This window comes from Cupriavidus sp. FW305-3-2-15-C-LB2, assembly GCF_058787575.1.
Genome location: NZ_JBYSZW010000042.1, coordinates 1 through 56,478, shown reverse-complemented (window position 1 = coordinate 56,478; position 56,478 = coordinate 1). Strand labels below are relative to the sequence as shown.

Here is a 56,478-nt window from a genome sequence, read left to right as displayed (position 1 = left end):
CGGAGGTCGTAGTCAACAAAGTAGAGAGTAGACATTTTGTAACTCAAGAGATTGAGAGGAGCTACACATGCCCATTTGTGCTAACCTTCAACGCGCGGCAACGCAGGCAGACATCAACTGGGGGCAACCGCTCCTCGAAGTCGCCTAGGTTCGCAGTGCTCGTAACACTGCGAACCTCCATCCCAAAAACGCCCCACTCTGGGGCGTTTTTTGTTACTTATTGGCAGGCTTCGCACTCTTCGAAGCCGGGGTCGCCCGGGCGCATCGTGCAGACCGCGCCTTCGGCTTCCGGCATGGCCGGGGCCGAGGCGGCCGCTGCGTCCAGGGCGGAGCCGCTGTCGCTGCCCGACGACACTGCGTTCAGCGAGCCGCGCGACACGGTGGACTTCTCCACGTGGGTCGCAGCCATCGTGCGCAGGTAGTACGTGGTCTTCAGGCCGCGCACCCATGCCAGCTTGTAGGTGTCGTCCAGCTTCTTGCCCGACGCGCCGGCCATGTAGATGTTCAGCGACTGGGCCTGGTCGATCCACTTCTGGCGGCGGCTGGCGGCTTCCACCAGCCAGGTCGGCTCGACTTCGAACGCGGTGGCGTAGATGTCGCGCAGGTCTTGCGGAATGCGGTCGATGCGCGACAGCGAGCCGTCGAAGTACTTCAGGTCGGCAACCATCACTTCGTCCCACAGGCCGCGTTCCTTCAGGTCGCGCACCAGGTAGTCATTGACCACGGTGAACTCGCCCGACAGGTTGGACTTGACGTACAGGTTCTGGAACGTGGGCTCGATGCAGGCGGACACGCCGATGATGTTCGAGATCGTGGCGGTCGGGGCGATCGCGATGCAGTTCGAGTTGCGCATGCCGTGCTGCTTGATGCGGGCGCGCAGGCTGTCCCAGTCCATGGTGGCGGACATGTCGACATCCAGGTAGCCGCCGCGCTCTTCGGCCAGCAGCTTGAGCGAGTCTTGCGGCAGGATGCCACGGTCCCACAGCGAACCTTCATAGCTGCTGTAGCGGCCGCGCTCTTCGGCCAGCTCGGTCGAAGCGTGGTAGGCGTAGTAGCACACCGCTTCCATCGAGGTATCGGCAAACTTGACGGCGGCATCGCTGGAATACGGCGTGCGCAGCACGTGCAGGCAGTCCTGGAAGCCCATGATGCCCATGCCGACCGGACGGTGGCGCAGGTTGGAATTGCGCGCCTTGTCCACGGCGTAGTAGTTGATGTCGATCACGTTGTCGAGCATGCGCATGGCGGTGCGCACGGTCTTCTGCAGCTTGGCGTGATCCAGCGCGTAGGTGCCGTCGGCCTGCTTCGCCATGTGGGCGACCAGGTTGACCGAGCCCAGGTTGCAGACGGCGATCTCGCTCTCATTGGTGTTGAGCGTGATTTCCGTGCACAGGTTGGAGCTGTGCACCACGCCCACGTGCTGCTGCGGGCTGCGGATGTTGCACGGATCCTTGAAGGTGATCCACGGGTGGCCGGTCTCGAACAGCATGCCCAGCATCTTGCGCCACAGTTGCAGCGCCGGCAGCTTCTTGAACAGCTTCAGTTCGCCGCTGGCGGCCTTGGCTTCATAGCCCAGGTAGGCCTTCTCGAATTCCTTGCCGACCTTGTCGTGCAGGTCCGGGCAGGTGGCGGGCGAGAACAGGGTCCATTCGCCGCCTTCCATCACGCGCTTCATGAACAGGTCCGGGATCCAGTTGGCCGTGTTCATGTCGTGGGTGCGGCGGCGGTCGTCGCCGGTGTTCTTGCGCAGTTCCAGGAACTCTTCGATGTCCAGGTGCCACGTTTCCAGGTAGGCGCAGACGGCGCCCTTGCGCTTGCCGCCCTGGTTCACGGCCACGGCGGTGTCGTTCACCACCTTCAGGAACGGGACCACGCCTTGCGACTTGCCGTTGGTGCCCTTGATGTGCGAGCCGAGTGCGCGCACGTTGGTCCAGTCATTGCCCAGGCCGCCGGCGAACTTGGACAGCAGCGCGTTTTCCTTCAGCGCTTCATAGATGCCTTCCAGGTCGTCCGACACCGTGGTCAGGTAGCACGACGACAGCTGCGAGCGGCGGGTGCCGGAGTTGAACAGCGTCGGCGTGGACGACATGAAGTCGAACGACGACAGCAGCTGGTAGAACTCGATGGCGCGCGCTTCGCGGTCCTTCTCGTTCAGCGCCAGGCCCATGGCCACGCGCATGAAGAAGGCCTGCGGCATTTCGATGCGGGTTTCATCGATATGCAGGAAGTAGCGGTCGTACAGGGTCTGCAGGCCCAGGTAGTTGAACTGGAAGTCGCGGCCGGCGTCCAGCGCGGCGCCCAGGCGGGCCAGGTCGAAGGTGGCCAGCTTTTCGTCCAGCAGCTCGGCTTTGATGCCGCGGGCGATGAACTTGGGGAAGTACTCGGCGTAGCGGCTGGACATCTCGCCCTGGGTCACTTCGGCACCCAGGATTTCCTTGCGGATCGTGTGCAGCAGGATACGGGCGGTAACCTGGCTGTAGTTCGGGTCCTTTTCAATCAGGGTACGCGCGGCCAGGATGGCGGAGTCGTACACCTGCGTCATCGGCACGCCTTCGTACAGGTTCTTCAGGGTTTCCTTCAGGATCGGCTCGGCGCTCACTGCGTTGCCAAGGCCGCTGCAGGCGTTGTCGATCAGGTCATGCAGCGCGGCGATGTCCAGCACGTGCGTGACGCCGCCATCGGTCACGTTGACCGAGATGCCGCCTTCCTGCACGCGGGCCACGGCCTGGGCGTTGGCCTGGGCGCGCTCGTCCTTGCGCTTCTCGCGGTACAGCACGTAGGCGCGGGCCACTTCATGCTCGCCCGAGCGCATCAGCGCCAGTTCCACGTGGTCCTGCACGTCTTCGATATGGATGGCGCCGCCGTTGGGGCGGCTGCGCACCAGTGCGCGCACGACGTTGTCAGTCAGTTGCTCGACGATCTCGCGCACACGCGCGGACGCGGCGCCCTGCCCGCCGTTCACGGCGAGGAAGGCCTTGGTCATGGCAACGGCGATCTTGGACGGCTCGAAAGCCACCACGGCGCCGTTGCGTCGAATGATCTTGTGATCCGGGTAGTTCGTATTGGCGGCGTTGGCGGGGGTCTGCTGCGCGGTCGGTGCAATACCGGCGGCGGCGCCACCCGTGGTGATTTCGTTCTGGGCCGTTTGCATGAGAACTCCTTTTTTTACCCTGGAAATAAGAGACAAAAGAGTCCCTGGCGAAATGCGGCGAAAAGAACGTCCCTCCCGGCGTGAGGTCGGGGGCGGATAGACTGCCTTTACGTGAACATTTCGCCAGGGACTCTTGTGATTCGCTGGCCTTAGCGGGCGGTTTCGAGACGATGCACGAACTTCGTGATCCCTGACTCACCCTTGGGGCCGGCTCCCCGGTTTGACTACTAGATATAGTGTGTGATGCGTGAAACTGGGCTAAGTATAGTGAAACGAATCCGAATGACCAGTCTTGACAAGCGCTATTTCGGGGGCGGTTGCGCCGATGCGGCAGCGCCACATGCCCGCAAGCCTAATACTCGCAAGGGTTTTCGCCAGACCGTTCGCAACTGCACATTTCACAAAAATTTTTTTGATTGTTGCGAGGTTGCGATAGCCCCACCCCGAGGCAGGGCATGTGCGCCGGAACGGGGCGCACGGGGATGGGGAATGACGTTAAGAATTCGTCACCTGGCCAGCCGCGCCAGGGCACTGGTAGGGCAACATGCCGGGCGCCACGCCGGCCTGCCTGGCAAAGCGTGCCCAGTCGAAATGCGGGCCGGGATCGGTCTTGCGCCCCGGGGCGATGTCGCTGTGCCCAGCAATCGCGCGCACCGGGTAGGCGGCCAGCAGCGCCGGCACCAGCGCGGCCACGGTGTCGTACTGGGCCAGGGTGAACGGCAGGTCGTCGCAGCCCTCGATCTCGATGCCGATGGAGAAATCGTTGCAGCGGGCGCGGCCGAAGAAGTCGGACTGTCCGGCGTGCCAGGCCCGCTGCGTGCACGGGACAAACTGCACCAGTTCCCCCTCGCGCGTGACCAGGAAGTGCGCGGACACCTGCACCTGGTGGATGGTGGCAAAGTAGGGGTGCTTGTTGGGATCGAGCCGGTTCTGGAAGAAGGCCTCGATGTCGCCGCTGCCGAACTGGCCGGGCGGCAGGCTGATGTTGTGCAGCACCACCAGGTCCACCGGCATGCCGGCCGGGCGCTCGTCAAAGTTTGGTGACGGCACGCGGCGCGCGGCGGGGACCCAGCCGTCGGCCTCTGGCAGATAGCGGTGCTCGGGCTTGCTCATGACGTGCCCTCGCCTTCCACGGTGCTGCGTTCGGCGGCGTCCATGGCCTCGCGGATGCCCAGTTGCTGGATACGGTAGCGCAGCTGGCGCAGGTTCAGGCCCAGCAGCGGCGCGGCCGCGGTGCGGTTGAAGTTGGTCTGCGCCAGCGCCTGCAGGATCAGCTCGCGCTCCACGGCTTCCAGCCTGGCTTGCAGGTCGATCGGGAAGACGATGCCGCGGCAGGCGCGTTCGGCGGGATCGCCGGCGGGCTCGGGTTCGGGCGCGCTGGCCGGGGCCGGCACCACGGGCGGCGGCTCTGCCGGGGCCGGCGCGGGCGCGGCGGCCGGCGGCACCGGCGCCCACATGCCTGCGGCGCCCCAGGGGGCGGAATAGTTGGTGGGCGCCATCGCCGGCGCGGGGGCATGCATCAGCCCGGCGCGCTCGGCGCCGGCGTCCAGCGGGCCCAGGTCGGCCAGCTCGATCTCTTCGCTCTCGGCAAAGGCGTAGGCGCGCTCCAGCAGGTTCTCCAGCTCGCGCACGTTGCCGGGGAACGGATAGGCCACCAGCCGTTGCAGCGCCGCCGGCGACAGCCGCTTGGGGCGCGGGTCGCCGTAGCGCACCGCCAGGTGGTCCAGGATGGCGCGCGCCAGCACCGGGATGTCTTCACCGCGCTCGCGCAGCGTGGGCATGCGCAGCGCCAGCACGTTCAGGCGGTAGTACAAGTCCTGCCGGAACTGCCCGGCCGACACCATCGCCGCCAGGTCCTTGTGGCTGGCGCACATCACGCGCACGTCGACGGCGTCTTCGCGGCTGGCGCCGATCTTGCGCACGCGGCGCTCCTGCAGCGCGCGCAGCAGCTTGACCTGCATCGGCAGCGGCAGGTCGGCCACCTCGTCGAGCAGCAGCGTGCCGCCGTTGGCGGCCTGGAAGAAGCCGCCGCGCTCCCCGTCGGCACCGGTGAAGGCGCCTTTGACATGGCCGAAGAACTCGGACTCCATCAGGTTCTCGGGGATGGCGCCGCAGTTGACGGCGATAAACGGATGCGCGGCCCGGCCGCTGGTCGCGTGGATGGCGCGCGCGGCGCGCTCCTTGCCGCTGCCGGATTCGCCGCTGATCACCACCGGCGCCATGCTGCGCGCCAGCCGCGACAGCGAACGGCGCACCTCCAGCATGGCGGCGGAATGGCCGGGCAGCAGGGCGGCGGCGCGGTCGGCGGCCTGCTCGGCCGCGGCGGCTTCGGCATCGGTGCTGTCGCGTTGCTGGCGGCCCAGCGCGTTCAGCACCAGGCTGCGCAGCTGCTCCAGCGATACCGGCTTGGCGATGTAGTCGAAGGCGCCGGCCTTGAGTGCTTCCACGGCGTTGTCGGCGCTGCCGTAGGCGGTGATGACCGCCACCGGGATGCGTTCCGGCGCGGCCGACAGCTGGCGCACGATCTCGATGCCCAGGCCGTCGCCCAGGCGCATGTCGGTCAGCACCAGGCTGTAGCGGCGCTGCGCCAGCTTCTCGCGCGCCTCGGCGAGCGAGCCGGCCAGCACCACGTCATGGCCCATGCGGCGGATCGAGATGTCCAGCAGCTCGCGCAGGTCGGCCTCGTCGTCGATGACCAGGATGGGATCGGGCGCTCGGGACATTCGGGGTGGCATGGGGTGGTGGCTGGGTTGGGACAGGTCAGGCGGCGGCCGCATCGGCACTCTCGATGCGCAGCGTCAGCACGAAAGCCTTGGCCGGCAGTGTATCGCGCGCGGCGGCGGCCAGCATGCCGGTGCGCTCGAGCAGCGCCGGCAAGGCGATGGCGCCGTAGCGCACCTGGGCGTCATTGGCGCCGCACAGCTCGCGCGCCATGAACAGGCCCAGCCCGGTGCCCTGGGCGTTGCTGGTGAAGAACGGTTCGAACAGGCTGCGCTGGTGCTCGCGCGCGACTTCGGCGCCGTCGTTCCAGACGATCAGCTCGGCATGGTGCTGGTCCAGCGCATGCGCCAGCAGCCGGATCGATCCCGGCAGCCGGCTGCAGTAGCGCCAGGCGTTGTCCAGCAGGTTGCCCAGCACCTGCTGCAGCTGCGAGGCGTCGAACACCACCGGCTGGGCCACGTCCACGGTCAGCCGGATGGCATTGGCGTTGATGTCGGCCCGGCCCGCCGGGCGGGTCTCGCCGGCGCGCGGGCGGCGCGAGCGCATTTCGGCGCGCCAGCGCTCGACGATCTCGGGCAGCGCCTGCGCCAGGTGCACGGTGCTGCGGCCGGTGCGCGGGCGGCGCGACATCTGCAGCACGTCTGACACCACCTGGTCCAGCCGGCGCACGTTGTCGTTGATGATGCGCAGCAGGCGGGCGTCGATATCGACATCGGCGCCGCCATGGTCTTGCGCGGCAGGGTCGCGCCGGCCGGAGTCTCCCAGCAGCTCGCTGGCCTGGCTGATTGCCGCCAGCGGGTTGCGGATCTGGTGCGCGATGCTGGCCACCAGCCGGCCCATGGCGGCCAGTTTTTCCTGCTGCACCTGCTCGGCGATGCGTTCCCAGCTTTCGATATGGACCAGCACGGTGTCGCGCATCTCGTTGCGCAACAGGGCCTCATCCTCCTGCGACCAGGCCATGGCCTCGTTCTGGGCGATGGCCAGGCGCAGGCGGCCGGCGGCTTCGGGCGACAGTTCGCTCCAGGCGGCGGTATCCAGCGTGGCCGGCACGGTGCGGCCATGCGCCATGGTCGAGCGCAATCCTGCCAGCCCCGGCAGCACAAAGCGCAGCCGCAGCCGGGTGTGCTGCATGGTGCCGTCGGCCAGCGCGGTGCCGGACGCCATCGGCAGCAGCTGCAGGATGCGCGGCACGTCGTCCTTGCTGTGCAGCCAGTCGCGCAGCATCTCCATCAGCGGCTGCAGGCGCGGGATGCGGCGCAGGTCGAACAGCACTGCTTCTCCGCCCTGACCTGCCGCACCACCCAGCCGGCGCGAGTAGATGCGCTCATGCGGCTGCACGCCCAGCAGCACCACCGCCGCGGGGTTGGCGGCCACCACCGCGCCGTTGGCGCGCACCAGCATCACGCCGTCCTGCATGTCGTTGACCATCAGCCGGTTGACCAGCTGCTGCAGGCGCAGCTCCTGCTCGCGCGCCAGCGCCAGGCGCTCCTGCGCGATCTGGCGGTTGGCCAGCATATACATCAGCAGCGCCGCGATCATGAACACCAGGCCGAACAGGCCCGAGCCCAGCAGGCCGGCATCGGCCTGGCGCAGCAGGATGGTGTGCATGAAGGGCCCGCTCATCACCACCAGCGCGGAGATCGACGCGGCAAACAGCGCGAACAGCAGGCTGGTCAGTGCGCCGGCTTCCAGCGCGGGCAGCAGGAAGATCATGGCCAGGCCCTCGGCCTGCCCGCCCCGCCCCAGCACGCTGAAGACCAGCGCCAGCAGGGCCAGGTCGGCCAGCACCTGCACCCGCACGCGCAGGTGGAAGTGCCGGCGCCACAGCGTGCCGGCCAGCATCGCCAGGGCGATGCCAAGATAGGGCACGGCGATGGTCATGGCCGCCGCGTGCTCGATGCCGCCCAGGCCCCCGAGGTCGAACGGCACGGGCGGGATCGCATTCGTGATGGCGGTGACGGAGGCCGGCTCGCCGCGCCGCATCAGCGCAAAGCCAACCAGCAGCAGGCCCACCGCCACGCGGGTCCAGCAGAAATAGCGCAGCAGGCGCCAGTGAAAGTCAGGCGGTTCGGGCTGGCGCCACAGCTGGGCCAGGCCGCGCCAGGCGTTCAGCCGCTGCCAGCCCGACGACGCCGGCTCTGTCATGGGCGGGGGCCGCTGCTGCTGTCGCTGCCCTCGGCCCGGCTTTCGTCAGGCAGGTGGCTGCGGCGGCAGTAGTGCAGGCCGCGCCAGGCAATGGCCTCGCCCTGCGGCAGGTGCACGCCGCACTGGGCGCACTGGACCATGGGTTCGGCGGTGGCGTCGGCCGGGCCGGCGGCGGCAGTGCGCTCGCTGGCCTCGCGGGCCTGGCGTGCGCGGTGTTCAGCCAGCCGCGCCTCGGCGCGGGCGCGCAGCCACCAGATGACGCCCAGCACCACGGCCAGCAGGATCAGGATACGTGCCATGGGGAATCAGAGGCGATGCAGGACGACTTCAATCACGAAACGGCTGCCGACATAGGCCAGCAGCAGGATGCCGAACGAGGCGATGACCCAGCGCAGCGCCACCTTGCCGCGCCAGCCGCGGAAGATGCGCCCGGCCAGGATGCCGCCGAACATGGCCCACGAGATCAGCGCGAACACCGTCTTGTGGTCCAGCCGGAAGGCGCGGCCGAACAGGTCTTCAGAGAACAGCAGGCCCGAGCCGATGGTCAGCGTCAGCAGCACAAAGCCGGCGCCAATCAGCCGGAACAGCAGCTTCTCCAGCGTCAGCAGCGGCGGCAGCAGGTCCAGCCAGCGGCCAAGCCATTCGCTGGGTTGCTGCTCCGGCGGCCGCGCCGGCGCGTGCCGGAAGCCATGCAGGCGCCGTTCGGCCAGCAGCATCAGGAAGGCGTGGAACGCCGCCAGCGTGAACAGCCCGTAGGCCACGTTGGCGATGATGAAATGCAGCTTGAACAGCGGCCGCGCCGCGTAGCCCAGGATCTGCGAGCCGGGGAAGGCCAGCGGCATCAGGCTGGCCACCAGCGCCACCGGAATCACGATCAGGCCCAGGCCCGCCAGCGAGAAGAAGAAGCTTTCGATCCAGTAGATGCCCACGCCCAGCCACAGCATGGCCGACAGTGCGAAGGCAAAGCCGAACATCATGCGCTCGGCCGGAAAGATGGTTTCATGCAGCAGCATGCCGTGGCTGGCCAGCGCCGCCAGCATCAGCACGTGCCACCAGGCCGGGCGCCCTTCGCCGTGCGCGCCGCCCGCCGGGGGGATGGGGCCGCCGCCGGCCACCAGCACGGCCGAGGTCGCCCCCCCTGCCGGGCCGGCAGCGGTGGCAAGGCGTGGGTGGCGCGTGGCCCAGCCGTGAAAGGCCAGGCCGCAATAGAGAAGTGCCGTCAGGGCATACAGTACAATGACCATTTACGCAGTTTACCTTAGTGCCCACGGACGGTGGCGGCCCGCTTGAACCGGTGTAACAGGTGTTCCAGGCCCGCCCCGTGTGCAAGACTGCCTCCGATTTCAGCCCCGAGCCCTGCTCCGACTTCTCCCCCGATTCCTGCCATGCTGGACAATCTCACTCAACGCCTGGCGCGTGTGGTCAAGACCATGCGCGGCGAGGCGCGCCTGACCGAGGCCAACACCGCCGAGATGCTGCGCGAAGTGCGCCTTGCCATGCTCGAAGCCGACGTGGCGCTGCCGGTCGTGCGCGAATTCGTTGCCCGCGTGAAGGAAAAGGCCATGGGCGAGGAGGTTGTCAGCAGCCTCACCCCGGGCCAGGCCCTGGTCGGCGTGGTCCAGCGCGAGCTGACCGCCGTGATCGGCGGCGCCGACGCGGCCAGCGGCAACAACAAGGAAGCCGAGCTGAACCTGGCCGTGCAGCCGCCCGCCATCATCCTGATGGCGGGCCTGCAGGGCGCCGGCAAGACCACCACCGTGGGCAAGCTGGCCAAGTGGCTCAAGGAAAACAAAAAGAAGAAGGTGCTGACGGTCTCGTGCGACGTCTACCGCCCCGCCGCTATCGCCCAGCTCAAGACGGTTTCCGAGCAGGTCGGCGCTGACTTCTTCCCGTCGCAGCCGGACCAGAAGCCGGCGGACATCGCCCGCGCGGCGGTGGACTGGGCGCGCAAGCACTACCACGACGTGCTGATCGTCGACACGGCCGGCCGGCTGGGTATCGACGAGCTGATGATGCAGGAAATCGCCGCCCTGCACGCCGAGCTGAAGCCCGCCGAAACCCTGTTCGTGGTCGACGCCATGCTGGGCCAGGACGCGGTCAACACCGCCAAGGCCTTCAACGACACCCTGCCGCTGACCGGCGTGGTGCTGACCAAGCTGGACGGCGATGCGCGCGGCGGCGCGGCGCTGTCGGTGCGCCATATCACCGGCCGCCCGATCAAGTTCGTCGGCGTCGGCGAAAAGCTGGACGGCCTGGAGCCCTTCTACCCCGACCGCATGGCCCAGCGCATCCTGGGCATGGGCGACATCCTCGCGCTGGTCGAGGAAGCCCAGCGCGGCGTGGACATGGAAGCGGCCGAGAAGCTGGCCAAGAAGATCAAGAAGACCGGTGACTTCGACCTGGAAGACTTCAAGGCCCAGATCGGCCAGATGAAGAAGATGGGCGGCCTGGGCAGCCTGGTCGACAAGCTGCCGGCGCAGTTCGCCCAGCAGGCGCAGGGCGCCAACATGGACCAGGCCGAGAAGCAGGTGGCCCGCATGGAAGGCATCATCAACAGCATGACGCCCACCGAGCGCGCCAAGCCCGAGCTGATCAAGGCCAGCCGCAAGCGCCGCATTGCCGCGGGCGCCGGCGTGCCGGTGCAGGAAGTGAACCGCCTGCTCAACCAGTTCGACCAGATGCAGTCCATGATGAAAAAGCTCAAGGGCGGCGGCATGATGAAGATGATGCGCCAGATGGGCGCGATGAAGGGCGGCATGAAGGGCCTCTTCAACCGCTAGAATCCGTCCGTCGCACCCCGACTTGCCTTCCCCCGCAAAAGAACAGGAAAGACATCATGATGAGCGCCGTACAGGCCCGCGAGCTGTGGGCCAACTCCGAGGAAATCGTCTCCGCCGCGGAAGTCCAGGCGTCGCTGGACCGCATGGCCACGGAAATCACCGCCAAGATGGGCGATGCCTTCCCGCTGGTGCTGTCGGTGATGGGCGGCGCGGTGGTCTTCACCGGCATGCTGCTGCCCAAGCTGGCCTTCCCGCTGGAGTTCGACTACATCCACCTCTCGCGCTACAACAACAAGACCGTGGGCGGCGAGATGCAGTGGCGCGTGGCCCCGCGCGAGTCGGTCAAGGACCGCGTGGTGCTGGTGCTGGACGACATCCTGGATGAAGGCGAGACCATGGCCGCGATCCGCGAGCGCATCATGGACATGGGCGCCAAGGAATTCCACGCCGCGGTGCTGTGCGAGAAGACGCTGACCAAGATCAAGCCCATGCATCCGGACTTCTGCGGCTTTGCCGTGCCGGACCGCTATGTGTTTGGGTGCGGCATGGATGCCAAGGGCTACTGGCGCAACCTGGACTCGATCCGCGCGCTGGTTTGATCAGTTGAATACAGGCACCCGCCCGGGTGCCTGCCCCGGCGCCATCCTCAGGCGCCCAGGATCGGCCACAGCGAGGCCAGCAGCAGCACGGCCATGCCGATATTGAAGGCGCGCAGCACCCGCGGACGCGCCAGCCAGCGCCGCAGCGCCGAGCCGCACAGTGCCCACATCGCCACGCTGGGCAGGTTCACCACCCCGAAGATCCCCGCCAGCAGCAGCACGTTGAGCCACAGGTTGCCGTGCAGCACATAGGTGCTGCACGCGCCCACCGCCATCACCCACGCCTTGGGATTGACCCACTGGAACGCCGCCGCGGCCCAGAAGCCCATCGGCCGCTTGACCTGCTGGTCCTGCACGCCGCCGGCCGTGGCCAGCTTCCACGCCAGCCATATCAGGTAGACCGTCGCCACCACGCGCAGCACCTGCCAGGTCCACGGGAAGGCGTGGAACATCGATCCCAGCCCCAGCCCGACCAGCCCCACCATCAGCGCAAAGCCAATGCTGACGCCGAGCAGGTGCGGCACCGTGCGCACGAAGCCGAAATTCACGCCCGAGGCGAGCAGCATCGTGTTGTTGGGACCGGGGGTGATCGACGACACCAGCGCAAAGCCGGCAAACGCGGCAAAAACACCGGTTCCGGCGGCGAGTTGGGATACTTCCATGACTGACTCCAGGGGCGTTCAGATACATTCAGGGAAATCAGTCTACGGTCAGTTAGCGGTACAGTACCGGTACAATTTTTTCGATAAATACCGATACGGGCCAGGCCTGCTGGCTGGTTCAGCGCAGCGCGTGCCAAGCGATGGCAAACGCGAGCAGCCACAGCACCGCACCCGTGATCCGCTCCACCCATCGCACCGAGCGCCCGAAGCGCGCCGCCACCGCCGGATGCCCGATGCCATGCGCCACCAGCAGATCCCAGCCCAGCACCACGGCAAACATCCATGCGCCGTAGGCGAGCTGCACCGCAGGCGGAGTGCGGCTGGCGGCCAGCACCGAGAACAGGCTGGCATAGAACAGCCCGTTCTTGGGATTCAGGACGGCGGAAAGGAACCCGCTGGCCAGCTGGGTGAGCCACGGCGCGGGCGCGCCGCCGTCCGCTGCGGGAATGGCCACCGTGCCGCTGGTGCGCAGCAGCCGCCAGCCCAGCCATGCGAGGTAGGCGCAGCCCGCCCACTGCAACGCCGCGAACAGCAGCGGATGGTCGCGCATCGCGGCAAATCCGGCCAGCGCCAGGCCGATGAAGACGCCATTGCCCAGCGCGATACCCAGGCATACGCCGCTCGCGCGCCGCGGCCCGTGCACCAGCGCGCTGCGCACCACCAGGAAGAAATCCGGCCCCGGGCTGAGCAGCGCCAGCGCGTGCGCGCCGGCCACCATGGCGAACTGCTGCCAGGGCAGCGTCCGCGCGCCGAGATCGAAAGCCATGTCCATGCCAACCCTCCATGAAGAGCCGGCAGTGTCGTGTACCGGGATGTCGGCGGTCTTGAAGAAAGTTGCTGTGGCGGCAGGCCGTATCAGGCAGCGCGCTGATAGCCGCGCGGCGTCATGGCGACGCGCTGCTTGAAAGCGCGCTGGAAGTGGCTCTGGTCGGCAAAGCCCAGCGCCAGCGCCACCTCGGCCAGCGCCGCGCCCTGCCGCAGCAGGCGGCGCCCGTGCTGGATGCGAAGGTCGAGCTGGTAGGCGTGCGGCGTCATGCCGGTCTCGGCGCGGAAGGCACGGATCAGGTGGTAGCGGCTCAGGCCGCAGGCGCGCGCCAGTTCGGCCAGCGGCAGCCGTTCGGCATGGCGCGCGTGCAGCAGCTCGCACAGCTGCGCCACCCGAGCGGATATGGCAACGGGCGCCGGCATGGTCCGCGTGGCTGCGCCGGTATCGATGGCGGCATGCAGGTCGCCGATGAAGGCGACCAGCGCGGCCTCTTTCTCGACGCTGTCCGCGGCCGAGAACAGCGCGCGGTTCAGCCCGCAGACCAGCCCGTAGACCGGCAGCGACTTCGTCACGCACGCCGGCAGCGCGGACCGTGCCGCACCGTCCTCATCCAGCACGGAGGCGACCCACGCCGGATCGAAATGCAGCATCTGGTAGCTCCAGCGCCCGTCGGGCACCGGATTGCAGGCATGCGACTGGCCCGCCGGGATCACCACCACCGCGCCGGGCCCGATCAGCGCCGCATCGGCGCCGCAGGCAAAGCGGCTGGTGCCGCTGTCAACGGCGCCGACTGACAGGGTGGGATGGATATGCGGCAGGTAGCTGGCGCTGCTGTGGCTGGCGCGCCGGCTTTCGGCAAACGGCAGCGCGGGATCAGCCCACCAGCGGGTGGCGCCAGGCGCGGCCGTGGGGCGGCTCATGCCTCGCTGCGGTACGGCCGTTCGCGCAGCCATTTGGTGGCGATCCACTTCTCGCCGGATGCCACCGGCAGGCCCGCGTGCAGGGTGCGTTCGTCCAGCGTGCCGTCGGGCAGCAGGTAGCTGAAGTACACCGCGTTGCCCTTGACCGGCGCCACCTCCAGCCCCACGCGCGGGAACGCGGTGGCGCCGCCCGCCTCGGGCGTGTTCAGGTAGATCACCAGGGTGGCGATGCGCTGCCCGCCGACGGACAGCTGCCGCGCCTCGCCCGGGCGCTGCGGGTTGAAGTAGTCGAAGTGCGGCTGGTACTCGCCGCCGGGCTTGTAGTTGAGGATTTGCAGCCCTTCGCCGTGCTCGGCGGGCACGCCGGTGACGGCGGCGATGCGCGCCTCGATGCGCGCGATCAGGGCGTGCTCGGCCACCTGGAACATCGCGCCCATGCTGGTGCGGGCGTCGATCAGGTTCTCGTCGCCGGTATCGGGGTTGACCACCGGCGAGCGCGCCAGGCGGCCGCGCGACAGCGCCACCAGGGCATCGCACTCGTCGTCGGTCAGCAGTTGCTGGAACAGCTGGACCTGCGGCGACGCGAGCCGGAACAGGATCGGCACCTGGCGGTCGCCGCCATCGGCCGCGTAGAGCGCGGGCGGGCCGGCGGTGGCGGCAGGGCGGGCCGGCGCGGCGCCATCGGCGCCTTGTGCGAAGGCCGCGGCCACGGCCCGGCGCGCAAAGGCGTCGTCATAGCCCGAGCGCAGCATCGACAACACCAGCGCATCGGCGGCAAAGCCCTGGGCGATATGCCGGGCCAGCCATTGTTCAAGTTCGGGCGAGGATTCGGTGTAGCCGGTCTTGCCGCCGGCAACGGATGCTTCGCGGATCATGACGGATTGGCGGCGACGCGCTGCGACGAGAACGGGTTGCGGGCAGGCGGCTCGGACACCGGTGCGCGCGGGCGCGACTGCGCGATCTCGGGCTCGCCGGCCACGGTGACCGTGGCTTCGGAATACTGCCAGCGCTTCCACGCCGCCAGCACCGCGTTCGGATATTCGGGGCGGCCGCGGCTGCCGTTGTAGCGGCCCAGCGCCAGGTACAGGTCGCCCTGCTCGCGGTCCAGGTAGTAGCGCAGGATGGTGCAGCCGTAACGCAGGTTGCTCTGCAGGTGAAACAGCTTGCGCGGGTCGCTGTCGCCGATGGCGCGCACCCAGAACGGCATCACCTGCATCAGCCCGCGCGCACCGGCCGAGCTGATCGCGTACTTGCGGAAGTTGCTCTCGACCTGGACCAGGCCCAGCACCAGCGCGGGCTCAAGCCCGGCGCGCTTGGCCTCGTAGTAGGCCACCTCGATCAGTTCCACGCGCACCTGCGGCTCGGGGATGCGCGAGGCCAGGCGGGCGGACATCTCGCCCAGCCATTTCAGGTAGGCCAGGCGCTCGCCGCCGGACGCGAATACCGGCCGCGTGGGCCGGTCATCGGCAATGGCGGCGGCCAGCGCGCCGCGCACGGAATCGGCGAGGTCTTCTTCCTTCTGCGCGCCGGCGTGGGCTGCCATGGCCGCGACGGCCAGCAGCAGCCCGCCCGCGCAGCGGCGGGCGGCACCGGTCATGCCGCGGGCGGCGCGCATGGGGCTCAGTTCGCCAGCTGGCTGCGCACGTGGCCGACCACGTCGGCCCACGCTGACGGCGGTGGCCTGCGCGTCGCGCCGGCCCTGGTACTCGACCTTGCCTTCCTTCAGGCCGCGGTCGCCCACCACCACGCGGTGCGGCACCCCGATCAGCTCCCAGTCGGCAAACATCACGCCCGGGCGCTCGCCGCGGTCGTCCAGGATGACGTCCACGCCGGCGGCCAGCAGCTCGGCATGGATGCGGTCGGCCTCGGCCTTGACGGCTTCGGAGCGGTCGTAGCCCACCGGGCAGATCACCACCGCGAACGGCGCGATCGCGGCCGGCCAGATGATGCCGCGCTCATCGAAGTTCTGCTCGATCGCCGCGCCCAGGATACGGGTGACGCCGATGCCGTAGCAGCCCATCTGCATCGGCTGGGTCTTGCCGTTCTCGTCCAGGAAGGTGGCGTTCATCGATTCCGAGTAACGCGTGCCCAGCATGAACACGTGGCCCACCTCGATGCCGCGGCAGATTTCCAGCGTGCCCTGGCCGTCCGGCGAGGCGTCGCCGGCGACCACGTTGCGCAGGTCGGCCACGACCGGCTCGGGCAGGTCGCGGCCCCAGTTGACACCGGTGTAGTGGTAGTCGCGGTAGTTGGCGCCGCAGACGAAATCGCTCATGTTGGCGACGGTGCGGTCGGCCACCACCTTGACCGGCTTCTTCGCGCCGATCGGGCCCAGGTAGCCCGGCGGCGAGCCGAAGGCATCGACGATCTCGTTCTCGGTGGCGAAGCGGAAGTCGGCCAGGCCCGGCACCTTGGACGCCTTGACCTCGTTCAGCTCATGGTCGCCGCGGATCAGCAGCAGCCAGATCTCGGCGCCGGCCTCGGTGTCCTTGGCCAGCACGATCGACTTGACGGTGCGCTGCAGCGGGATGCCCAGGAACTCGGCCACGTGCTCGCACTTGGCCTTTTCCGGGGTGGCGGTCTTGACCAGGTCTTCGGCCGGCGCGGCGCGGCTGGCCAGCAGGGGCAGCGCCTCGGCGGCCTCCATGTTGGCGGCGTAGTCCGAGGTCGGGCAGTAGACGATGGCGTCTTCGCCGGTGTCGGCGATCACATGGAACTCATGCGAGCCCGAGCCGCCGATGGCGCCGTTGTCGGCCGCCACGGCGCGGAATTCCAGGCCAAAGCGGCGGAAGATGCGCACGTAGGCGTCGTACATGTTCTCGTAGGACTTGCGCAGGCCGTCCGTGTCGCGGTCGAAGGAATAGGCATCCTTCATGGTGAACTCGCGCCCGCGCATGATGCCGAAGCGCGGCCGGCGCTCGTCGCGGAACTTGGTCTGGATCTGGTAGAAATTGACCGGCAGCTGCTTGTAGCTGCGGATTTCCGAGCGGGCGATGTCGGTCACTACCTCTTCCGAGGTCGGCTGGACCGCGAAGTCGCGCTCATGGCGGTCCTTCAGGCGCAGCAGCTCGGGGCCCATCTTGTCCCAGCGGCCGGTTTCCTGCCACAGCTCGGCCGGCTGGATCACCGGCATGGACAGCTCCACCGCGCCGGCCCGGTTCATTTCCTCGCGCACGATGTTCTCCACCTTGCGGATCACGCGCAGCCCGATCGGCATGTAGTTGTAGATGCCGGCGCCCAGCTTCTTGATCATGCCGGCGCGCATCATCAGCTTGTGCGAAACGATTTCCGCATCGGCGGGCGCTTCCTTGAGGGTGGAAATGAAGAATTGCGAGGCTTTCATCCGTAATTTCTCTCTGGGCCGCCGGGCTCGGGAAAACCCGTCCCGGCAAAATCCGGGGGCCGGCGGCACTGAATTGTGGGCACGCGCCTGAAACTGCCCTTCCGCTCGGGGAAAACCAGCATCCCCCGGTCCGGGCCCGGCTGCGCGCTTCCTTTATAATCAGCGTAATTCTAAAGGATTCGAGGTGCAGTCATGCTCGATCGTGAAGGCTTTCGCCCGAACGTCGGCATCATCCTCCTCAACGCACGAAACGAGGTTTTCTGGGGCAAGCGAATCGGCGAACACTCCTGGCAGTTCCCGCAAGGTGGCATCAAGTACGGCGAAACGCCTGAACAGGCCATGTACCGCGAACTGCATGAGGAAATCGGCCTGCTTCCGGAGCACGTCAGGATCGTCGGTCGCACGCGCGACTGGCTGCGTTACGAGGTGCCGGACAAGTTCATCCGCCGCGAGATCCGCGGCCACTACAAGGGCCAGAAACAAATCTGGTTCCTGCTGCGCATGGCCGGCAGGGACTGTGATATCCATCTGCGTGCCACCGAGCACCCTGAATTCGACGCCTGGCGTTGGAGTCATTACTGGGTGCCGCTGGAGGCGGTGATCGAGTTCAAGCGCGATGTCTACCAGCTGGCGCTGACGGAGTTGTCACGCTTCCTGAACCGGCACGCGCGTGTGCCGCTGAGTCCCTATGGCACACACGGCACGCACGGCCCCCACGGCATGCATGGCCGGCATGGCGGGCCGCGCAGCCAGGCGCTCAGCCGCGCCCAGCAGGCGCAGCAGGCCGACGCCGACTGCAATGCCGAGGCCGCGCACGCGACCGAGCACGATTCACCGGCAACGCCGGTTTCCACCTCACGGAGCACTGATGACTAGTTTCACCGGCCTGGGCCGCCGCCGCGGCCTGACCGCTGCCGGCATGCTGATTGCCGCGGCCAGCCTTGCGCTGGCCGGCTGCAAGACCACCGGCAAGGAGATGGCGGAGGAAGAAAGCACCTGGCTCAACCCGTTCGCGCCCAAGACCTTTGATGAGGCCAAGGCGATGCTGCCGGCACCGCCTCAGGACGCCAACCTGATCCCGTTCTCGGTGTCGGGCACCGGCTCGCTGTCATTCGCGGTGGACGGCAAGTCGGTCTCGGTCGGCAAGGACAACGTGGTGCGCTACACGGTCGTCACCACCAGCCAGAGCGGCGCACGCAACGTGACCTTCGAAGGCCTGCGCTGCGATGCGTTCGAGCGCAAGCTCTACGCCACGCTGCCCAAGGGCGCCACCGAGTGGGTGCCCAACAGCAGCGACTACGGCGAGACCTGGCACCGCATGGAGACTGGCGTGCGCAATGCCTATGCCGCCACGCTGGCGATCGATTTCTTCTGCGAGGGCCGTACCGTGGCCGGCACCGCCGACGCCATGGTGCGCGACCTGCAATCGCGAGCGCCGCGCAAGCGCTGAAGCGCGCGGCGTCGACATAAAAAAACGGCGGGACTGCCTGGCAGCCCCGCCGTTTTTGTTTGCGCCCGGCCTGTACGCCCGTCAGACCAGCACCAGGTTGTCGCGATGGATCAGTTCGGGCTCGTTCAGGTGCCCCAGCACGGACTCGATCTCGGATGAGGGCTTGCGCGCGATCAGCCGCGCCTCGGCGCTGGAATAGTTGGTGATGCCGCGCGCCACCTCCTTGCCCTGCGCGTCGACGCACGCGATCACCTCGCCGCGGGCGAACTCGCCCTGCACTTCCGTCACGCCGATCGGCAACAGCGACTTGCCGCCGCTGGTGAGCTTCTCGACCGCGCCGTTGTCGATCACGACCCGGCCGCGCAGCTGCAGGTGGTCGGCCATCCATTGCTTGCGCGCCGTGAGCCGCCCGGTCGGCGCCAGCAGCTGGGTGCCGATGGCCTCGCCCGCGGCCAGGCGCTCCAGCACGTTGGCCTCGCGCCCGGAGGCGATGGTGGTATGGGCGCCGGACTTGGCTGCGCGCTTGGCCGCCAGGATCTTGGTCAGCATGCCGCCGCGCCCGATCGACGTGCCGGCGCCGCCGGCCATGGCTTCCAGCTCGGGGGTGCCGGCCAGGGCCTCGTCCACGAACTGCGCGGCCGGGTCCTTGCGCGGGTCGGCGGTGTACAGGCCGCGCTGGTCGGTCAGGATCACCAGCGCGTCGCCTTCGATCAGGTTGGTCACCAGCGCGCCCAGCGTGTCGTTGTCGCCGAACTTGATTTCGTCGGTGACCACGGTGTCGTTCTCGTTGATGATCGGCACCACGCCCAGGGACAGGAGCGTGAGCAGGGTCGAGCGGGCGTTGAGGTAGCGTTCGCGGTCGGCCAGGTCGGCGTGGGTCAGCAGCACCTGCGCGGTGCGGATGCCGTAGCGGCCGAACTGGCTTTCATAGACCTGCGCCAGGCCCATCTGGCCGACGGCGGCGGCGGCCTGCAGCTCATGGATTTCCTTCGGGCGGCGCACCCAGCCCAGGCGCTGCATGCCTTCGGCGATGGCGCCGGAGCTGACCAGCACCACTTCCTTGCCGGCCACGCGCAGCTTGGCGATCTGGGCCGCCCAGCGGGCGATGGCGTCGTGGTCCAGCCCCTTGCCGTCGTTGGTGACCAGGCTGGAGCCGACTTTGACGACGATGCGCTTTGCCTGCGCGATGACCGATTGCATGACGGGAATCCTGTCTCCCGGGCAGCCGGCGGCGGGCGCCGCGCCCGAATTGTCCGTGGGTATTCTTCTGTGGTGGGGCGCCAGCGGCGGCCCCGGCTTATGCCTCGCCCTGCCCCTGGTCGACGTTGTGCAGGCGCTCGTCCAGCCGGATGTCCGGCTCGGCCAGCGCCGCGGCTTCTTCGGCCTTGATCGCCTGCAGGTGGTCCTTGATCGCGTAGATCAGCTCGCGGCAGCCTTCGCCGGTCAGCGCCGAAATCTGGAACACCGGCCCCTTCCACTTGTAGCGCTTGATGAAATCCTTCACGCGGGCCGCGCGCTCGTCCTCGGGAACCACGTCGAGCTTGTTCAGCACCAGCCAGCGCGGCTTGTCGTACAGGGTTTCGTCGTACTTCTTCAGCTCGTTGACGATGGCCTTGGCCTCGGCCACCGGGTCGACTGCCTCGTCAAACGGCGCCAGGTCGACGATATGCAGCAGCAGGCCGGTGCGCTGCAGGTGGCGCAGGAACTGGTGACCCAGGCCCGCGCCCTCGGCGGCGCCTTCGATCAGGCCGGGAATGTCGGCGACCACGAACGATTGCTCATGGTCCACGCGCACCACGCCCAGGTTCGGGTGCAGCGTGGTGAACGGATAGTCCGCCACCTTCGGGCGCGCGTTGGAGATATGCGAGATAAAGGTCGACTTGCCGGCGTTGGGCATGCCCAGCAGGCCGACGTCGGCCAGCACCTTGAGCTCGAGCTTGAGCATGCGGCGCTCGCCCGGCTTGCCGTCCACCTGCTGGCGCGGCGCGCGGTTGGTACTGGACTTGAAATGCAGGTTGCCCCAGCCGCCCATGCCGCCTTCGGCCAGGCACACGCGCTGGCCGTGCTCGGTCAGGTCGGCGATGACTTCGCCGGTGTCCATGTCGGTGATCAGCGTGCCCACCGGCATGCGCAGCGTGATGTCCTCACCCGCCGCGCCGTAGCAGTCGGAGCCGCGGCCGTTCTCGCCGTTGCGGGCAACGTGCTTCCTGGCGTAGCGGAAGTCGATCAGCGTATTGATATTGCGGTCCGCCACGGCGAACACGCTGCCGCCGCGGCCGCCATCGCCACCATCCGGGCCGCCGAAGGGCACAAACTTCTCGCGCCGGAACGAGGCGCTGCCATTGCCGCCGTTGCCGGCGATGGCTTCGATTCGGGCTTCGTCTATGAACTTCATGATGATGGGTTTCCGTGATGGATCGGCGGATCAGCGGCTGGAAGCCTCCGACCGGGCTGGCGAACTGACATTGTCGCCAGAAAAGAAAAGGCCCCGCAAGCGTTGCGGGGCCTTCATCCTGCAAAGGCTGTTATCAGGCCGCCGGAACGACGCTGACTTGCTGCTTCTTGGCAGGGCCCTTGACGGCGAACTGCACGTGGCCGTCCACCAGGGCAAACAGCGTGTGGTCCTTGCCCACGCCGACGTTGTCGCCGGCATGCACGCGGGTACCGCGTTGGCGGATGATGATGCCGCCGGCGTTGATGGCCTGGCCACCAAACACCTTCACGCCCAGACGCTTCGATTCGGAATCACGGCCGTTCCGCGTGGAACCGCCGCCTTTTTTCTGTGCCATGTCTTACTCCTGTCGCTTTACCTGGTTACGCTCGATCGATCAGGCAACGATCGCTTCGATGCGCAGTTCGGTGTAATTCTGACGATGGCCCTGACGCTTCTGGTAGTGCTTGCGACGGCGCATCTTGAAGATCTTCACTTTGTCGTGACGACCTTGGGAGATAACGGTAGCCTTGACGGAAGCCCCGCTAACCAGCGGCGTACCAAACTTGATTTGGTCGCCGGCGCCCACTGCGAGCACCTGGTCGAGCGTGATTTCTGCGCCAATGTCTGCCGGTATCTGTTCTACTTTCAGTTTTTCGCCAGCAGCAACCTTGTATTGCTTGCCGCCGGTTTTTACGACCGCGTACATTGTCGAACCTCTCGGATGTGAATAAAACGCCGTATGCCGGCACTGGCGCACCCTGCGCGGCCGGTCAATTGCACGGCCTGGCGCCTGGGCGGGCTCAATGCGGCCCGGTTATCTCCCGCCGGTCAGAACCCGCAAAGCGAGCGCAGCTACCGGAGGAAACCGGGAATTATAAATGAGATCCGGGAAAAGGGCAAAGAAAACAGGCACATAGCCTGTGTGCGGCGGCATCTCCACAATGCAACCGCGCCCTGGCTCAGGTCAGGTCGGCGAGCAGGAATCCCGCCAGTGCCGCAAACGCCACCCAAAGGGCGGTGCGGCGCAGGTGGCGACGAGGCACGGGCTTGTTCATGGCTGCATTATAGTTGCGCGCCTTGCGAACACCCTGAGCGCATACCCTGAGCGCGAATCTTTAGAAGCGCGCCATACGTAGAACGCCACGCGCATCGCATATAATCGTCCGGTTTTGCGTAACGGTGATCATCTTGTCCCAGCCTTCCGCCACTGCCTTGCTTGCCCCGGTCGCTGCAGACATGCGCGCGGTCGATGCTGTTATCCGCCAGCGGCTGTCTTCTGAAGTCCCCCTGATCGAGCAGATCGGCGAATACATCATCGGTGCCGGCGGCAAGCGCCTGCGCCCGGTGATCCTGCTGCTGACAGCGCGCGCGATGGGCTACGACGGCAACCGCCACCATGAGCTGGCCGCCGTGGTGGAGTTCATCCACACCGCCACCCTGCTGCACGACGACGTGGTCGACGAGTCCGAGCTGCGGCGCGGGCGCGATACCGCCAATGCCGTGTTCGGCAACGCCGCCAGCGTGCTGGTGGGCGACTTCCTCTATTCGCGCGCGTTCCAGATGATGGTCGATGCCGGCAGCATGCGCATCATGGAGATCCTGTCCAACGCGACCAACGTGATCGCCGAGGGCGAGGTCCTGCAGCTGCTGAACATGCACGACCCCGACGTCACCGTCGAGCGCTACCTGCAGGTGATCCGCTACAAGACCGCCAAGCTGTTCGAGGCCGCCGCGCAACTCGGCGCCGTGCTGGCCGGCGCCGACGCCCGGATGGAAGAAGCCGCGGCAGAGTATGGCCGCCGCATCGGCACCGCCTTCCAGCTGATCGACGACATGCTGGACTACACCGCCAGCGCCGAGCAGATGGGCAAGAACGCCGGCGACGACCTGCGCGAAGGCAAGCCCACCCTGCCCCTGCTGCACCTGCTGGAACACGGCACGCCCGAACAGCGCCAGTTGGCGCGCGACGCCATCGTGCGAGGCGGCACCGAGCATTTCGATGCCGTGTTTGCCGCGATCCACGCCAGTGGCGCGCTGGACGTCACCTTCGAAGCCGCGCGGCGCGAGGCTGAAGCCGCCGAACAGGCGGCACGGCAGTTCCCGCCGTCGGAACTGAAGGAAACCCTGATCCAGCTCTGCGCGTTCTCATTGCAACGGCAGTCCTGACGCAACCGCGGGGAAGGCAGCGGAAGCGGGCAGAACGGCGATTTTCCTCGCCCTCTTCCATTCCCCAAAAAACGCTGCTAAACTTACGTTCTTTGCTGCAGACGGTCAGACGTTTGCCAGCAAACCAAATCGGGGTGTAGCTTAGCCTGGTAGAGCGCTACGTTCGGGACGTAGAGGCCGGAGGTTCGAATCCTCTCACCCCGACCAGATTTAAGAGGCCGAATCAACGTCAGTTGGTTCGGCCTTTTGTCTTTCTGCCCCCCCTCCCCGATCCTCCGGCAACTCATCCCTTGATCGCCTTGCGCTGACGCTTGAATGCCTTCAGGTCGGCCGCGGAAAACAGCTGGCTACGACCCACTACCGCATGGGGCGCGAGCTTGCCGTCGCGCACCAGCCGCCGGAAGGTGGCAATTGAAACTTCGAGGTATTCGGCCGCCTCCGCGGCGGTGAAATCTGCTTCCGCGAGGTGGCCAAAGACTTCCTCGTGCGAGAAGTCCTCGTCCTTGAAAGCCTGCTCGCCCACCAGCGTGAAAAACTTGATGCGCTCCTGCGCGGGCATCTTGCTGACGGCCTTCATCAGGTCTTCTGCGGTCATGATGGTCATCCCTTTCTCTCTTCATCCTCGATCGCCAGGTGCAGCGGCTTGTGCGCCTTCTTGATGAACTGCATGAAGGGCTTCCTGCAAATTGGCATCACGCAGTGTTATGCACGCACTTTTGATTCTATATCGGATCAAAAATGACGTGGCGTCTCCCGTTGGGAAAAGGCCAAGGCAAACATGGGCGGGGACAGGGATTCCTCTCAAAAGGGCACCTGTCCCGCGCGCAAGGAAGCTGCCTGAAACGCCGCTTCTTCCCCGCGCAAGTAGGGTTGCGCCCGTGTCGCGCAAACGCCAACACCGCGCCCGCGCCGGCTTTACAAAAAGTGACCCCGGCGGCAAACTGCCCCGATCCGGGGACGTGGGTCCGTCCGCCCCCGCCTGCGTGGCATCCGCCACCGCCTAACCGCACCGCACAGCGCACCTGCCATGACACTCGGTCTTGCCCTGGCCCAGAGCCGGCGTATCGCGCCCGCCCTGCTTGCTCAGCTGGAGCAGGCCGCGCGTGAAAAGCAGTCGCAGCTGATCGACGAGATCGTCGGCAGCGGCACCATGAGCGCGCACGACCTGGCGCTGTTTGCCGCGGACAAATACCAGCTGCCGCTGCTGGACCTGGCCCAGTACAACCTGAACAAGGTGCCGCCGGCACTGGCCGGCAACCGTGAATTCCACGCGCACCGGCTGCTGCCGCTGGGCCGGCGCGAGAACCGGCTGGTGCTGGCGATGTCCGACCCGTCCAACCAGGCCGGGCTGGATGCGATCAAGGAAAAGTACAAGCTGCCGGTCGAAGCGGTGGTGGTCGAGCACGACAAGCTGATGAAGCACGTGCGCTCCGCCGGCGAGGCCCTGGGCACGCTGAAGAACATCTCGCCGGTGCAGGCCGAGCGCAAGATGATCGAATACGATCCGGTGGCCGCGGCCGGCAACCAGCGCAACCGCACCACCGCCGACAATATCGACGACGCCCCGGTGGTGCGCTTCCTGCAGAAGCTGCTGACCGAGGCCTTCCATCGCGGCGCGTCCGACCTGCACTTCGAGCCGTTCGAGACTTTCTACCGCGTCCGCTTCCGCGTGGACGGGGTGCTGCAGGAGGTCGCGCGCCCACCGCTGGATATCCGCGACAAGATCGCCACCCGCATCAAGGTGCTGTCGCGCCTGGATATTTCTGAAAAGCGCGTGCCGCAGGACGGCCGCATGAAGCTGCTGATTGCCCTGCCCAAGGACAAGGACGCCAAGGAGACGGTCGAGCGGGCAGTGGATTTCCGCGTGTCGACGCTGCCGACGCTGTTCGGCGAGAAGATCGTGATGCGGATCCTGGAATCTTCGTCCGACAAGCTCGACATCGACCAGCTCGGCTATGAGCCCGAGCAGAAGGCGCTGCTGCTGGACGTGATCAAGCGCCCCTATGGCATGGTGCTGGTGACCGGCCCCACCGGCAGCGGCAAGACGGTGTCGCTGTACACCTTCCTGAACCTGCTGAACCAGGGCGACATCAATATCTCCACCGCGGAAGACCCGGCCGAAATCCAGCTGCCCGGCATCAACCAGGTCAACGTCAACGACAAGGCGGGCCTGACCTTTGCCGCGGCCCTGCGTTCGTTCCTGCGGCAGGATCCGGACATCATCATGGTCGGCGAAATCCGCGACCTGGAAACCGCCGACATCTCGATCAAGGCCGCGCAGACCGGCCACCTGGTGTTGTCGACGCTGCACACCAACGATGCGCCGACCACGCTGACGCGGTTGATGAACATGGGCGTGGCGGCCTTCAATATTGCCTCGAGCGTGCTGATGATCACCGCGCAGCGGCTGGCGCGGCGGCTGTGCACCTGCAAGCGCGAGGGCGAGATCCCGCGCGAGGCGCTGCTGGAGGCGGGCTTCCGCGAACAAGACCTGGACGGCAGCTGGCAGCCCTACCACCCGGTCGGCTGCGAGCGCTGCAACGGCACCGGCTACAAGGGCCGCTGCGGCATCTACCAGGTAATGCCGATCACCGAGGCCATGCAGGAGATCATCCTGACGCACGGAACGGCACTGCAGATCGCCGAGCAGGCGCGCAAGGACGGCGTGCTATCGTTGCGCGAAGCGGGGCTGCTGAAGGTGAAGCAGGGCGTCACGTCACTCGAAGAAGTGCTGGCGACTACGAATACTTAGGGAAGCAGGACAAACGTAAATACAAGACGCAGAACAAGCGTCATTTACATCGGGGGTCAATATCATGGCGACGCGTGCACCAGCGGCGGGCGCCCGGACGGCGGCACCGTCACGGGCGAAATCAGGGAAGGGGCGCAAGGCACCCACCCAGTACATCTTTGAGTGGGAAGGCAAGGACCGCAAGGGCAAGACCTTCACCGGCGAGCTGCGCGCCGAGAACCAGGCCGAGGTCACCGCCACGCTGCGCAAGCAGGGCCTGACCATCGTCAAGCTGAAGAAGCGCAAGGCCGCGCGCGGGCGCAAGATCACCGAGAAGGACATCGCCTACTTCACCCGGCAGCTGTCGACAATGCTCAAGGCCGGCATTCCGCTGCTGCAATCGATCGACATCATCGCGCGTGGCCACGTGAACCCCAACTTCACCCAGCTGCTGTCCGACATCCGCTTCGACATCGAGGCCGGCAGCAGCATGGCCGCGGCATTCCGGCGCCATCCGAAGTACTTCGATACGCTGTACTGCAACCTGATCGATGCCGGCGAACAGGGCGGTATCCTGGATTCGCTGCTGGAGCGCCTGTCGCTCTACATGGAAAAGACCATCGCGCTGAAAGGCCAGATCAAGTCGGCGATGATCTACCCGATCGCGGTGCTGACGGTGGCCTTTGCCGTGACCGTGATCCTGATGCTGTTCGTGATCCCGGCGTTCAAGGGCGTGTTCTCCAGCTTCGGCGCCAACCTGCCGGCGCCGACGCTGCTGGTGATCGCCATCTCGGACTTCTTTGTCCAGTACTGGTACCTGGTGATCGGGGCGCCGGTGGCCGGCATCTCCTTCTACCTGCGCGCACTGAAGAAATCGGAGAAGGTGCAGCGCGCCACCGACCGCACGCTGCTGAAGCTGCCGATCTTCGGCAGCCTGTTCCGCAAGGCCGTGATCGCGCGCTGGACCCGCACGCTGGCCACCATGTTCGCCGCCGGCACGCCGCTGGTGGAGTCAATGGAGTCCGTGGCCGGCGCGGCCGGCAACTGGGTCTACTACGACGCCACGCGCGAGATCGAGCAATCGGTGCGCATCGGCACCAGCCTGACCAACGCGATGCAGGCCACCCATGTGTTCGACAACATGGTGCTGCAGATGACGCAGATCGGTGAGGAGTCCGGCGCGCTGGACAACATGCTGCTGAAGGTGGCGGAGTTCTACGAGCGCGAGGTCGACGATGCCGTGGCCGCGATCTCCAGCCTGATCGAGCCGCTGATCATCGTGGTGCTGGGTGTGCTGATCGGCGGCATGGTGGTGGCGATGTACCTGCCGATCTTCAAGCTGGGACAGGTGGTGTAAGCGATGTTGTCTTCGTGGTCTGCTTCCCCCTACCCTTCGTCGGCCTCCACCGGCGGCGCGCCGCTGGTGGAGGCACTGGCGGCGTTGCCGCCCGCCTTCCTGGTGGCGGCCGCCGCGCTGCTCGGGCTGGTGGTCGGCAGCTTCCTCAATGTGGTCATCCACCGGATGCCGCGCATGATGGAGCGCGACGAGGCCAACTATATCGCCGAGCTGCGCGGCGACCCGCTGCCCTACCCCGGCCGCTACAACCTGATGGTGCCGCGCTCGGCCTGCCCGCATTGCGGCCACGCGATTGCGCCGTGGGAGAACGTGCCGGTGCTGAGCTACCTGTTCCTGCGCGGGCGCTGCTCGGCGTGCCAGGCGCCGATCAGCGTGCGCTATCCGCTGGTCGAGCTGGCCTGTGGCGTGCTGAGCGCGCTGGCGGCGTGGCGCTTCGGCCCCGGCGGACAGGCCCTGGCCGCGCTGGTGCTGGTGTGGGCGCTGCTGGCGCTGACCATGATCGATGCCGATACGCAACTGCTGCCGGACCAGATCACCCTGCCGCTGTTGTGGCTGGGCCTGCTGCTGAACCTGGGCGGCGTGTTCGTAGCGCTGCCCGACGCCGTGATCGGCGCGGCTGCCGGCTACCTGGTGCTGTGGACGGCCTACTGGCTGTTCCGGCTGGTGCGCGGCAAGGAAGGCATGGGCTTTGGCGACTTCAAGCTGATGGCGGCGCTGGGCGCCTGGCTCGGCTGGCAGGCGCTGCCGGCGCTGGTGCTGCTGTCGTCGGTGGTCGGCGTGCTGTTCGGGCTGGCCAATATCGCGCTGCGCCGGCAGGAACGCGACACGCCCTTCCCGTTCGGGCCCTTCATCGCGCTCGCCGGCGTGGTGGTGCTGCTGTTCGGCCCCGGCGTGCTGCCGCTGTTTGCATGGCCATGACGGTGTCCGACGATCTCCGCTGAAGCTGGTATCGTTGCGGCAACATCGTCAACAGAGCCTCACATGCTGGAAATCGGACTGACCGGCGGCATCGGCAGCGGCAAGACCCGCGTGGCCGACATGTTTGCCGCGCGCGGTGCCGCGATCATCGACACCGACCTGCTCGCGCACGAGATCACCGCCCCGGGCGGGCGCGCCATCCCGGCGCTGGTCGAGGCCTTCGGCCCGGCCTGCCTGCGTCCCGACGGCGCCATGGACCGCGACGCGATGCGCGCACTGGTGTTTGCCGACCCCGCAGCCAAGGCGCGGCTTGAAGCGATCACCCACCCGCTGATCCGTGCACTGACCACCGAGCGCGCCCACGCGATCCGCGATGCCGGCGACCATCCCTACCTGATCTACGTGGTGCCGCTGCTGGTGGAATCGGGCTCATGGCGCGAGCGCGTGGGCCGCGTGCTGGTGGTGGACTGCACCGAGGCCACCCAGGTAGCGCGCGTGATGTCGCGCAACGGCTTCAGCCGCGAGCAGGTGCAGGCCATCATGGCCAGACAGGCCACCCGCGCCGAGCGCCTGGCATGTGCCGACGACGTCATCGACAACGACGGTCCGGTGGAGGCGCTGGTGGACCAGGTCGACCGGCTCGACCGCTACTATCGTGAACTGTCGGCGGCGGCCAGGGTCCATCCATAACGCGCAACCCGGCGCGCCAGCGCATGGCATCATGCACGCGACATTGTCCTCGGCCCGTGTCTCGCATAGAATGCGCTGGAATATGCGGGGAAATCACCGCATACTGGCGGCAACCGCCCGCCATATATCGCCCCTTCCGGCATTTCCCGGGCCTCATTCTGCACCGGGCCGCTCCTGAAAGCGCCCGACGCCCTGCACGGACATTGCACTTGATTCTGTACGAATACCCTTTCAACGAACGCATCAGGACACTCCTGCGCCTGGAGGACCTGTTCGATCGGCTGGAATACTTTCTCGGCCAGGATCATGCCCACCAGCACCATGTCGCGCTGACCACGCTGTTCGAGATCATCGACGTCGCCGGCCGCGCCGACCTCAAGACCGACCTGATCAAGGAACTGGAACGCCAGCGCCAGGCACTGGCGCCGCTGCGCGCCAGCCCGCAGATCGACCAGGAGGCGCTGGACGCCGTCATCGGCGAGATCGAGCAAGGCATCGCCATGCTCAACCAGACCGTGGGCAAGGCCGGCCAGCTGCTGGCCGACAACGAGTGGCTGACCAGCATCCGCAGCCGCGCGATCATCCCCGGCGGCACCTGCGAGTTCGACCTGCCGGCCTACTATGCCTGGCAGCACCGCCCCGCCGAAGACCGCCGCGCCGATATCCTGAAGTGGGTACGTCCGCTGCTGTCGCTGCGCATGGGCACCACCATCGTGCTGCGCCTGCTGCGCGAAGCCGGCCAGAGCGGCAAGGTGATCGCCACCGGCGGCAGCTACCAGCAAATGCTGTCCGGACGCAGCTACCAGCTGATGCAGGTCTACCTGGATGACTCGCTGCTGGCCTTCATCCCCGAGATGAGCGCCAACAAGTACATGCTGTGGGTGCGCTTCACGCAGCAGGACGGCGACCTGCGCCCACGCTCGGTCGATGCGGATATCCCGTTCCTGCTGAAACTCTGCAATTTCTGAAGCCTGCGCTGAACGCTATGCCTGCTGTCGTCAAATGCCCCACCTGCGGCACCGAGGTGGCCTGGGTGCCCGACAACAAATTCCGCCCCTTCTGTTCCGAGCGCTGCAAGCAGATCGATCTCGGCGCCTGGGCGTCCGAGAAATACGTGATCGGCGGCAAGCCGGGCGAGACCTCCGCCGACCAGACTGAAGACGAGGACGACTGAAGCGCCCTCGCCTTCAGCGTCCCTCGCGGTTCAGTGCGCCGCCGCCAGCACGCGGCGGTAGAAGCCCACGCATACCAGCGCGAACACCGCCAGGCCCAGCCACTGCGCGGTCGCTTCAAACCCGGGCCCGGCCAGCGCCAGTGGCGCATCCCTGCCCGACAGGCCGATTACCGCGGCCAGCATCACGCCGACCAGGCTTTCCCCCACGATCAGGCCCGAGGCCAGCAGCGTGCCGCGCCGCTCGGCATGTTCCAGCGCCAGCTTGACGTCGTCGCCGCGCGCGGTGGCGCGGCGGCGTTCGCCGCGCAGCAGGAGCCACGACAGCACCGCGCCCACCACCAGCGCCGAGCTGATGGTCGGCGGCAGGTAGATGCCGATGCCCACCGCCAGCACCGGCAGCCGCGCCGCGCCGCGGCGGCGGCGCAGCACCTCGTCGATGGCGATCAGCACCACGCCCAGCCCGATGCCGATCAGGATCATGGTCCAGTTGAGCTGGCGGGTGAAGATGCCGGTGGCGATCGCGGTCATCAGCGTCGCCTGCGGCGCGGCCAGCGCCTGGTTGGGGTCCATGTCCGCACGCGGCAGCGCGCCGGCGAAGCCATAGGCGCTGTAGAGCAGGTCCAGCACCGGCGGAATCACCGCCGCGCCTACCGCGCAGCCGATCAGCAGCGCCACCTGCTGGCGCCACGGCGTGGCACCGACCAGCCAGCCGGTCTTCAGGTCCTGCAGGTTGTCGTTGGCGATCGAGGCGACCGCCACCACCGCCGAGGTGGTGAAGATCGCCAGCGCAATCGCGAAGTTTCTGCCCTCGGGCGTGGCCAGCAGCCCGTCGGCCTTGCCCGCCAGCAGGATCAGCAGCGACACCAGGATCACCGCGATGATGCCGATGCCCGAGATCGGGCTGGCCGACGAGCCCACCAGCCCGGCCATGTAGCCACACGCCGCCGCCACCAGGAAGCCGAAGATAAAGGCGAACACCACCGCGTAGATCACCAGGCGCCAGCGTGCGCCGCCATCGAGCGGCGCCGGCGCGAGGAACCAGGCGAATACCGTCACCAGCACCGCCAGCAGCCCCAGCATCACCAGCCCGATCCATCTGGCCGGCATGTCCTGCTGCGTGCGCGGCATCTTGCCCTGCCCCGCCGGCCCGCCCTGCAGCGCGCCGAACGAGGCGCGGATGCCGTACAGCATCGGCCCGGCCAGCGACAGCAGCGTCCAGATCGCGGCAATGCCGATGGTGCCGGCACCGATGAAGCGCGCCTGCTGGCTCCACACCATGGCGCCGAAGGCCGACAGCGTGGCGCCGTCCGGGCGCGGCGTGATGGCCGTCAGCCACGGCACCGCGACGCCCCAGGTCAGCACCAGCCCGAGCAGCATGGCCAGCCCGCCGACGATTCCGACCAGGTAGCCCGCGCCCACCAGCGCCAGCGAGAACCCCATCGACAGCCGCACCACCGAGGCCCCGGCCGACAGCCAGAAGTTGGCGCCCTCGGCCAGCAGGCGCAGCCCGCCGGCGGCAAAGCTGAACAGCCCCGCCACCAGGCCGCCGGCCATCAGGTCGGCCAGGCCGGTCGCCTGGGGCTTCTGCCCCGGCGCGGCCTGGTCTGGCGCGGCGCTGCCCACGCGCAGGATTTCCGCCGCGGCCACGCCCTCCGGGTAGGGCAGCTCGCTCTGCACCACCATCGCGTGGCGCAGCGGGATGCTGAACAGCACGCCCAGCATGCCGCCGGCCGCGCAGATCGCCAGCGTCTGCCAGAACGGGAAGCCCTGCCAGTGGCCCAGCATGACCAGGCCCGGCAGGATAAAGATGATCGACGACAGGGTGCCCGCGGCCGAGGCCTGCGTCTGCACCATGTTGTTTTCCAGGATGTTGGCGCCGGGGAAGAGCCGCAGCACGGCCATCGAGATCACGGCCGCCGGGATCGCCGACGAGAAGGTCAGGCCGACCTTCAGGCCCAGGTAGATGTTGGAGGCGGTGAACACGACCGTGATCAGCGCACCGAGGATGATGCCGCGCAGGGTCAGTTCAGGCAGGGAAACGTCGTCGGCGATACGATCGACACGTAGCATGCAGGTTCCTTTCCTGTGGATCAGGGCCTGGTCAGGCCCTGGCGGCGCGCAAGCGGGCGCCGCGGCCGCTTGCCCGACAGCGGGAAGGCAGGGTCAGCCGTTGCCCGATTCCTCGGCCAGCCACTCCACCACGGGAATGGTGGCCGGCAGCAGCGGCCCCACCGTCACCGGCGTGCGCTGCCACGAGAAGGCCTGGCCTTCGCGGCCGACGGGGTCGCCCCGCCAGTCGGTGACCTTGCAGAAATACAGCCGCACATAGGCGTGCGGATAGTCATGTTCCAGAATGTGCCAACGCTCGCATTGCGTTACATCAAGGCCCAGCTCTTCATGGAGTTCTCTGGCCAGTGCTGCCTCCACCGACTCACCGGGCTCCAGCTTGCCGCCGGGGAATTCCCAATAGCCCTCGTAGGGCTTGCCGGCCGGGCGCTGCGCCAGCAGGAAGCGTCCGTCGGGCTGCACCAGCACGCCGACCGCCACCTCGGTCACCTTGCGCGGCGGGTTGGCGCCGGTCTGCGCGGGGTTCTGCGTGGCCGCGCTCATGCCTTGGCGTCTCCGGCGACATCGGCAATATAGGGCTTGCCATGCTTGCCGCCCCAATCGCGCGCAAACTGCCAGGCCACGCGGCCCGAGCGCGAGCCGCGCTCCAGCGCCCACACCAGCGCGTCACCGCGCGCCGCGGCGATGTCCTCGTCGGTGCAGCCAAAGTGCCTGAGCCAGTGGCCGACAATGGCCAGATATTCGTCCTGCTTGGGCGGGTAGAACGACAGCCACAGCCCGAAGCGCTCGGACAGCGAGATCTTCTCTTCCACCACTTCGCCGGGATGGATCTCGCCATCGTCGGTGTGGCGGTAGGTCTCGTTGTCCTTCATGTACTCCGGCAGCAGGTGCCGGCGGTTGGAGGTGGCGTAGATCAGCACGTTGTCCGACTGCGCCGCCACCGAGCCGTCCAGCGCCGACTTGAGCGACTTGTAGCCCGACTCGCCCTCTTCGAACGACAGGTCGTCGCAGAAGATCACGAAGCGCTCGGGGCGCTGCGCAACCAGCTCGACGATATCGCCGAGGTCGCCCAGGTCATCCTTGTCCACCTCAACCAGCCGCAGCCCGTCCCTGACGAAGGCATTGAGGCAGGCCTTGATCAGCGACGACTTGCCGGTGCCGCGCGCGCCGGTCAGCAGCACATTGTTGGCCGGCAGCTTGCTCACGAACTGACGCGTGTTGGCGACGATGGCATCCTTCTGGCGCTCGATGTTCTTCAGGTCGTCCAGGTGGATCGGCGGCAGCTGGCGCACCGGCTGCAGGTAGCCGATATTGCCGAACAGGCTCTGCCGCTTGCGCCAGCGGAACGCCACGGCCTCCTGCCAGTCGGCGTCGCTCAGTTGCGGCGGCAGCCATTGTTCGAGTCGGGCAAGGAAGTTGTCGAGGCGGGCGGCGAGGTCAGACATGGCAGGGGCGCGCTAGGGGCGCGGTATCGGCTGGCAGGGGAATCGATGCCCTTCCCGCATGCACGGGAAGGACGGAAAGCTCAGGAGCGGTAGTCGGCGTTGATCGACACGTAGTCGTGCGACAGGTCGCAGGTCCAGACCGTCGCTTCGGCCTTGCCGCGGCCGAGCGCGATGCGCACGGTGATCTCGGCCTGCTTCATCACGCGCTGGCCGTCTTCCTCGCGGTAGTCGGGGTTGCGGCCGCCGTCGCGGGCCACCCAGACATCGTCCAGCCACAGGTTGACGCTGCCGACGTCGAGGTCATCGACGCCGGCGTAGCCGACCGCGGCCAGGATGCGGCCCAGGTTGGGGTCCGACGCATAGAACGCGGTCTTGACCAGCGGCGAATGCGCCACCGCATAGGCGATCTGGCGGCACTCGGCCACGTCCTTGCCGCCTTCGACGCGGATGGTCATCAGCTTGGTGGCGCCTTCGCCGTCGCGCACGATCATCTGCGCCAGTTCCTGCGCCAGCGCGGTCACCGCGTCGCGCAGCGCCTCGAAGGCCGGGCCTTCGGCGCGCTCGACCACGGCGCCGGACTTGCCCGTGGCGATCAGCACGAACGAGTCGTTGGTCGAGGTATCGCCGTCGATGGTGATGCTGTTGAACGAATGGTCGGCGGCGTAGGAGACCAGCGCCTGCAGCACCGGCTGGGCCACGGCGGCGTCCATGGCGATAAAGCCGAGCATGGTCGCCATGTTCGGGCGGATCATGCCGGCGCCCTTGCTGATGCCCGACAGCGTCACGGTCTTGCCGTCGATCTGCACCGTGCGCGACGCGGCCTTGGGCTGCGTGTCGGTGGTCATGATGGCTTCGGCGGCGGCCAGCCAGTTGTCCGGCTTCGCGTTGGCGATGGCGGCGGGCAGGCCGGCCACCAGGCGGTCGACCGGCAGCGGCTCCAGGATCACGCCGGTCGAGAACGGCAGCACCTGCTCGGCGGCGATGCCCAGTTGCGCTGCCAGCGCGTCGCAGCTGGCGCGGGCACTGGCCAGGCCCGGTTCGCCGGTGCCGGCGTTGGCATTGCCGGTGTTGACCACCAGCGCGCGGATGCCCTTGCCAGCGGCCAGGTGCTCGCGGCAGACCTGCACCGGCGCCGCGCAGAAGCGGTTGCTAGTGAAGACGCCGGCCACGGTGCTGCCTTCGGCCACGCGCACCACCAGCACGTCCTTGCGGTTGGCCTTGCGGATGCCCGCCTCGGCCCAGCCCAGCTCCACGCCGGCGACGGATTTCAGGTTCTCTGCCTGGGGCAGCGGAAGATTGACGGGCATGTGGACTCCTCGTTCCTGCTTGCGTTATCTGCTTGCGGCTTCTGCTCGCAACTTGCTTGTCATCAGACGAACATGCCCGCGGAGGGCGGGCATGTCGTTTCCTTGCGCGTCACTCCCCAGACAGCGGGAACGACGTCATGCCGGGTACCCGGCCGGGCTCAGTTCAGCTGAGCCTGCCGTGGCACTGCTTGAACTTCTTGCCCGAGCCGCACGGGCACGGATCGTTGCGGCCGACCTTGGGCATGCCCGCCAGCGCCAGCTCGGCGGCGGCCATGGCCGCACCGGTGCGCGGCGACGGCGCTTCCTCGACCGGCTCGCGCCCTTCGGCGAACTCGTCGTGCTTGTACTGGATGTTCTCCAGGTGCGACAGGCCTTCCTCGATCTCTTCCGAAGCCTGCTCCAGCTCTTCCGGCGACTGGATCTGCACGTTGAAGGTCACGCGCGTGACTTCGTTCTTGATCAGGTCCAGCAGGCGCGCGAACAGCTCGAACGACTCGCGCTTGTATTCCTGCTTGGGATCCTTCTGCGCATAGCCGCGCAGGTGGATGCCCTGGCGCAGGTGGTCCAGCGCGGCCAGGTGCTCGCGCCAGTGCGTGTCGATGCTCTGCAGCATGACCGAGCGCTCGAAGCCGGCGAACGACTCGCGGCCGACCATCGCGACCTTGCCATCGTAGCGCTCCGCGGCCGCCTTCATGATCAGGTTGAGCAGCTCTTCGTCCTCGATGCTCTGCGCGCCCTCGATGGTCTGCGCCAGCGGCACTTCCAGGCCCCAGTCCTCGCGCAGGCGCGTTTCCAGGCCGGAGATGTTCCACTGCTCTTCCATGGTGTCGGCCGGCACGTGGTCGCGGAACAGCTCAACCAGCACGCTCTCGCGCAGGTTGGTCACCATGTCGCCGACATCCTGGGCTTCCAGCACGTCGTTGCGCAGCTTGTAGATTTCCTTGCGCTGGTCGTTGGCGACGTCGTCGTACTGCAGCAGCTGCTTGCGGATGTCGAAGTTGCGGCCTTCGACCTTGCGCTGCGCCGATTCGATCGAGCGCGTGACGATGCCGGCTTCGATCGGCTCGCCCTCGGGCATCTTCAGGCGTTCCATGATGGCGCGCACGCGGTCGCCGGCGAAGATGCGCAGCAGCTGGTCGTCCAGCGACAGGTAGAAGCGCGACGAACCCGGGTCGCCCTGGCGGCCGGCACGGCCGCGCAGCTGGTTGTCGATACGGCGCGACTCATGGCGCTCGGTGCCGACGATATGCAGGCCGCCGGCGGCCTTGACCTGCTCGTGCAGCGAATGCCACTCATCCTCGAGCTGCTTGATGCGTGCGGCCTTCTCGGCGTCGGACAGGTTCGGGTCCGCCTCGATAAAGCCGGATTGCTTCTCCACATTGCCGCCCAGCACGATGTCGGTACCGCGGCCGGCCATGTTGGTGGCAATGGTGATCATCTTGGGGCGGCCGGCCTGGGCCACGATCTCGGCTTCGCGCGCGTGCTGCTTGGCGTTGAGCACCTGGTGCGGCAGTTGCTCGCGATCGAGCAGGCCCGACAGGTATTCCGAGGTCTCGATCGAGGTGGTGCCCACCAGCACCGGCTGGCCACGCTCGTAGCAGTCGCGGATATCGCGCACCACGGCGTCGTAGCGCTCCTTGCCGGTCTTGTAGATCTGGTCCTGCTGGTCCTTGCGCTGGGCCGGGCGGTTGGTCGGGATCACCACCACTTCCAGGCCGTAGATCTCCTGGAACTCATACGCTTCGGTGTCAGCCGTGCCGGTCATGCCGGCCAGCTTGTTGTACATGCGGAAGTAGTTCTGGAAGGTGATCGTCGCCAGCGTCTGGTTCTCTTGCTGGACGGTGACGCCTTCCTTGGCCTCAACGGCCTGGTGCAGGCCGTCGGACCAGCGGCGGCCGGTCATCAGGCGGCCGGTGAACTCGTCGACGATCACGACTTCGTCGTTCTGCACCACGTAGTGCTGGTCGCGATGGAACAGGCTGTGCGCGCGCAGGGCGGCGTACAGGTGGTGCATCAGCGTGATGTTCTGCGGCGCGTAGAGCGACTCGCCCTCGCCGATCAGGCCTTGCTGCGACAGGATCTCTTCTGCCTTCTCGTGGCCGGCTTCGGTCAGGTAGACCTGGTGGCCCTTCTCGTCGACGTAGTAGTCGCCCGGCTTCTCGACGCCGGTGCCGTCGGCCTTCTCTTCACCGATCTGGCGCTCGAGCAGCTTGGGGATGCCGTTCATGCGCTGGTACAGGTCGGTCTGGTTCTCGGCCTGGCCGGAGATGATCAGCGGGGTGCGGGCCTCGTCGATCAGGATCGAGTCCACTTCATCGACGATGGCGTAGTTGAGCGGGCGCTGCACGCGTTGCGACGGGTCGTAGACCATGTTGTCGCGCAGGTAGTCGAAGCCGAACTCGTTGTTGGTGCCGTAGGTGATGTCCGAGTTGTACGCCGCCTGCTTGGCGTCGTGCGGCATCTGCGACAGGTTCACGCCCACCGACAGGCCCAGGAAGTTGTACAGCCGGCCCATCCACTCGGCATCGCGCTGCGCCAGGTAGTCGTTGACGGTCACCACGTGCACGCCCTGGCCGGTGATGGCATTCAGGTACACGGCCAGCGTCGCGGTCAGCGTCTTGCCTTCGCCGGTGCGCATTTCGGCGATCTTGTTGTCGTTCAGCACCATGCCGCCGATCAGCTGCACGTCGAAGTGGCGCATCTTCATGACACGCTTGCTGGCCTCGCGGCAGACGGCGAAGGCCTCGGGCAGCAGCGCCTCGAGCGATTCGCCGCCGGCGTGGCGCTGCCGGAAGGTCTCCGTCATGCCGCGCAGTTCGTCGTCCGAGAGCTGCTCGAACTTCGGCTCCAGCGCATTGATCTGCGCCACCGTGCGGCGGTATTGTTTGATCAGCCGCTCATTGCGGCTGCCGAAGACTTTCTTGAGAAGGCCGGTGATCATCGATTGCTTTCACCTGCGCGGAACCGGGCGGCACCCCAGGGATGCGGGCTGCTCCGGCGGCCGGGCGAGGAATGGATAGATTGGCGCAAAACGCCGAGTTTATCATGTGCCGGGGTCACGGCCGGAACGCGCCTGGCCCCGTCCCGCAAGGGCAGGCAAGCCTGCCGGATGTCGGCCACGCGTGTGGTCCGCAGATTGCCCGCGTGATTGCCCGTGCGCCCATTGGCCACAGTTTGGGGCGGCCGCCGCAGCTTCAATCCACAGTCGGGCAAGGCGGCCAGCGCGCCCCTTGCTAGAATGCATGCATGCGCCGCTTCACCCATCACGCCCTGCAGACCCCCGCCGCCAAGCCGCTCAATGACTGGCTGGCCAAGGCCGGCCCGGTTTCGACGCTGATGCAGACCGCGCGCCAGCTGTCGGTGCTCGAGGCCGAGGTGCTGGCACTGCTGCCCGCCGGCATGCGCGACGGCCTGGCCGTGGCCGGGGTCAAGCGTGACGCCACCGACCCGAACGCCCAGGTGCTGCTGTTGCTGGCCGCGCACGGCGCCGCCGCTGCCCGCGTGCGCCAGGTAGTGCCGACGCTGCTGGCACGGCTGCAGCAGCGCGGCTCGCATATCACCGCGATCCGGGTGCGGGTGCAGCCGGAGGTGTCGCGCCATGCGGACTGGGAAGTGGAGCCCGTGCAACGCCAGCGCACCGGCGGCCGCATGACGCCCACGGGACTCGCCAATCTGGACCAGCTGGCGCGCAGCCTGCCGGATTCGCCGCTGCGCGACGCGCTCAATACGCTGCTCGCCCATCACCGCTAGCCCGTTGCCGAACACGAAAAAGCCGACCCTCGGGTCGGCTTTTTTCTGCGCCAGTTCGCCAGGATCAGGCAAACGCCGGCTGCGCCTGCGGCAGGAACGCGACCGGGGCTTCCTCGACGCGGTCGAAGGTGACCAGTTCGTAGGCTTCCTGGTCGGCCAGCAGCGCGCGCAGCAGCTGGTTGTTCAGGCCGTGGCCCGACTTGTTCGCCACATAGGCGCCGATCAGCGGGTGGCCCACCACATACAGGTCGCCGATCGCATCCAGGATCTTGTGGCGCACGAACTCGTCGCCGTAGCGCAGCTCTTCATTGTTGAGCATGCGGTGCTCGTCCAGCACGATCGCGTTGTCCAGGCTGCCGCCGCGCGCCAGGCCCATCTCGCGCAGGGCTTCCACCTCGTGCGCAAAGCCGAAGGTGCGGGCGCGGGCAATCTCGCGCACGTAGCTGGTGTCGGCAAAGTCGATCGAGAAAGTCTGGCCGGTCTTGTCGACCGCCGGGTGGCGGAAGTCGATGGTGAACGACAGCTTGAAGCCGAAGAACGGCTCCAGCCGCGCCAGCTTGTCGCCCTCGCGCACTTCCACCGCTTTCTTGACGCGGATAAAGGTCTTCAGCGCGTTCTGCTCTTCAATGCCGGCCGACTGCAGCAGGAACACGAAGGACGCGGCGCTGCCGTCCATGATCGGGATTTCCTCGGCGTCGACATCGACATAGAGGTTGTCGATGCCCAGGCCCGCACAGGCCGACATCAGGTGCTCGACGGTCGAAACGCGCGCGCCATCCTTCTGCAGCACCGATGCCAGGCGCGTGTCGCCGATGGCCGACGCGGCCACGGGAATCTCGACGGCCTCGGGCAGGTCGACGCGGGTAAAGACGATGCCGGTGTCCGCCGGCGCGGGACGCAGGGTCAACGTGACCTTGCGTCCCGAGTGCAGGCCGATGCCAACGGTCTTTACCAGGGATTTGATGGTGCGCTGTTTGAGCATGACAGCCTCAACTATTATAAAAATCTATCGGGCAGCTTTTATGATTAAGGGATTTTACCACCACCTCAGGGGCGCTGCAGCCGGGTTTTGTTTCCGGCTGTTAACATCCCCTTAACAAGTTGCGTATTATCCACGTTTACCCGGATGACTGTGTCAGCCACGCAACGCCGCCAGCACTGCTTCGGCGCTGCTGACGCGGAATTCGCCCGGTGCCTCGACGTCGAGCCGGGTGACGACGCCGTCGTCGATCACCATCGCGTAGCGCTTGGAGCGCACGCCCATGCCGCGCGCGCCCAGGTCCTGGTCCAGGCCCAGCGCGCGGGTCCACTCGGCGCTGCCGTCGGCCATCATGCGCACCGTGCCGCCAGTCTGCTGTTCACGGCCCCAGGCGCCCATCACGAAGGCGTCGTTGACCGACACGCACCAGACCTCGTCGACGCCGGCCTCGCGCAGCGCCGCGGCGTGCTGCACAAAGCCCGGCACATGCTTGGCCGAGCAGGTCGGCGTAAAAGCGCCGGGCAGGCCGAACACCACGATCTTGCGGCCGCGGACCAGGTCCGCCACCTTGAAGGCATTGGGGCCGAGCGCACAGCCGTTGCCTTCGGTTTCGAAGAATTCCTGCAGCGTGGCGTCGGGGACGCGGGAACCGACAGTGATCATGGGTCGTGGTCCTTCTGGGTTTTCTGAAGAATAGTCCGGATGCCGGGGCGCAGACGCCCGCACTCAGTCAGACGGGCAATCTCAAGATCATAGGCGCCTTGCCCGCATTGCCAAAGCCGGGTCACATCCGGTGACATCCGGCGCGGATCCGATACACCTTGCTACAAAGACCTTGCTACAAAGACGTCCGCGCGGCGCACCTCTTGGGTGCGCCGCGCGGACGCTGATACATCCCGACCGGGAAGGCGGGAAACCAGTCCGGGGAGGCGGCCAGCGGCACGCCAGTCCCGGCGGGATGCGGGTGAAGCTCAGTCCGGCGCAGGCGCGGCGCCGCCAGCAGCCCGGCGGTTCACGTCAGTCCATGCAAGGCACGCGCGGATGGGGAGCGCACGTGCATCGCGACAAGGCGACGCGTTCCGTCAGGCGGCCGGTGGAGGCACCGATGCCGCGCCAGGCAGGGCTCAGTCTGCCTGCTTGCGCAGGAAGGCCGGGATGTCGTACGTATCCACACCCTTTTCCTGCAGCGCCGCCACGTGAGCCGACGCCGACTCACGCGAGCTGCGCCACACTGCCGGCGTATCCAGGTTGCTGTAGTCCGGCGAGCTGTGCGTGGCCGCGGCGGCGGTCATGTTGGCCATCATCTGCACCGGCATGTTGTCCGTGCCGGTCTTGAGCAGGGTCATCGGCTGTTGCTTCTTGGCCGAGCGGCCCAGGCCCGTGGCCACCACCGTCACGCGCAGCGCATCGCTCATCGAGTCATCGTACACCGTACCGAAGATCACGGTCGCATCTTCCGCCGCGTAGCTGCGGATGGTGTTCATGACTTCCTTGGTTTCCGACAGCTTCAGCGAACGGCTGGCGGTGATGTTGACCAGCACGCCGCGCGCGCCGGACAGGTCAACGCCTTCCAGCAGCGGGCTGGCAACGGCCTGCTCGGCTGCCAGGCGGGCGCGGTCCACGCCCGACACGGTGGCCGTCCCCATCATGGCCTTGCCCTGCTCGCCCATCACCGTCTTCACGTCTTCGAAGTCGACGTTCACCAGGCCGTCAACGTTGATGATCTCGGCAATGCCGGCCACCGCGTTGTGCAGCACGTCGTCGGCGCACTGGAAGCACTTGTCCATCTCGGCGTCGTCGCCCATCACTTCGAACAGCTTCTCGTTGAGCACCACGATCAGCGAGTCGACGCTTGATTCCAGCTCGCTGGAACCGTGTTCGGCCACCTTGGCGCGGCGCGCGCCTTCGAAGTCGAACGGCTTGCTGACCACGCCCACGGTCAGGATGCCCATCTCCTTGGCCACTTGCGCGACGATCGGCGCGGCGCCCGTGCCGGTGCCGCCGCCCATGCCGGCAGTGATGAAGACCATGTGCGCGCCGCGCAGGGAGTCGGCGATCTGATCACGGGCCGATTCGGCGCAGTTGCGGCCGACTTCCGGCTTGGCGCCAGCGCCCAGGCCCGTATTGCCAAGTTGCAGCACGCGCGAAGCGCTCGAACGCTTGAGCGCCTGGGCATCGGTGTTCATGCAGATGAATTCGACGCCTTGCACGCCGCGGCTGATCATGTGCTGCACGGCGTTACCGCCCGCACCGCCCACGCCGACCACCTTGATGATGGTGCCGTCCTGCACTTCCGTTTCGATCATGTCAAAGTCCATCACTGCCTCCGAGAAAAATCAGTCCCCAGACGATGCAGCCTCCCCGCCGCAACCCCTGGTTTCTGAACAAGAAACCAATAAAAAGAAAACCAGAAAACTTCCACTCGGCACACAGGCCTGTCCGGTAGACCGCCCTGCCTGCGCGCCGTTGCATCGTCAGCGCGTCAATTTCCGCATTGATCAGAAATTGCCGACAAACCATTCCTTCATGCGGGTCCACACCTGCTTGACCGACCCGCTCTGCACCGCCACCTTGCGTCCGCGCATGCGTTGCACACGGCCTTCCAGCAGCAGGCCCATCACGGTCGCGTAGCGCGGGCTCTTCACCACCTCGTGCAGGTTGCCGCGGTACTCCGGCACACCCACGCGCACGGGCTTGAGGAAGATGTCCTCGCCCAGCTCGACCATGCCCGGCATCATCGCGGTACCACCGGTGATGACCACGCCGGACGACAACAGTTCTTCATAGCCCGACTCGCGCACCACCTGGTGCACCAGCGAGTACAGCTCTTCGATGCGCGGCTCGATCACCGCGGCCAGCGCCTGGCGGCTGAGCGTGCGCGTGCCACGGTCGCCCACGCCCGGCACTTCGATCATGTCGTCCGGGTCGGCGATCGCCTGCTTGGCGATGCCGTACTGGATCTTGATGTCCTCGGCATCTGGCGTCGGCGTGCGCAGCGCCATCGCGATGTCGTTGGTGATCTGGTCGCCGGCGATAGGGATCACGGCCGTATGGCGGATCGCGCCTTCGCTGAAGATGGCGATGTCGGTGGTGCCGCCGCCGATGTCGACCAGCACCACGCCCAGTTCCTTCTCGTCCTCGGTCAGCACCGCCAGGCTCGAAGCCAGCGGCTGCAGGATCAGGTCGTGCACTTCCAGGCCGCAGCGGCGCACGCACTTGACGATGTTCTGCGCGGCGCTGACCGCGCCGGTGACGATATGCACCTTCACTTCCAGGCGGATGCCGCTCATGCCGATGGGCTCGCGCACGTCCTCCTGGCCGTCGATGATGAATTCCTGCGTCAGGATGTGCAGGATCTGCTGGTCGGTCGGGATATTGACCGCCTTGGCGGTCTCGATCACGCGCGCCACATCGGTCTGCGTGACCTCCTTGTCCTTGATCGCCACCATGCCGCTGGAGTTGAAGCTGCGGATGTGGCTGCCGGCAATGCCGGTGAAGACCTCCGAAATCTTGCAGTCGGCCATCAGCTCGGCCTCTTCCAGCGCCTTCTGGATCGACTGCACGGTGGCCTCGATATTGACCACGACCCCTTTCTTCAGACCCTTGGACTCTGACTGGCCCATCCCGATCACCTCGTAGCTGCCGTCGGGGCGCAGTTCTGCGACCACCGCCGCCACCTTCGAGGTGCCGATATCGAGACCGACCAACAGGTCCTTGTATTCCTTGCTCATCGGGTTTTCTCCGCGTTCTTGCTCTTCAGTCGCGTCGGATTGTTGTTGGAAGTACCTGAAACCGCTGCTGCCGCCGGCGCCGGCTTGGCCGCCTTCGCTGCTTTCGCCGCCTTCTCCGCCCTGACCGCCGCTGCGATCTGCGCCTCGGTCAGGAAGCGGGCATTGGCGGCGCGGATGGCAAAGCCGTTGGGATAACGCAAGTCGGCATACTCGATCTGGCTGCCCCATTGCTGGGTGACCTGCGGCCAGGCCGCGACGAAGCGCCGGACCCGCTGGTCCATCGCCACGCGATCCTCATCGTTCTGCTCGCGGCCCAGTTCGACCTCCATGCCGTTGGACAGCTTCGCGCGCCACGCATAGCGGCCAGACAGGGCCACCGCCAGCGGCTCGGCCTTGAGCGGCTTGAACCACTGGCGCATGACCTCGAGCTTCTCGATCACATCGCCCTCGCTGTCCGGCGGCCCGTCCAGCGCCAGCAGCTGTGCGTCTTCTTCCGCCTCGGCGGTGTTGGCGACAAAGACCTCGCCATAGGTATTGATCAGGCGCCCGCTGTCGGGCGTGCCCCAGGTGCCCAGCGCCTCGTGTTCCTCGACCTCGACCGCCAGGCCGTTGGGCCATTCGCGCCGCACGCTGGCGCGCCGCACCCAGGGCACCGACTCGAATGCCTGCCGGGCCGCGTTCAGGTCCAGCGTGAAGAAATTGCCGGTCAGCTTGCCCAGCGCGCTGGCACGCACGCTGGGCGCGTTCACGTGGCGCAGGGCGCCGCCGTCCAGCGGGCCGATCTCCACATGGGTGATGGCGAACACCGGCCGCTGCGCCAGCCACAGCAGGCCTGCCGCGAGCGCCATCAGCACCACCAGCGCGTACAGCGCGGAGGCGATCAGGTTGAGCAGGCGTGCGTTATGCCACATGGTCCGGTACGGTCCTGTTCGGTTGCGTTATTCGGGTTTCCAATGCTCGTTGGGATGCAGGTCCAGCGTGGCCGCGGCCACCACCTGCATCACGAAGTCCTCGTAGCTGATGCCAACCGCGCGCGCCGCCATCGGCACCAGCGAATGGCCGGTCATGCCGGGCGAGGTATTCATCTCGAGCAGGAAAGGCTTGCCGTCGGCGCGCAGCATCAGGTCGGCACGCGCCCAGCCGCGGCAGCCCAGCACGCGGTAGGACTGCACCGCCAGCGCCCGGACCTCGCGTTCGACTTCGGGATCCAGGCCCGACGGGCACAAGTACTGGGTATCGTCAGTAAAGTACTTATTTTGATAGTCGTAGTTGGCTTCGGGTGCAACGATGCGGATCACCGGCAGCGCTTCGGCGCTGTCGCCCTCGCCCACGATCGGGCAGGTCAGTTCGGCGCCGTCGATAAAGGTCTCGGCAATGACGTCGTTGTCCAGCGCCGCGGCCTTCTCGAACGCCGCGCGCATCTGGTCGGCGGCAGTGACCTTGGTCAGGCCGATCGACGAGCCCTCGCGCGCCGGCTTGACGATCAGCGGCAGGCCCAGGTCGGCCGCCACGGCATCAAAATCAGTGTCCGCATGCAGCATGGCAAAGCGCGGCGTGGCCAGGCCATAGGTCATCCACAAGCGCTTGGTGGCCTGCTTGTCCATGGCCATGGCTGATGCCAGCACGCCGCTGCCGGTGTACGGCACGCCCAGCTGCTCGAGCAGGCCCTGGATGGTGCCATCCTCGCCATAGCGGCCATGCAGTGCGATAAAGACGCGGTCAAAGCCGGCAGCGGCCAGCTCGGCCACGCTCTGCAGGCCCGGGTCGAAGCCGTGCGCGTCCACGCCGCGCGACTGCAGCGCGGCCAGCACGCCGTTGCCAGACATCAGCGAGATCTCGCGTTCGGCCGAGCGTCCGCCCAGCAGCACGCCGACCTTGCCCAGCGACTTGGGATCGATATTGGGATGGGCGACGAAGCTCATGCCTGGCCTCCCTGCGTTGATTGCGTCGATTGCTGGTGCGACACCAGCTGCCCCGGCACGGCCCCGATCGAGCCCGCGCCCATCGTCACGACCACATCGCCCGGCCGGACGGCATCCAGGATGGCCTGCGGCATTTCTTCCATCTGCTCCACGAAAACAGGTTCGACCTTGCCGGCCACGCGCAGCGCGCGGGTCAGCGCACGGCCGTCGGCGGCCACGATCGGGGCTTCGCCGGCGGCGTAGACCTCGGACAGCAGCAGCGCATCGACGGTGCCCAGCACTTTGACGAAGTCCTCAAAGCAATCCCGCGTACGGGTAAAGCGGTGCGGCTGGAACGCCAGCACCAGGCGGCGCCCCGGGAACGCGCCGCGCGCGGCGGCCAGCGTGGCCGCCATCTCGACCGGGTGGTGGCCGTAGTCGTCCACCAGGGTGAAGGTGCCGGCGCCGTCGGGCGTGGCCACCTCGCCGTAGCGCTGGAAGCGCCGGCCCACGCCATGGAACTCGCGCAGTGCCTTGACGATGGCGGCATCGGGCACCTCCAGCTCGGTGGCAATGGCGATCGCCGCGAGCGCGTTCTGCACGTTGTGCAGGCCGGGCAGGTTCAGCACGATCTCGAGCGGCGGCTCGGTATGGCCGTTGAGCTGGCGCTGCACGGTGAAGTGCATCTGGCCGTCGACCGCGCGCGCGTCCACGGCGCGGATCTGGGCATCCTCGGCAAAGCCGTAGCGCACCACCGGCTTGGACACGAACGGCAGGATCTCGCGCACGTTGGGGTCGTCGACGCACAGCACCGCGATGCCGTAGAACGGCAGCCGCTGGGTGAATTCGATGAACGCCTGCTTGAGCCGGGCAAAGTCATGCCCGTAGGTGTCCATGTGGTCGGCATCGATATTGGTGATGACCTCGATGACCGGGAACAGGTTCAGGAACGATGCGTCCGACTCGTCGGCCTCGGCCACGATGAAGTCGCCCGTGCCCAGGCGCGCGTTGGCGCCGGCCGAGTTCAGGCGGCCGCCGATCACGAAGGTCGGGTCCAGCCCGCCTTCGGCCAGCACCGACGCCACCAGGCTGGTGGTGGTGGTCTTGCCGTGCGTGCCGGCGATGGCCACGCCCTGCTTCAGGCGCATCAGTTCGGCCAGCATCACTGCGCGCGGCACCACCGGGATGCGCTTGCTGCGGGCGGCCAGCACTTCGGGGTTGTCGCCGCTGACGGCGGTCGACACCACCACCGCGTTGGCGCCGGTCACGTTGGCCGCGTCATGCCCGTGCATGACCGTGGCGCCGAGCGATGCCAGGCGCCGCGTGGCGGCATTGTTGCCCACGTCCGAGCCCGAGACCTTGTATCCCAGGTTCAGCAGGACCTCGGCGATGCCGCTCATGCCGGCGCCGCCGATGCCCACGAAGTGGATGTTCTTGACGATATGCTTCATTCGATTGCTGCTTATATAGGCTTCAGTCCCTGGCCAGCTGACTGCAGATCTCGGCGACGCGCCGGGTTGCCTCAGGTTTGGCCAGTCCGCGCGCCAGGCGCGCCATGTCTTTCAGCTGCGGCCGGGTCAGGCTGGCGATGGTTTGCGCCAGCCCCTCGGCCGTCAGGTCTTTCTGCTGCACCAGCAGGGCCGCGCCCTGCTTCGACAAAAATTCCGCGTTGGTGGTCTGGTGGTCGTCCACCGCATGCGGGAACGGCACGAACATCGCCGCCACACCCGCGGCAGCCACTTCCGACACCGTCATCGCGCCGGCGCGGCAGATCACCAGGTCCGCATCGGCGTAAGCGCGCGCCATGTCGTCGATGAACGGCAGGGTCTGCGCGGGCACCTGCGCGGCCGCGTAGTTGGCGCGCAGCGTGTCGATCTGCTTCGCGCCCGCCTGATGCGTGACCACCGGGCGCTCGCCCCCGGGCAGCAGCGCGATGGCCTTGGGCACCACCTCGTTCAACGCCGCGGCGCCCAGGCTGCCGCCCACCACCAGGATCCGCAGCGGGCCGCTGCGCTGGTCATAGCGCGCTTCGGGCGCGTCCAGGTGCGCCAGTTCCTCGCGTACCGGGTTGCCGGTCCATTCGCCGCCGGGCAGCGTGTCCGGGAACGCGCACAGCACGCGGTCGGCCACCTTGGCCAGCACCTTGTTGGCCAGTCCGGCAATCGAGTTCTGCTCGTGCAGCACCAGCGGGCGCCCCAGCAGCGACGCCATCATGCCGGCCGGGAAGGTGATATAGCCGCCCATGCCCAGCACCACGCTCGGGCGCACCCGGCGCAGCGCGGCTATGCTCTGCCAGAACGCACGCAGCAGGTTCAGCGGCAGCAGGAACTTGGTCACCAGGCCTTTGCCGCGCAGCCCGCCGAACTGGATGAACTCCATCGGGATGTCGTGCTTGGGCACCAGCGTGGCTTCCATGCCGGTGCGGTTGCCCAGCCAGACCACTTTCCAGCCCTGCTCGCGCAGCGCGTGCGCGACCGCCAGCCCCGGGAACACATGCCCCCCGGTGCCGCCGGCCATCACGAGCAAGGTGCGCGGTCCGGTCATACCTTCCCTCCGCGCATCAATACTCGATTTTCATAATCAATGCGCAGCAGGATCGCCAGCGCCACGCAGTTCATCAAGATCCCCGAGCCGCCATAGCTCACCAGCGGCAGCGTCAGCCCCTTGGTCGGCAGCAGGCCCAGATTCACGCCCATATTGATAAAGGTCTGCCAGCCGATCCACACGCCGATGCCCTTGGCCACCAGGCCGGCAAAGGTGCGGTCCAGCTGCAGCGCGGTGCGGCCGATATTGAAGGCGCGCCGCACCAGCCAGTAGAACAGCACGATCACCACCAGCACGCCGACAAAGCCGAATTCCTCGCCGATCACCGCGAGGATGAAGTCGGTATGGGCCTCGGGCAGGTAGTGCAGCTTCTCGATGCTGCCGCCCAGCCCCACCCCGGTCCACTCGCCGCGGCCGAAAGCGATCAGCGAGTGCGTGAGCTGGTAGGCCTTGCCCAGCGCGTTGCTCTCTTCCCACGGGTTCAGGTAGGCGAAGATCCGCTCGCGCCGCCAGGGCGAAGCCGTGATCAGCAGCGCGAACGCGCCGATTGCCACGCCCACCAGCCCGGCAAACAGCTTGCCGTTGATGCCGCCCAGGAACAGGATGCCCATCGCCACCGCGGCGATTACCAGGAACGCGCCCATGTCGGGCTCGAGCAGCAGCAGCATGCCCACCACCACCACCGCCACGCCCATCGGCAAAAAGCCCTTGGACACGGTCTGCATCCACTCCTGCTTGCGCACGGTGTAGTTGGCCGCGTACAGCACCACCGCCAGCTTCATCAGCTCGGACGGCTGGAAGTTCATCACGCCCAGCGGAATCCAGCGCCGCGCGCCGTTCACGCCCTTGCCGACGAACGGCACCAGCACGATCACCAGCAGGATCAGCGCGAAGATAAAGAGCTTGGGCGCGTAGCGGTCCCACACCTTGACCGGGACCTGGAACGACGCCAGCCCGACCGACAGCCCGATCCCCAGCGCGAACGCATGGCGCATCAGGAAGTGGCTCTCGCGATAGTTGGCGTAGCGCGGCGAGTCCGGCAGCGCGATCGAGGCCGAATAGACCATCACCAGGCCGAGCGCGAGCAGCACGATCGACACCCACAGCATGGGCTGGTCGTACTCCATCATGCGCGAGCGGGTCGGCTTGACGCCCGACACGGCGTCGCGCAGGCCACCCCAGGCATTGCCGATGGTGGCGCCGATAAAGCCGCTGCGCTTGACCTGTGCTTCGCTCATGGCAGGATCCCCCGGGACAGCGCCAGTTCTTCCACGGCGCCGCGGAACACCTCGGCGCGATGCACGTAGTTGCGGAACATGTCGAGGCTGGCGCATGCCGGCGACAGCAGCACCACATCGCCGCTCTCGGCCAGTCCGGCAGCCTTGGTCACGGCCTCTTCCAGCGTGCCGGCGTCGACCAGGCTGGCACCGCTGCCCTGCAATGCATCGCGCAGTTCACCCGCGGCACGGCCGATCAGCACCACCGCGCGCGCGTACTGCGCCACCGGCGCGGCCAGCGGCGAGAAATCCTGGCCCTTGCCTTCGCCGCCGGCGATCAGCACCACGCGCTTGTCCAGCCCAGACAGCGCGGCCACGGTTGCGCCCACGTTGGTGCCCTTGCTGTCGTCGAAATACTCGACATCGTCGATGGTCGCAACCCACTCCACGCGGTGCGGCTCGCCGCGGTATTCGCGCAGGCCGTGCAGCAGTGCGTTCATCGGCAGGTCGATGGCGCGGCACAGCGCCAGCGCGGCCATCGCGTTGGTGGCGTTGTGCATGCCGCGGATATGCAGCGCGTCGGCCGGCATCAGGCGCTTGTGGCGCACCGGCACGGCTTCCCGGGCCACCTCGGCGGCCTTGCGGCGGCGCGGCTTGCCCTCCCCTTCCGCGTCCGGATCGGGTTCGGCCAGCACCAGCCAGGGCATGCCGCCCTCGCGCAGGATGCCGAAGCTGCCCGGCGTTTCCGGCAGGTCGGTGCCAAAGGTCAGCGGCGTGCTCCCGGGCCGCGCCATATCCATGGTCAGGCGGTCGTTGCGGTTGAGCACCTGCACGCACTCGCTGCCGGCCGGCCCGAAGATGCGCGCCTTGGACGCGGCATAGGCTTCCATCGAGCCATGCCAGTCCAGGTGGTCCTGGGTGACGTTGAGCACAGTCGCCGCGGCGGGCGCCAGCGTGTGCGTGGTTTCCAGCTGGAAGCTGGACAGCTCAAGCACCCACACCTCCGGCAGCGATGCCGAGGCGATGCAGGCCGACAGCTTGTCCAGCGCCGACGGGCTGATATTGCCCGCCACCGCCACGCTCTTGCCGGCGCGCTCCACCAGCCGGCCGGTCAGCGCGGTGGTGGTGGTCTTGCCGTTGGTGCCGGTGATCGCCAGGATCTTCGGCGCGTAGCCGGACTCGGCTTCCAGGTGGCGCAGCGCGCGCACGAACAGCTCGATCTCGCCCCACACGGGGATGCCGCGCGCCTGCGCCGCGGCCAGCAGCGCGCCAGTGGCGGCTTCCAGCGGCGACAGGCCCGGGCTGATCGCCACCAGGCCGATGCCGTCGAGCAGGCTGTCGGCGAACGGGCCGCCGACGAATTCGGCCGAAGTCAGCTCGGCCTGCAGGAAGACAAGGTTGGCGGGCGCCTCGCGCGTGTCAGCCACGCGCACCGCGCAGCCGTTCAGGCCACACCAGCGCGCCATGGCCAGGCCCGACTCACCAAGGCCCAGTACCAGCACATGAGGTTTTTGCAGCTCGCCAAACACTTCGATTTCCTGCCTTTGTTTTCCTGTATCTATATAGAAAGCGCCGTCAGTCCCTGACCCGCGCAACCATTAACGCAACTTCAGCGTCGACAACCCGATCAGCACCAGCAGCATGGTGATGATCCAGAAACGCACCGTGACCTGGGTTTCCTTCCAGCCGCCCAGCTCGAAATGGTGGTGCAGCGGCGCCATCCGGAACAGCCGCCTGCCTTCGCCATAGCGGCGCTTGGTGATCTTGAACCACGTCACCTGCGCCATCACCGACAGTGTTTCCACCACGAAGATGCCGCCCATCACGAACAGCACGATCTCCTGGCGCACGATCACCGCCACCGTGCCGAGCGCGCCGCCCAGCGCCAGCGCGCCGACGTCGCCCATGAACACCTGCGCCGGGTGCGCATTGAACCAGAGGAAGGCCAGCCCCGCGCCGGCCAATGCCGAGCAGAAGATCAGCAGTTCGCCCGCGCCCGGGATATGCGGGAACAGCAGGTACTTGCTGTAGACCGAGTTGCCCATTACGTACGCAAACACGCCCAGCCCGCCGCCAACCAGCACCACCGGCATGATCACCAGGCCGTCCAGGCCGTCGGTCAGGTTGACGGCGTTGCTCGAGCCCACGATCACCAGGTAGGTCAGCACGATGAAGCCGGCCACGCCCAGCGGGTAGCTGATCTCCTTGAAGAAGGGCACGATCAGGTTGGACTTGTACGGCATGTCCAACGACAGCCCGCCCTCGACCCAGTTCAGGAACAGCTCCCACACCCGTACGTTGCTGCTTTCCGATACCGAAAACGCCAGGTAGACCGCGGCCACCAGGCCGATCAGCGTCTGCCAGAAAAATTTCTCGCGGCTCGACATGCCGCGCGGGTCGCGATACACCACCTTGCGGTAGTCGTCGACCCAGCCGATCGCGCCGTAGCCGAAGGTGACCAGCATCACCACCCAGATAAAACGGTTGCCCCAGTCGCACCACAGCAGCGTCGACACCGCGATCGAGACCAGCACCAGCACGCCGCCCATGGTCGGCGTGCCGGCCTTGACCAAGTGGGTCTGCGGGCCGATGGTGCGCACCGCCTGGCCGACCTTCAGCTCGGTCAGCTTGCGGATCACCCACGGACCGAACGCCAGCCCGATCAGAAGCGCGGTGAGGTTGGCCATCACCGCGCGGAAAGTCAGATAGTTGACGACCCGGAGGAAGCTGTAGTCGTTTTGCAGCCACTGGGCCAGAGCCAATAACATCGTGTTGTCTTATTTAATGTGCGGAAGTGTCTGCGACCAGCGCCGCGACCATCCGTTCCATGCGCATGAAGCGCGATCCCTTCACCAGCACGGCGCCCACTTGCGCCACCATGCCCCTGCTGTCTTCCTCCAGCGCCTTTGCCAGGGCTTCCGCGGTGCCGAAATGCCGGCCACCCGCGCCGAATGCCTGCACCGCATGCACGGCCAGTTCACCGGTCGCCCACAGCGTGCCAATGCCGCGTGCCTTGGCGTAGGCACCGATTTCTTGGTGGAATGCGGGGCCCTGGTCGCCCACTTCGCCCATGTCGCCCAGCACCAGCACACGCGGCGCGGCAAAGCCGGCCAGCACGTCGATGGCGGCGCGCATGGAGTCGGGGTTGGCGTTGTATGTGTCGTCGATGACTACCGTCCCACCCGGCGTGTACTTGACCTGCAGCCGGCCCTTGACCGCCTGGAACCCGGCCAGGCCCCGCTGGATCGCCGGCACGTGCACCCCCGCGGCCAGCGCGCAGGCGATGGCCGCCAGCGCGTTGCGCACGTTGTGCTCACCCAGCAGCGCCAGGCGCACGTCGAAGGCATGGCCAGGCGCGCGTACCTGCATCACCTGTGCGCCGTCGACCAGCGTCACGGTGGCGTGCACATCGGCGCGCTGCGAGGTGCCGAACGACAGCGCACGGCGCGCGCCCGCGGCATTGCGCCACACCGGCGCGTAGGCGCCGCCGCTTTCCGCGTCGAGCGGGTACACCGCCACGCCGTTGGCAGGCAGCGCCGCAATCGCGGCAGCGTGCTCGTGGGCGACGGCTTCCACGCTGACCATGAACTCCTGGTGCTCGCGCTGCGCGTTGGTGATCACCGCCACGGTGGGCTGGGCGATGCCGGCCAGGTAGACCGTCTCGCCCGGATGGTTCATGCCGAGCTCCAGCACCGCCAGCTTGTGCGTGGCGCGCAGGCGCAGCACCGTCAGCGGCAGGCCGATATCGTTGTTCAGGTTGCCGCCGGTGGCCAGGCGCTGCTCCTCGCCTACCGCCGCGGCGAAGATGGCCGCGATCATTTCCTTGACCGTGGTCTTGCCGTTGCTGCCGGTCACCGCCACCGCCGGCAGCGTGAACTGGCGGCGCCAGCCGGCGCCGAGCTCGCCCAGCGCAATGCGCGTGTCCGGCGCGACGATGGCCGGCACGCCGGCATCGACCTCGCGGCTGACCAGCACGGCGGCAGCGCCGCGCGCCACCACGTCGGCGATAAAGTCATGCGCGTCGAAGCGCTCGCCCTTGAGAGCGACGAACAGGTCGCCGGGCTCGACGCTGCGGCTGTCGCTATGCACGCGCGAAAACTCCACGGCGCCGTCGCCGCAAACGCGCGCGCCGGCGATCCAGCCGGCGGCTTGCTGCAAGTTGGTCATTGGGGTCTGGCTCATGCCGATACTCCACGGGTGGCAAGCGCCAGTCGTACATGTTCGCGATCGGAGAACGGGCGCTTGCGCCCCTGGATCTCCTGGGTGGCCTCATGGCCCTTGCCCGCCACCAGCACCACGTCGGCCGGTGCCGCGTGCCTGACGGCATAGAGGATGGCGGCGGCGCGGTCTTCGATCTGGCGCGCGCGCGCGCGCACGGCCATGCCGTCGGCAATGGCGTCCAGGATGTCCTGCGGGTCTTCGCTGCGCGGGTTGTCGCTGGTCAGGATGACCTCGTCGGCCTCGCGCTCGGCCACCGCGCCCATCAGCGGGCGCTTGATCGGGTCGCGGTCGCCACCGCAGCCGAACACGCACCACAGGCGGCCGTTGCGCGCCTGCGCCACCGGGCGCAGCGCGGCCAGCGTCTGCGCCAGCGCGTCCGGGGTATGGGCGTAGTCGACCACGGCCAGCGGCGCATCCGGGCCGCCGGCGGCACCGAACAACTCCATGCGCCCTTCGACCGGCGTCAGCGCGCGCAGCGCGGCGATGGCCGCGTCCCACGCCACGCCGTTGGCCAGCGCCGCACCCAGCACCGCCAGCAGGTTGCTGACGTTGAAGACGCCGATCATCGGTGTGGCCATCTCGGCGCTGCCGAAGCTGCCGTCGATATGGAAGGCGGTGCCGGTGGGCGTGGCGCGCACGTTGGTGGCGCGCAGCCACTCGCCGCGCGGGCGGCGCACCGTGGCCGCGCCGGGGCCGTCGATGCCGTATTCGATCACGTGCGGCGCGCCAATGGCGGCGGCGTCCGCCGCCAGCAGGCGCTGGCCCATGGCGTCGTCGCGGTTGACCACCGCGGTGCGCAGGCCGTCCCAGCGGAACAGGCTCTCCTTGGCGGCCTCGTACTCGGCCATCGAGCCGTGGTAGTCGAGGTGGTCCTGGGTCAGGTTGGTCAGCACCGCCACAGAGAAATGCGTGCCGGCCACGCGCTCCTGCTCCAGGCCGTGCGAGGACACCTCCATCGCCACCGCGCGCGCGCCGGCGTCGTGCAGGGACGCCAGGCTGGCCTGCAGCTGCACCGCGTCAGGCGTGGTGAAGCCGGTAGCCTGCAGCGCGCCCGGGAAGCCAGTGCCCAGCGTGCCGATGGTCGCGCAGGGCGTGCCGGCGGCCTGCAGCACCCGTGCCAGCCACTGGCTGCACGAGGTCTTGCCGTTGGTGCCGGTGATGCCGGTCACGGCCAGGCCGCGCACCGGGTTGCCATGCCAGCCGGCGGCGATCGGGCCGGCCAGCTGGTGCAGGCGGCTCACCGCGAGATGCGGCACGACGTCGCTGAAGGGCCAGTCGAAGCCGTCGGCCTCATAGACGATGGCCCCCGCGCCGGCGGCAATCGCCTGGGCGATATAGAGCCGGCCGTCGGTGGCCAGGCGCGCGTTGCCGAGCACGTAGGCGAAGAACACATCGCCACGCGCCAGGCGCCGGGTATCTCCGGTCAGCTGCGCGGCGGCGGCCACGTTGGTACGCAGCCAGGCCAGCGCATTGCTGGCCTGCGCGGTGACCTCGAGCGGGAGCAGTGGCTTGGCCGTCATTGGGTCGAACTCCACGGTTCGCTCTCCTGCACCTTGTCGCTGACCACCAGCTGGCGGATCGGCGAGTCGGGCTGCACATTCAGTGCGCGCAGCGTGCCGCCGGTGATGGCCGCGAACGCCGGGCCGGCCACCAGGCCGCCGTAGTGGCTGCCCGCGGTGGGTTCGTCCACGCTGACGGCCACGATGATGCGCGGATTCGACATCGGCGCCAGGCCGATGAACGAGGCGCGGTACTTGCTGCGGTTGTAGCCGCGGCCTTCATGCTTGTAGGCGGTGCCGGTCTTGCCGCCGACGCGGTAGCCCATCACCTGCGCCTCGGGCGCGGTGCCGCCGGGCGCGGTCACGGTTTCCATCATGGCGCGCACGTCGCGGGCCACCTGGGGCGACAGGATGCGCTCGCCGGTGGCGGGGCCGCTGGTGCGGAACATCGACACCGGGATCAGCTCGCCGTCATGCGCGAAGATGGTGTAGGCATGCGCCATCTGGAACAGTGACACCGACAGGCCGTAGCCGTATGACATGGTGGCCTGCTCGATCGGGCGCCAGCTCTTGAACGGGCGCACGCGGCCGGCCACGGCGCCGGGGAAGCCGATCTTGGGCGCCTGGCCCAGCCCGATGCTGGTGTACATGTCCCACATCTCCTGCGGCTTCATCATCATCGCGATCTTGGTCGTGCCGATGTTGCTCGACTTCTGGATCACGCCGCTCACCGTCAGCGCCCCGTAGTTGTGGGTATCGCTGATGGTGGCGCCTTCGAAGTTGTACTTGCCGGTAGTGGTGATCACCGTGGACGGCGTCACGCGCTTGAGCTGCAGCGCCAGGCCGACCGTGATCGGCTTCATCATCGAGCCGGGCTCGAAGGTGTCGGTCAGCACACGGTTGCGCAGCTGCTCGCCGGACAGCCGGGTACGGTCGTTGGGGTTGTAGGTGGGCCAGTTGGCCAGCGCCAGCACTTCGCCGGTCTGGGCGTCGAGCACCACCGCGCTGGCGGCCTTCGCCTTGTGCTTTTCGACCACGGCCTTGAGCTCGTTGTAGGCCAGGTACTGGATCTTGGCGTCGATCGACAGCTGGATGTCCTCGCCGTCGCGCGGGGTCTTCAGCACGCCGACGTCCTCGACCACGCGGCCCAGGCGGTCCTTGATCACCTGGCGCGCGCCGGCCCGGCCGGCCAGGCCGGGCTCGCGCGCCAGCTCCACGCCTTCCTGGCCACGGTCTTCCACGTTGGTGAAGCCGACGATGTGGGCCATCGCCTCGCCTTCCGGGTAGAAGCGCTTGTATTCGCGGGTCTGGTGGATGCCCTCGATCTTCAGCGCGGCGATCTTGTCGGCGACGTCAGGCAGCACCTGGCGCTTCAGGTAGACGAAGCCCTTGTCCTCGGACAGCTTCTTGCCAAGGTCTTTCTCGGACATGCCGAGCAACTTCGCCAGCTGGCGGATCTTGGCGGCCTCGACCTGGTTGGGCACGTCCTCGGGCACCGCCCAGACGGCCTTGACCGGCAGGCTGGTGGCCAGCACCAGGCCGTTGCGGTCCAGGATCTTGCCGCGCGTGGCCGGCAGCTCCAGCGTGCGCTGGAAGCGCTTCTTGCCCTCGGCCTCGTAGAACTGGTTGCCGGGGCCCTGGATCCAGGCCGCGCGCAGGGCCAGCGCGCCGAAGGCGGCGAACATCAGGAACACCACCAGCTTGGAGCGCCACATCGGCAGGCGCAGGCCCAGCACCGGGCTGGCCGAGAACTGCCCGCGGCGCGGGCGCGAGGCGGTGCCGTTGCGGTCACGGCGGGGCGGGTTGGGAC

The 56,478-nt window shown here is 67.4% G+C and carries 48 protein-coding genes, 1 tRNA gene and 1 pseudogene (1 of these 50 only partly in view); 13 read left to right on the top strand and 37 right to left on the bottom strand.

Going from position 1 to position 56,478, the window contains the following annotated elements; genetic code table 11:
- The 7 genes from AC3WRR_RS25740 to AC3WRR_RS25710 all read right to left on the bottom strand — a co-directional run.
- Nucleotides 1-35: the 5' end (the start) of a hypothetical protein gene (locus tag AC3WRR_RS25740; RefSeq protein ID WP_492298495.1), read on the bottom strand. 220 nt of this gene lie to the left of the window's left edge; the window shows 35 of its 255 coding nt (coding positions 1-35); it begins with the start codon at nucleotides 33-35; its stop codon lies off the left edge, out of view.
- Nucleotides 36-217: 182 nt separating this feature from the next.
- Nucleotides 218-3,151 carry a ribonucleoside-diphosphate reductase subunit alpha gene (locus tag AC3WRR_RS25735; protein ID WP_492298493.1) on the bottom strand — a complete coding sequence of 978 codons (2,934 nt, stop codon included), beginning with the start codon at nucleotides 3,149-3,151 and terminating at the stop codon, nucleotides 218-220.
- A gap of 495 nt (nucleotides 3,152-3,646) precedes the next feature.
- The gene (ampD, locus tag AC3WRR_RS25730) at nucleotides 3,647-4,264 is read right to left on the bottom strand and encodes a 1,6-anhydro-N-acetylmuramyl-L-alanine amidase AmpD (protein WP_492298491.1); all 618 of its coding nucleotides are present in this window, start codon (nucleotides 4,262-4,264) and stop codon (nucleotides 3,647-3,649) included.
- Nucleotides 4,261-5,886, bottom strand: a complete 1,626-nt coding sequence (locus tag AC3WRR_RS25725; RefSeq protein ID WP_193385846.1) for a sigma-54-dependent transcriptional regulator — start codon at nucleotides 5,884-5,886, stop codon at nucleotides 4,261-4,263. The genes ampD and AC3WRR_RS25725 overlap by 4 nt, the downstream gene beginning before the upstream one ends.
- Before the next feature lie 25 nt (nucleotides 5,887-5,911).
- Complete coding sequence (locus tag AC3WRR_RS25720; RefSeq protein ID WP_492298489.1) at nucleotides 5,912-8,017, bottom strand: sensor histidine kinase; 2,106 nt, start codon at nucleotides 8,015-8,017, stop codon at nucleotides 5,912-5,914.
- Nucleotides 8,014-8,316: a PP0621 family protein gene (locus tag AC3WRR_RS25715; protein ID WP_010814735.1), complete on the bottom strand. Its 303-nt coding sequence runs from the start codon at nucleotides 8,314-8,316 to the stop codon at nucleotides 8,014-8,016. The genes AC3WRR_RS25720 and AC3WRR_RS25715 overlap by 4 nt, the downstream gene beginning before the upstream one ends.
- Before the next feature lie 6 nt (nucleotides 8,317-8,322).
- Nucleotides 8,323-9,261 (bottom strand): cytochrome C assembly family protein, encoded by a 939-nt coding sequence (locus AC3WRR_RS25710; protein WP_010814736.1) that lies wholly within the window; start codon nucleotides 9,259-9,261, stop codon nucleotides 8,323-8,325.
- Between the two features lie 141 nt (nucleotides 9,262-9,402).
- On the opposite strand from AC3WRR_RS25710, the gene ffh reads away from it, so the two are divergent.
- Nucleotides 9,403-10,797: a signal recognition particle protein gene (ffh, locus tag AC3WRR_RS25705; protein WP_010814737.1), complete on the top strand. Its 1,395-nt coding sequence runs from the start codon at nucleotides 9,403-9,405 to the stop codon at nucleotides 10,795-10,797.
- Nucleotides 10,798-10,853: 56 nt separating this feature from the next.
- Nucleotides 10,854-11,396, top strand: a complete 543-nt coding sequence (locus AC3WRR_RS25700) for a hypoxanthine-guanine phosphoribosyltransferase (RefSeq protein ID WP_492298488.1) — start codon at nucleotides 10,854-10,856, stop codon at nucleotides 11,394-11,396.
- Nucleotides 11,397-11,443: 47 nt separating this feature from the next.
- On the opposite strand, the gene AC3WRR_RS25695 is transcribed toward AC3WRR_RS25700, so the two are convergent.
- The 6 genes and pseudogenes from AC3WRR_RS25695 to AC3WRR_RS25670 all read right to left on the bottom strand — a co-directional run bounded on the left by AC3WRR_RS25695 (nucleotide 11,444) and on the right by AC3WRR_RS25670 (nucleotide 17,087).
- The gene (locus AC3WRR_RS25695; RefSeq protein ID WP_010814739.1) at nucleotides 11,444-12,058 is read right to left on the bottom strand and encodes a LysE family translocator; all 615 of its coding nucleotides are present in this window, start codon (nucleotides 12,056-12,058) and stop codon (nucleotides 11,444-11,446) included.
- A gap of 118 nt (nucleotides 12,059-12,176) precedes the next feature.
- Nucleotides 12,177-12,830: a LysE family translocator gene (locus AC3WRR_RS25690; protein WP_439671007.1), complete on the bottom strand. Its 654-nt coding sequence runs from the start codon at nucleotides 12,828-12,830 to the stop codon at nucleotides 12,177-12,179.
- Between the two features lie 83 nt (nucleotides 12,831-12,913).
- Nucleotides 12,914-13,744 carry an AraC family transcriptional regulator gene (locus AC3WRR_RS25685; protein ID WP_439671008.1) on the bottom strand — a complete coding sequence of 277 codons (831 nt, stop codon included), beginning with the start codon at nucleotides 13,742-13,744 and terminating at the stop codon, nucleotides 12,914-12,916.
- A complete protein-coding gene (locus tag AC3WRR_RS25680) occupies nucleotides 13,741-14,619 on the bottom strand; it encodes a 2OG-Fe(II) oxygenase (RefSeq protein WP_492298485.1) in 879 nt (292 codons plus the stop codon). Before AC3WRR_RS25680 ends, AC3WRR_RS25685 begins: the two co-directional genes overlap by 4 nt.
- A complete protein-coding gene (locus AC3WRR_RS25675; protein ID WP_492298518.1) occupies nucleotides 14,616-15,137 on the bottom strand; it encodes a lytic transglycosylase domain-containing protein in 522 nt (173 codons plus the stop codon). The genes AC3WRR_RS25680 and AC3WRR_RS25675 overlap by 4 nt, the downstream gene beginning before the upstream one ends.
- 227 nt (nucleotides 15,138-15,364) lie before the next feature.
- Nucleotides 15,365-17,087: pseudogene (locus AC3WRR_RS25670) on the bottom strand (proline--tRNA ligase).
- Nucleotides 17,088-17,279: 192 nt separating this feature from the next.
- On the opposite strand from AC3WRR_RS25670, the gene AC3WRR_RS25665 reads away from it, so the two are divergent.
- Both AC3WRR_RS25665 and AC3WRR_RS25660 read left to right on the top strand, forming a co-directional pair.
- Complete coding sequence (locus AC3WRR_RS25665; protein WP_010814743.1) at nucleotides 17,280-17,963, top strand: RNA pyrophosphohydrolase; 684 nt, start codon at nucleotides 17,280-17,282, stop codon at nucleotides 17,961-17,963.
- Nucleotides 17,956-18,537 carry a CNP1-like family protein gene (locus tag AC3WRR_RS25660; RefSeq protein WP_010814744.1) on the top strand — a complete coding sequence of 194 codons (582 nt, stop codon included), beginning with the start codon at nucleotides 17,956-17,958 and terminating at the stop codon, nucleotides 18,535-18,537. Before AC3WRR_RS25665 ends, AC3WRR_RS25660 begins: the two co-directional genes overlap by 8 nt.
- 81 nt (nucleotides 18,538-18,618) lie before the next feature.
- Here AC3WRR_RS25660 and proB read toward each other — a convergent pair whose 3' ends face one another.
- From proB to rplU, 4 genes are all read right to left on the bottom strand, one after another.
- Entirely contained in the window at nucleotides 18,619-19,737 is a 1,119-nt protein-coding gene (proB, locus tag AC3WRR_RS25655) for a glutamate 5-kinase (protein ID WP_010814745.1), read from the bottom strand.
- 97 nt (nucleotides 19,738-19,834) lie between these two features.
- Nucleotides 19,835-20,932 (bottom strand): GTPase ObgE, encoded by a 1,098-nt coding sequence (gene obgE, locus AC3WRR_RS25650; protein WP_010814746.1) that lies wholly within the window; start codon nucleotides 20,930-20,932, stop codon nucleotides 19,835-19,837.
- A 133-nt stretch (nucleotides 20,933-21,065) separates the two neighbouring features.
- On the bottom strand, nucleotides 21,066-21,326 hold the full coding sequence (rpmA, locus tag AC3WRR_RS25645) for a 50S ribosomal protein L27 (RefSeq protein WP_010814747.1): 261 nt from the start codon (nucleotides 21,324-21,326) through the stop codon (nucleotides 21,066-21,068).
- 39 nt (nucleotides 21,327-21,365) lie between these two features.
- A complete protein-coding gene (gene rplU, locus AC3WRR_RS25640) occupies nucleotides 21,366-21,677 on the bottom strand; it encodes a 50S ribosomal protein L21 (RefSeq protein ID WP_006576525.1) in 312 nt (103 codons plus the stop codon).
- A 530-nt stretch (nucleotides 21,678-22,207) separates the two neighbouring features.
- Between rplU and ispB the strand changes: the two genes are divergently transcribed.
- The gene (gene ispB, locus AC3WRR_RS25635) at nucleotides 22,208-23,137 is read left to right on the top strand and encodes an octaprenyl diphosphate synthase (protein ID WP_454749914.1); all 930 of its coding nucleotides are present in this window, start codon (nucleotides 22,208-22,210) and stop codon (nucleotides 23,135-23,137) included.
- A gap of 130 nt (nucleotides 23,138-23,267) precedes the next feature.
- Nucleotides 23,268-23,344, top strand: a tRNA-Pro gene (locus tag AC3WRR_RS25630).
- Between the two features lie 76 nt (nucleotides 23,345-23,420).
- On the opposite strand, the gene AC3WRR_RS25625 is transcribed toward AC3WRR_RS25630, so the two are convergent.
- The gene (locus tag AC3WRR_RS25625; protein WP_058698447.1) at nucleotides 23,421-23,741 is read right to left on the bottom strand and encodes a helix-turn-helix domain-containing protein; all 321 of its coding nucleotides are present in this window, start codon (nucleotides 23,739-23,741) and stop codon (nucleotides 23,421-23,423) included.
- A gap of 423 nt (nucleotides 23,742-24,164) precedes the next feature.
- Between AC3WRR_RS25625 and pilB the strand changes: the two genes are divergently transcribed.
- The 6 genes from pilB to AC3WRR_RS25595 all read left to right on the top strand — a co-directional run bounded on the left by pilB (nucleotide 24,165) and on the right by AC3WRR_RS25595 (nucleotide 30,007).
- On the top strand, nucleotides 24,165-25,889 hold the full coding sequence (gene pilB, locus AC3WRR_RS25620; protein WP_492298484.1) for a type IV-A pilus assembly ATPase PilB: 1,725 nt from the start codon (nucleotides 24,165-24,167) through the stop codon (nucleotides 25,887-25,889).
- A gap of 64 nt (nucleotides 25,890-25,953) precedes the next feature.
- A complete protein-coding gene (locus tag AC3WRR_RS25615; protein ID WP_492298482.1) occupies nucleotides 25,954-27,225 on the top strand; it encodes a type II secretion system F family protein in 1,272 nt (423 codons plus the stop codon).
- 3 nt (nucleotides 27,226-27,228) lie between these two features.
- Nucleotides 27,229-28,143: a prepilin peptidase gene (locus AC3WRR_RS25610; RefSeq protein ID WP_492298480.1), complete on the top strand. Its 915-nt coding sequence runs from the start codon at nucleotides 27,229-27,231 to the stop codon at nucleotides 28,141-28,143.
- Nucleotides 28,144-28,206: 63 nt separating this feature from the next.
- Nucleotides 28,207-28,833: a dephospho-CoA kinase gene (gene coaE / locus AC3WRR_RS25605; RefSeq protein ID WP_010814753.1), complete on the top strand. Its 627-nt coding sequence runs from the start codon at nucleotides 28,207-28,209 to the stop codon at nucleotides 28,831-28,833.
- A 209-nt stretch (nucleotides 28,834-29,042) separates the two neighbouring features.
- Nucleotides 29,043-29,801, top strand: coding sequence for a cell division protein ZapD (gene zapD, locus AC3WRR_RS25600; protein ID WP_010814754.1), 759 nt, complete (start codon nucleotides 29,043-29,045; stop codon nucleotides 29,799-29,801).
- A 17-nt stretch (nucleotides 29,802-29,818) separates the two neighbouring features.
- A complete protein-coding gene (locus tag AC3WRR_RS25595; protein ID WP_010814755.1) occupies nucleotides 29,819-30,007 on the top strand; it encodes a DNA gyrase inhibitor YacG in 189 nt (62 codons plus the stop codon).
- 30 nt (nucleotides 30,008-30,037) lie between these two features.
- Here the strand turns inward: AC3WRR_RS25595 and AC3WRR_RS25590 are convergent, their stop codons facing one another.
- From AC3WRR_RS25590 to secA, 5 genes are all read right to left on the bottom strand, one after another.
- Nucleotides 30,038-32,077 carry an OPT family oligopeptide transporter gene (locus AC3WRR_RS25590; protein ID WP_492298478.1) on the bottom strand — a complete coding sequence of 680 codons (2,040 nt, stop codon included), beginning with the start codon at nucleotides 32,075-32,077 and terminating at the stop codon, nucleotides 30,038-30,040.
- A gap of 93 nt (nucleotides 32,078-32,170) precedes the next feature.
- Nucleotides 32,171-32,617, bottom strand: a complete 447-nt coding sequence (locus AC3WRR_RS25585) for an NUDIX domain-containing protein (RefSeq protein WP_011616085.1) — start codon at nucleotides 32,615-32,617, stop codon at nucleotides 32,171-32,173.
- Nucleotides 32,614-33,519, bottom strand: a complete 906-nt coding sequence (locus AC3WRR_RS25580) for an ATP-binding protein (RefSeq protein WP_010814758.1) — start codon at nucleotides 33,517-33,519, stop codon at nucleotides 32,614-32,616. The genes AC3WRR_RS25585 and AC3WRR_RS25580 overlap by 4 nt, the downstream gene beginning before the upstream one ends.
- 80 nt (nucleotides 33,520-33,599) lie before the next feature.
- Nucleotides 33,600-34,826, bottom strand: a complete 1,227-nt coding sequence (argJ, locus tag AC3WRR_RS25575; RefSeq protein ID WP_492293915.1) for a bifunctional glutamate N-acetyltransferase/amino-acid acetyltransferase ArgJ — start codon at nucleotides 34,824-34,826, stop codon at nucleotides 33,600-33,602.
- A 163-nt stretch (nucleotides 34,827-34,989) separates the two neighbouring features.
- Nucleotides 34,990-37,767, bottom strand: a complete 2,778-nt coding sequence (secA, locus tag AC3WRR_RS25570) for a preprotein translocase subunit SecA (RefSeq protein ID WP_010814760.1) — start codon at nucleotides 37,765-37,767, stop codon at nucleotides 34,990-34,992.
- Between the two features lie 305 nt (nucleotides 37,768-38,072).
- Here secA and AC3WRR_RS25565 point away from each other — a divergent pair, with 305 nt between their 5' ends.
- Nucleotides 38,073-38,576, top strand: a complete 504-nt coding sequence (locus tag AC3WRR_RS25565) for a hypothetical protein (protein ID WP_010814761.1) — start codon at nucleotides 38,073-38,075, stop codon at nucleotides 38,574-38,576.
- A 64-nt stretch (nucleotides 38,577-38,640) separates the two neighbouring features.
- On the opposite strand, the gene lpxC is transcribed toward AC3WRR_RS25565, so the two are convergent.
- The 14 genes from lpxC to AC3WRR_RS25495 all read right to left on the bottom strand — a co-directional run.
- Entirely contained in the window at nucleotides 38,641-39,558 is a 918-nt protein-coding gene (gene lpxC / locus AC3WRR_RS25560) for a UDP-3-O-acyl-N-acetylglucosamine deacetylase (protein ID WP_010814762.1), read from the bottom strand.
- Between the two features lie 153 nt (nucleotides 39,559-39,711).
- Nucleotides 39,712-40,218, bottom strand: a complete 507-nt coding sequence (locus AC3WRR_RS25555) for a peroxiredoxin (protein ID WP_010814763.1) — start codon at nucleotides 40,216-40,218, stop codon at nucleotides 39,712-39,714.
- Between the two features lie 461 nt (nucleotides 40,219-40,679).
- Nucleotides 40,680-41,873 carry a cell division protein FtsZ gene (gene ftsZ, locus AC3WRR_RS25550; RefSeq protein ID WP_010814764.1) on the bottom strand — a complete coding sequence of 398 codons (1,194 nt, stop codon included), beginning with the start codon at nucleotides 41,871-41,873 and terminating at the stop codon, nucleotides 40,680-40,682.
- 180 nt (nucleotides 41,874-42,053) lie between these two features.
- A complete protein-coding gene (gene ftsA / locus AC3WRR_RS25545) occupies nucleotides 42,054-43,286 on the bottom strand; it encodes a cell division protein FtsA (RefSeq protein WP_010814765.1) in 1,233 nt (410 codons plus the stop codon).
- Nucleotides 43,283-44,197 carry a cell division protein FtsQ/DivIB gene (locus AC3WRR_RS25540; RefSeq protein WP_010814766.1) on the bottom strand — a complete coding sequence of 305 codons (915 nt, stop codon included), beginning with the start codon at nucleotides 44,195-44,197 and terminating at the stop codon, nucleotides 43,283-43,285. The genes ftsA and AC3WRR_RS25540 overlap by 4 nt, the downstream gene beginning before the upstream one ends.
- A 27-nt stretch (nucleotides 44,198-44,224) precedes the next feature.
- Nucleotides 44,225-45,208, bottom strand: a complete 984-nt coding sequence (locus AC3WRR_RS25535) for a D-alanine--D-alanine ligase (protein WP_011616088.1) — start codon at nucleotides 45,206-45,208, stop codon at nucleotides 44,225-44,227.
- Complete coding sequence (gene murC / locus AC3WRR_RS25530) at nucleotides 45,205-46,638, bottom strand: UDP-N-acetylmuramate--L-alanine ligase (RefSeq protein ID WP_010814768.1); 1,434 nt, start codon at nucleotides 46,636-46,638, stop codon at nucleotides 45,205-45,207. The genes AC3WRR_RS25535 and murC overlap by 4 nt, the downstream gene beginning before the upstream one ends.
- Nucleotides 46,639-46,660: 22 nt before the next feature.
- Nucleotides 46,661-47,731, bottom strand: coding sequence for an undecaprenyldiphospho-muramoylpentapeptide beta-N-acetylglucosaminyltransferase (gene murG, locus AC3WRR_RS25525; protein ID WP_010814769.1), 1,071 nt, complete (start codon nucleotides 47,729-47,731; stop codon nucleotides 46,661-46,663).
- Entirely contained in the window at nucleotides 47,728-48,969 is a 1,242-nt protein-coding gene (gene ftsW, locus AC3WRR_RS25520) for a putative lipid II flippase FtsW (RefSeq protein ID WP_010814770.1), read from the bottom strand. The genes murG and ftsW overlap by 4 nt, the downstream gene beginning before the upstream one ends.
- A complete protein-coding gene (gene murD / locus AC3WRR_RS25515) occupies nucleotides 48,966-50,477 on the bottom strand; it encodes a UDP-N-acetylmuramoyl-L-alanine--D-glutamate ligase (RefSeq protein WP_011616089.1) in 1,512 nt (503 codons plus the stop codon). Before murD ends, ftsW begins: the two co-directional genes overlap by 4 nt.
- Before the next feature lie 69 nt (nucleotides 50,478-50,546).
- Entirely contained in the window at nucleotides 50,547-51,716 is a 1,170-nt protein-coding gene (gene mraY, locus AC3WRR_RS25510; protein ID WP_010814772.1) for a phospho-N-acetylmuramoyl-pentapeptide-transferase, read from the bottom strand.
- A 13-nt stretch (nucleotides 51,717-51,729) separates the two neighbouring features.
- Nucleotides 51,730-53,130: a UDP-N-acetylmuramoyl-tripeptide--D-alanyl-D-alanine ligase gene (locus AC3WRR_RS25505; RefSeq protein WP_037025057.1), complete on the bottom strand. Its 1,401-nt coding sequence runs from the start codon at nucleotides 53,128-53,130 to the stop codon at nucleotides 51,730-51,732.
- A complete protein-coding gene (locus AC3WRR_RS25500) occupies nucleotides 53,127-54,689 on the bottom strand; it encodes a UDP-N-acetylmuramoyl-L-alanyl-D-glutamate--2,6-diaminopimelate ligase (RefSeq protein ID WP_058698450.1) in 1,563 nt (520 codons plus the stop codon). The genes AC3WRR_RS25505 and AC3WRR_RS25500 overlap by 4 nt, the downstream gene beginning before the upstream one ends.
- Nucleotides 54,686-56,478 (bottom strand): peptidoglycan D,D-transpeptidase FtsI family protein (locus AC3WRR_RS25495; protein WP_492298476.1); only part of this gene is annotated, 1,793 nt, incomplete at its 5' end. The genes AC3WRR_RS25495 and AC3WRR_RS25500, both read right to left, overlap by 4 nt.

Excerpts from the sequence above, each read along its gene's own strand:
- rplU (WP_006576525.1), bottom strand. The coding sequence starts at position 21,677 with ATGTACGCGGTCGTAAAAACCGGCGGCAAGCAATACAAGGTTGCTGCT.
- AC3WRR_RS25685 (WP_439671008.1), bottom strand. The coding sequence starts at position 13,744 with ATGAGCCGCCCCACGGCCGCGCCTGGCGCCACCCGCTGGTGGGCTGAT.
- AC3WRR_RS25615 (WP_492298482.1), top strand. The coding sequence starts at position 25,954 with ATGGCGACGCGTGCACCAGCGGCGGGCGCCCGGACGGCGGCACCGTCA.
- ftsA (WP_010814765.1), bottom strand. The coding sequence starts at position 43,286 with ATGAGCAAGGAATACAAGGACCTGTTGGTCGGTCTCGATATCGGCACC.
- secA (WP_010814760.1), bottom strand. The coding sequence starts at position 37,767 with ATGATCACCGGCCTTCTCAAGAAAGTCTTCGGCAGCCGCAATGAGCGG.
- ampD (WP_492298491.1), bottom strand. The coding sequence starts at position 4,264 with ATGAGCAAGCCCGAGCACCGCTATCTGCCAGAGGCCGACGGCTGGGTC.
- ftsW (WP_010814770.1), bottom strand. The coding sequence starts at position 48,969 with ATGAGCGAAGCACAGGTCAAGCGCAGCGGCTTTATCGGCGCCACCATC.
- argJ (WP_492293915.1), bottom strand. The coding sequence starts at position 34,826 with ATGCCCGTCAATCTTCCGCTGCCCCAGGCAGAGAACCTGAAATCCGTC.
- AC3WRR_RS25665 (WP_010814743.1), top strand. The coding sequence starts at position 17,280 with ATGCTCGATCGTGAAGGCTTTCGCCCGAACGTCGGCATCATCCTCCTC.
- rpmA (WP_010814747.1), bottom strand. The coding sequence starts at position 21,326 with ATGGCACAGAAAAAAGGCGGCGGTTCCACGCGGAACGGCCGTGATTCC.
- AC3WRR_RS25595 (WP_010814755.1), top strand. The coding sequence starts at position 29,819 with ATGCCTGCTGTCGTCAAATGCCCCACCTGCGGCACCGAGGTGGCCTGG.
- obgE (WP_010814746.1), bottom strand. The coding sequence starts at position 20,932 with ATGAAGTTCATAGACGAAGCCCGAATCGAAGCCATCGCCGGCAACGGC.
- coaE (WP_010814753.1), top strand. The coding sequence starts at position 28,207 with ATGCTGGAAATCGGACTGACCGGCGGCATCGGCAGCGGCAAGACCCGC.
- AC3WRR_RS25710 (WP_010814736.1), bottom strand. The coding sequence starts at position 9,261 with ATGGTCATTGTACTGTATGCCCTGACGGCACTTCTCTATTGCGGCCTG.
- AC3WRR_RS25660 (WP_010814744.1), top strand. The coding sequence starts at position 17,956 with ATGACTAGTTTCACCGGCCTGGGCCGCCGCCGCGGCCTGACCGCTGCC.
- AC3WRR_RS25690 (WP_439671007.1), bottom strand. The coding sequence starts at position 12,830 with ATGGACATGGCTTTCGATCTCGGCGCGCGGACGCTGCCCTGGCAGCAG.
- pilB (WP_492298484.1), top strand. The coding sequence starts at position 24,165 with ATGACACTCGGTCTTGCCCTGGCCCAGAGCCGGCGTATCGCGCCCGCC.
- AC3WRR_RS25675 (WP_492298518.1), bottom strand. The coding sequence starts at position 15,137 with ATGTCCGCCCGCCTGGCCTCGCGCATCCCCGAGCCGCAGGTGCGCGTG.
- murC (WP_010814768.1), bottom strand. The coding sequence starts at position 46,638 with ATGAAGCATATCGTCAAGAACATCCACTTCGTGGGCATCGGCGGCGCC.
- AC3WRR_RS25680 (WP_492298485.1), bottom strand. The coding sequence starts at position 14,619 with ATGATCCGCGAAGCATCCGTTGCCGGCGGCAAGACCGGCTACACCGAA.
- lpxC (WP_010814762.1), bottom strand. The coding sequence starts at position 39,558 with ATGCTCAAACAGCGCACCATCAAATCCCTGGTAAAGACCGTTGGCATC.
- AC3WRR_RS25540 (WP_010814766.1), bottom strand. The coding sequence starts at position 44,197 with ATGTGGCATAACGCACGCCTGCTCAACCTGATCGCCTCCGCGCTGTAC.
- AC3WRR_RS25580 (WP_010814758.1), bottom strand. The coding sequence starts at position 33,519 with ATGTCTGACCTCGCCGCCCGCCTCGACAACTTCCTTGCCCGACTCGAA.
- AC3WRR_RS25715 (WP_010814735.1), bottom strand. The coding sequence starts at position 8,316 with ATGGCACGTATCCTGATCCTGCTGGCCGTGGTGCTGGGCGTCATCTGG.
- AC3WRR_RS25505 (WP_037025057.1), bottom strand. The coding sequence starts at position 53,130 with ATGAGCCAGACCCCAATGACCAACTTGCAGCAAGCCGCCGGCTGGATC.
- AC3WRR_RS25725 (WP_193385846.1), bottom strand. The coding sequence starts at position 5,886 with ATGCCACCCCGAATGTCCCGAGCGCCCGATCCCATCCTGGTCATCGAC.
- AC3WRR_RS25720 (WP_492298489.1), bottom strand. The coding sequence starts at position 8,017 with ATGACAGAGCCGGCGTCGTCGGGCTGGCAGCGGCTGAACGCCTGGCGC.
- AC3WRR_RS25625 (WP_058698447.1), bottom strand. The coding sequence starts at position 23,741 with ATGACCATCATGACCGCAGAAGACCTGATGAAGGCCGTCAGCAAGATG.
- AC3WRR_RS25500 (WP_058698450.1), bottom strand. The coding sequence starts at position 54,689 with ATGACGGCCAAGCCACTGCTCCCGCTCGAGGTCACCGCGCAGGCCAGC.
- AC3WRR_RS25565 (WP_010814761.1), top strand. The coding sequence starts at position 38,073 with ATGCGCCGCTTCACCCATCACGCCCTGCAGACCCCCGCCGCCAAGCCG.
- ffh (WP_010814737.1), top strand. The coding sequence starts at position 9,403 with ATGCTGGACAATCTCACTCAACGCCTGGCGCGTGTGGTCAAGACCATG.
- murG (WP_010814769.1), bottom strand. The coding sequence starts at position 47,731 with ATGACCGGACCGCGCACCTTGCTCGTGATGGCCGGCGGCACCGGGGGG.
- AC3WRR_RS25590 (WP_492298478.1), bottom strand. The coding sequence starts at position 32,077 with ATGCTACGTGTCGATCGTATCGCCGACGACGTTTCCCTGCCTGAACTG.
- AC3WRR_RS25695 (WP_010814739.1), bottom strand. The coding sequence starts at position 12,058 with ATGGAAGTATCCCAACTCGCCGCCGGAACCGGTGTTTTTGCCGCGTTT.
- ispB (WP_454749914.1), top strand. The coding sequence starts at position 22,208 with ATGCGCGCGGTCGATGCTGTTATCCGCCAGCGGCTGTCTTCTGAAGTC.
- ftsZ (WP_010814764.1), bottom strand. The coding sequence starts at position 41,873 with ATGGACTTTGACATGATCGAAACGGAAGTGCAGGACGGCACCATCATC.
- AC3WRR_RS25535 (WP_011616088.1), bottom strand. The coding sequence starts at position 45,208 with ATGAGCTTCGTCGCCCATCCCAATATCGATCCCAAGTCGCTGGGCAAG.
- AC3WRR_RS25735 (WP_492298493.1), bottom strand. The coding sequence starts at position 3,151 with ATGCAAACGGCCCAGAACGAAATCACCACGGGTGGCGCCGCCGCCGGT.
- proB (WP_010814745.1), bottom strand. The coding sequence starts at position 19,737 with ATGCAATCGGTCATCGCGCAGGCAAAGCGCATCGTCGTCAAAGTCGGC.
- AC3WRR_RS25585 (WP_011616085.1), bottom strand. The coding sequence starts at position 32,617 with ATGAGCGCGGCCACGCAGAACCCCGCGCAGACCGGCGCCAACCCGCCG.
- AC3WRR_RS25700 (WP_492298488.1), top strand. The coding sequence starts at position 10,854 with ATGATGAGCGCCGTACAGGCCCGCGAGCTGTGGGCCAACTCCGAGGAA.
- AC3WRR_RS25555 (WP_010814763.1), bottom strand. The coding sequence starts at position 40,218 with ATGATCACTGTCGGTTCCCGCGTCCCCGACGCCACGCTGCAGGAATTC.
- AC3WRR_RS25610 (WP_492298480.1), top strand. The coding sequence starts at position 27,229 with ATGTTGTCTTCGTGGTCTGCTTCCCCCTACCCTTCGTCGGCCTCCACC.
- mraY (WP_010814772.1), bottom strand. The coding sequence starts at position 51,716 with ATGTTATTGGCTCTGGCCCAGTGGCTGCAAAACGACTACAGCTTCCTC.